Here is a 55,457-nt window from a genome sequence, read left to right as displayed (position 1 = left end):
TGCGCTGTGGGAGCGGATGGTGCCTTCCGGCGCGACGCGGATGGCGGCCTACGCCTACGAGTCGATCAGCATGGAGGTCTTCTTCATCCTCGGGCCTGGCCTCGCAGGCCTGCTGCTCGCGGCTCCGTGGGCGGGCACCGGTGTGGTGACCGGCGCCGTGCTGATGGTCGTCGGCGCGCTGTGGTTCGCCTTCAACCCCGTGGTGCGAGCCTGGGGCCCGGTCGCCGCCGCACCGCGTCCGCTGCTCGGCGCGTTCGCCTACCCCGGCATGCGGACCGTCGCGCTCGCCGCGCTGGGCTTCGGCGTGACCATCGGTTTCGTCGAGGTGGCGGTGCCGGCGTTCGCGAAGGCCGCGGGCCACGCCTCGATGGGCGGCCTGATGCTGTCGCTGTGGTCGATCAGTTCGGTGATCTTCGGCGTGCTCTACGGCATGCGCCCGTGGCCGCGCCCGATGCACCTGCGCCTGCCGGTGCTGCTGGGCGGGTTCGGCCTGCTGACGCTGCTGCTGGCGATCCCTCTGACGCTGGTCGGGCTCGGCATCGCGCTGTTCGTGGTCGGCACGCTGATCACGCCGCAGTCGACCGCGCACTCCGCGGCGATCGAGCAGGTGACGCCCAACGGCATGGCCGCGGAGGCGTTCGGCTGGGTGATCACCTCGGTGACCGTCGGTCTCGCCATCGGGCAGGGCCTGTCCGGCCAGCTGATCGAGCACTTCGGCACGCGTCCTGCGTTCGTCGCGTCCGGGGTGGCCGGGCTGCTGATCGCGCTCGCGGTGTGGCTGCTGCGCGGGACCGTGCGGCGCGGGGTGCCGCGCTCTGCTGAGCCGCTGCCGCAGCGTTCCGAGATGGAACTCGCCGCCCGTTGAGCCGGTTGCGGTGCGGGCCGTTGCAGGGGACCGTCCTTCGGGGCGGTCCCGCTGCGTTTCGGAGGTGGAGCAGGCCGCTCGGCGAGCTCGCCTGCGGTGCGCTGCCGGGCGCGCCTCGTGAGGTTCCGCCGCGTTCCGCGATGGAGCGACGTGGCGGCAGCGGTTCGGCATGGAGCCCGCCGCCGCTGAGCCGGTCGCGGTGCGAGCCCGTTGCAGGGGACCGTCCTTCGGGGCAATCCCGCTGCGTTTGGAGGCTGAACTGGCCGTCCGCAAAACTGTCTGCGGACGGGCTTTGCAACGCGGGCCCGAAAAAGCCCGCGTTGGTCAGGCGACTGAGCGCATCGGCACCACCAGGTAGGTCAGCTCCACGCCGTCCTCGCCCGGTGTCGACGTGAGCACGGTGGACCGGAGGCCGTCCTGGATCCGCAGCTCGACCCGGCGGCCGGCGAAGGCCTTCAGCGCGTCGGCCAGGTAGCGGGCCTGGAAGGTCTTGGTCAGGCGGTCGCCCTCGACGGTCGCCTTGACGAACTCCTCGGACTCGCCCTGCTGGGGATCGCTGCCCTTGACGCGCAGCTCCGAGTCCTCCACCTGGATGGTCACCGCCTGGTGCGGGCCTCCGTAGGGCGTGGCTCTGCGGACGGCGCGCGCCAGAGCGTCGGCGTCCACGAGCACCGTGCTGTCGATGACTGCCTCCAGGAGTCGGCGCGCCCGGTCGTCCGGGAACGGAGCGGCCAAGAGTGCGGTGGAGATCGAGTTGTTGCCCCAGGCGAGGCCGAGGCGGTCTTCGTCGGCATGCAGGGCCACCTCGCCCGAGGCCTGCCTCGCCGCTTCCGCTAGGGGCTTCGCCGGGACCAACAGATCGACATGGCCGTTCTGTTCCCACGGCAGCGTGGCGTAGGCCATGCGGTAGCGGTCGGTCGCGATCACGTGCAGCTTCTGCTCGTCGGACTGGATGCGGATGCCGGTGAAGATCGGCAGCGCGTCGTCCTTCGAAGCCGCGCCCGCCACCGCCGCGATGGTCTTGAGCTTCTCGGCGTCGATGTGGCCCTGCAGCGGCGGCAGCTCGGGGACGCCGGGGTGGTTGGCCAGGTCGAGCAGCGGGATCGCGAACCTCGACGACGGCGTGCGGATGGCCAGGCGCTGGCCCTCGACCTTGAGCCTCACCTGCGGCTCGTCCAGCGCCTGGAGGGTCGCGGCCAGCGGCTTGGCCGGCACGAGCACCTCGCCCTCGGTGTGGACGGTGGCGGGCACCGTCAGGCGCACGCCGTGCTCCTGGTCGCTGCCGGCGACCTCGACGTCCGTGCCGGCGGTGAGGCGGAGCCCGGCCAGCACCGGGTCGAGCACGCGGGTGGGCAGCAGGCGCGCCACCTCGGCGGCGGCGCCGGCGAGCTCGGCTGTCGTGACGGTGAGGTCCATGGCTGGGACGCTAGCGAGCACCCCTGACAATTTTCGGCGCCTTCGTCTCGCGGAGGAAGCGCGTGCGCCTCATCTGCGACAAGCACTCAGGTCTCGGACCGCTGGTGGGGCCGGTGGAGACGCGCAGGCACGTCGAGACCTTGGACCTGCTCACCGTCGCGGAGGCCGAGGCGGTGGCTCGAGCGGTGCGGTCGGTGGCCGTCGGCCTGCGAGCCGAGCTGGATCCCGAGTTCGTGTTCTCGGCGGTGGTGGGGCGGGCGGTGGCGCACTTCCACCAGCACGTGTTCGTCCGGCATCGGGGGACACCGGACGAACTGGCGTGGCACGAGGACTGGCCGGATGCGCCCACCGGTGATGTGGCCGCACTCTGCGCGCGGCTTCGCACGTACTTCTAGCGCTCGGCCTTGCGGCGGGCCAGGTCGATGATCCGCTGGAGGTGCAGGCCGCGCCGCACGTCGCACTCGTGCGTCGTCGTGCCGCTGTCCACCATGGCCACGAAGTCGTCGAGCAGGTTCGTGAAGCAGTCCAACGCGGACGTGTCGCGACTGTTCAGCGTGCGGTGGCCGTTGACACCGAACACGGTGAAGTCCGCGAACGGTGGCTGCAGCGGCAACGACAACGTCAGCGACAGCGTGCTCGTGGCGCCGGAAGCGTGCTGCAGGATCAGCTGCCACAGGCCGGAAGCCGACACGTTCGCCGCGATCACGTCGGTGATCTCGCCCAGCGCCGCGTCCAGCAGGTCGAACGCGTGCGGGCCGATGTCGTCCAGCGCGCCCTTCTCGTGCCGCCACGGGGAGTTCGAGAACGGACCGTCCAGCAGGGCACCGGTCAGCCAGCGGCCGTCGGCACCGGTCCAGCCGCCCGTGCGGTGCAGCTGGGCGAGGAGCTCCTTCGTTTCCGGGGCGTAGCGGCGGGTCAGCACGACCAGCGAGGCGACCCCGGCATCGGCGACGGCCGCGGCCAGCTGCTCGGCCACCTCGACCGACTCCGCGATCGGCTTCTCGAGGATCACGTGCTTGCCCGCGCCTGCCGCCTCGATCGCCATCGGGCCCTGGACGCCCGGCGGGACGCAGAACGCGACAGCGTCCACAGTGGACAACATGGCCGCGAAGTCCGCGAACGGTTCCGCGCCGTGCGCACGCGCGAGTTCCGCGGCGGCCTCGGGGCGGCGCGCCCACACACCGGTCAGCGTCGTGCCGGGGTGGTTCGCGATTCCGGGAGCGTGGATCATCTGAGCCCACGGGCCCGCACCGACAAGTCCAACGCGCAGCTGTTCGTCCACTCGCCCATCCTGCCTCAGGAGTAACTGGCCTTGGGCACGAAGATCTCGCCCCCGTTGCCGAACTTCAGGCGCAGGCCGTCGTCGGTGGTCTCCCGCCGCGGGTCGTGATCCCACCCGTTGGGCACCGTCACCACGTGACCGCGGTCGGGCGACGGGCCCAGCCAGATCTCGTAGTAGGTGCCGCCGACGAGCCGTTCGACCTTCTTCACGTACACGCCGGGAGCGGTGGAAGTGGGGTCGACGCTGCTCACGGTCGTGCGGTCCGGCAGGAACAACACCACGCCCGCCACCGCGGTGAGGCCGGTGCCCATCACCGCGCCGAGCAGGAACAGCAGCATCTTCACCAGGCAGCCGGAGACCTTCGTCGCCATCACACCATCCTCGGGTAAGCGCGGTCGTACGCTCGGAGGATGCCCGACGACATGACCTTGCCGGGAAACCTGGTACCCGCATCGCCGGCCGCTCAACCGGCTCAGCCCCGCGACGCCGTCACAGTCGTGCTCCTGCGGGACGGTGCCGACGGCGTGGAAGCCTTCCTGCTCCGCCGCGTGAAGGGCATGGCGTTCGCGGGCGGCATGACCGTCTTCCCCGGCGGAGGTGTCGATCAGCGCGACGCCGACACGTCCGCCGCGTGGGCCGGTCCAGCCCCGGAGTGGTGGGGCTCGGTCTTCGGCGTCGATCCCGCCACGGCCCGTGCTTTCGTCTGCGCGGCGGTCCGCGAGACGTTCGAGGAGTCCGGAGTTCTGCTGGCGGGTCCCGACGCGAACTCGGTGGTGGCCGACACCTCCGCCTACGCCGACGCCCGCCGCCAGCTCGTCGACCGCGAGATCTCCCTCGCCCAGTTCCTCGCGAACGAAGGGCTGGTGCTGAGGGCCGACCTCCTGCGGCCGTGGGCCAACTGGGTCACCCCGCTCGAGGAACCCCGCCGCTACGACACCCGTTTCTTCGTGGCCGCCCTGCCCGAAGGCCAGCGGGCCGACGGGGAGACCACCGAAGCCACCGACGCGTCGTGGCAGACGCCCGCGGAGGCGATCCAGCACGCCCAGGACGGCCGTCGCATGCTCATGCCGCCCACCTGGCGCACCCTCGACGAGATCGGCGCGCTCGGCACCGTGGAGAAGGTCATGGCCGAGGAACGCAGCGTCGAGAAGATCATCCCCAAGCTCATCCGCGACGGCGACACGATCCGGGTGGTGCTCCAGTGAGCGGCTCCCCTCTGATCGGCGCCCGCGCCGCCCACCCGCTCTACGGCGAGCTGCGCCAGGTCACTCCGCACGCCGCCGTGCTGCTGGCCGACAACCCGTCGCCGATGACGCTCGACGGCACCAACACGTGGCTGCTGAAGGCGCCGGACGCGACGGAGTACGTCGTGGTCGACCCCGGCCCGCTCGACGAGGCCCACCTGAAGCGCATCGCGTCGCACGGACCGATCGCCGAGATCCTGCTGACCCACGGCCACCCCGACCACTCCGAGGGCGCCCGCGAGTTCGCCGAACTGGTCAACGCTCCGGTGCGCGCGCTGGATCCGACGTTCACCTACGGCTCAGAGGGTCTGGTGGACGGCGACGTGATCACCAGCGCGGGCCTGGAACTCCGCGTTCTCGGCACGCCCGGCCACACCAGCGACTCGCTGTGCTTCGTGATCGACGGCGAGGCGGTGCTGACCGGTGACACGGTCCTGGGCCGCGGCACGACGATCGTGGCTCACCCGGACGGCAAGCTCGGCGACTACTTCGAGTCGCTCAAGCTGCTGGCCGAACTGCCGGAGCACACCGCGGTGCTGCCGGGCCACGGTCCCGAGCTCGCGGACGCCGGCGAGGCCGCCCGCGCCTACCTCGCTCACCGGACACAGCGCCTGGAGCAGGTGCGGCGGGCCGTGGAAGCACTCGGCGGCGCTCCGACCCCGCGACAGGTCGTCGAGGTCGTCTACGCGGACGTGGACAGGGTGCTGTGGCCCGCGGCGGAGTGGTCCGTGCGGGCCCAGCTGGAGTACCTGCGCAACGACTACTGAGGCTGGTGGCCGTTGTTCGACGTGCCGAACGCCGACTGACGAGCCGATGAGCGGTCGATCTGCCAACGACCGCTGTCGGTCGTCTTCGCCCCCGTCTGCTCCCGCTGCGCCAGCTCCTCGTGCAGCTGCTGCAGCAGCGCCCGCTCCCGTTCGCTCAGGTTCGCGTCCACCGACGACGGTTCCGGCGACTCGGCGAGGGCGGCCTGCAGGGCAGCCAGCTCGTCCGGCTTCAGCTCCGTGGTCACCTCGGCCCTGTTGATCGGCATGGGCTCCGGCAGGGCCTCGATCTCCGGTTCGGCTGGAGCCATCGAGATCCGCTTGACGGGCTTCGGCGGGAACGGCTGGGAGCCCTCCAACGCCTTCGTGTTGTTCGTGCGCGCGCGACGTGAGCCGGTCTCTTCCGCAGGCTCCGGCGCCGGTGTCGGCTCGGCCACCGGCGCCGGAGCGGGAAGTTCGTCGGACTGGTCGAACCAGGTCGCGGCCGGCTCGTGGGCCATCGCCGGGGCTGGCGACGGCGGCGGTGCCATCGGGGTGCCGGAGATCGGCACCGGACGCGAGGCCGTCGTCGCCGAGGCGTGGTAGTCGCTCAGCTGCGTGCCGACGGTGAGCACCTCCACCGCAGCGCGGATGCCCGCCTTGCGCAGCACCGAGTCGACCCGGTAGGCGGTCGCGGGCGCGAAGCCCTGCGGACCGATGTCCACCAGCACGACCCGTTGCGGCAGCGGACCGGGCGTGGAGCCCGCCGGGGACGAACGCCAGACGCAGCGCACCGAGCGGATGTCCGGCAGCACCGACACCGCGCGGGACAGCACGCCCGACAGGTCGGCGGCCGGGTCGCCCTCGGCGGTGAAGCGGTGGCGCACGAACGGCAGCACCTCGACGACCGGCAGGCGGTCGGTGAGGGACGCGTCCGAGCGCACCTCGTGCAACGCCCACGTGATCGCGGCTCTCTCGTCCGGCAGCACCGGGATGCCGCCGGCGAGAAGCGTGCCGACGAGCATCTCGACCGCGCGGTCGAGCTCTCCGACCGCGAGGAACTCGCGTGCCTGCGACAGGGCGTCGTCGTCGACGCGCCCGGCCATCGACAGCAGGAGATCGTGGAGACGGACCGGCAGGCCGACACCGTCGTTCGTCACGTCAACTCTCCTTAGCTGAGCACCAGGTGCTCCTCGGACTCGGCGCCGGCGCACACCAGCTCCGATGCCGCCAGCGCCGCCCGGTGGTAGGGCGGCAGGTCCAGACCGGACGGCACGACCTCGACGCACGGGTCGTGTTCGCCCAACGCCCGCAGAACGCGCTGCAATTCGCCGGTCAGCCTGGCGTGGCCGGTGGTGGCGGCGACCAGCAGGACGCGGTTGACCCCGGAGGGACCGATGCGCCAGCAGGACCGAACCTCACCGACCCCCTGCCGGCCTCGCAGCGTGGCACCGAGCACGACGGTCGCGGAATCCCCCATCGGCACCCGATCGGGTGACTCCGGGGAAAAGGTGTAGTCGGTGGGTGGCAGTTCGTCCAGCCCTTTGACCGAACTGACAGCACCGGGTTCGGCCCCGTAGGGCACGAGCGCGTCCTGCAAAAGGCGCATCTCGTGATCGGTCAGAGGGATGCGGCCGTGCAGCAGGGTGCGCGGCAACGACCGCGCTAGCACCGCATACGCGTCAGAAGCCGCCCAGTCCCGGTACCGCCAGAGCAGGTCGTCCGGCAGGCGTCCCGCGAGCCGCAGCAGCAGTTCGTGGCACGTGTCCGACATGTCACACCTCGACGATCAGTTCGATCTCCACCGGAGCGCCGATCGGCAGCTCGGCCACCCCCACGGCCGACCGGGCGTGCTTGCCCGCGTCACCGAAGATCTCCCCGAGCAGCTCCGAGGCACCGTTCACGACACCGGGCTGACCCGTGAAGCCCTCAGCAGAGGCCACGAAGCCAACAACCTTCACGATTCGCTTGATCGAGTCAACGCCGACGAGGTCGTGCACGGCCGCGAGCGCGTTGAGGATGCAGGTCCTGGCGTAGGCCTTCGCCTCCTCCGGCGAGACGTCCGCGCCGACCTTGCCGGTGGCGGGCAGCTTGCCGTCGACGAACGGCAGCTGGCCCGAGGTGTAGACGTGCGAGCCCGACTGGATCGCGGGCACGTAGGCGGCGAGCGGGGCCGCGACGCCGGGCAGCTCGATGCCGAGCTCCTTCAGGCGCGTGGACCAGGCGCTCATGACTTCGCCCGCTTCAGGTACGCGACGTGCTGCTCACCGGTCGGGTTCGTCAGCACGGTGACCAGCTCCCAGCCGTCCTCGCCCCACTGGTCGAGGATCTGCTTCGTGGCGTGGATCAACAACGGCACGGTCGCGTACTCCCACTTCGTCATGCGCGGAGCCTAACGCGCCACCCGAACGACGCCTGCGCGGTTGTCCCGGTTCGAGCTACCTTGATCACGTGGAGACCTGGCGGATCATCGCCACCAGCCTGTTCGGGGTGGGCGGGCTGGTGATGGTGCTCGTCGCCATGGCGCAAGCGCGTGATCGCAAGCACAGTCAGCACGCGGACGTCGTCCGCGCCGGGCTGATCGGTCTGGTGGTCGTGGCCGCGATCACGGTCAGCATCGCGTTCTGGCTGCCCTCGGTCGTCGCGTGGGCGCTGGTCGCCGCAACCGCGATGGCCGTCTTCTTCCTCACGATGATGGATTGACCGACGAGTCCACCTTCTGCCGGTTTCACACATAGTCTGGATGTGTGACGTCGTGGACCGAGGAGCTGACCCGAGCCCGCCTGCACGTGGTCTCCGGCAAGGGCGGCACCGGGAAGACCACGATCGCCGCCGCGCTGGCCCTCGCGCTGGCCACCGGCGGACGGCGGGTCCTGCTGATCGAGGTGGAGGGCCGCCAGAGCATCGCCCAGCTCTTCGACCGCGCCCCGCTGCCCTACGCCGAGGAACGGATCGCGTCCGCGCCCGGCGGCGGTGAGGTGCACGCGCTCGCGATCGACGCGGAAGCCGCGCTCCTCGAGTACCTCGCGATGTTCTACAACCTCGGTTTCGCCGGCCGCACGCTGCGCAAGATGGGCGCCATCGAGTTCGCCACCACGCTCGCGCCCGGCCTGCGGGACGTCCTGCTGACCGGCAAGGTCAAGGAGTGCGTGAACCGGACCGGCTCCGACGGCCGCCACCTCTACGACGCGGTGGTGCTGGACGCGCCGCCGACCGGGCGCGTGGTCAAGTTCCTGGACGTCACGAAGGCCATGGCCGACCTCGCCAAGGTCGGGCCGATCAAGGGGCAGAGCGAGGGCGTGGTGCGGCTGCTGCACTCCGGTGACACCGCGGTGCACCTGGTGGCGCTGCTGGAGGAGATGCCGGTGCGCGAGACCCTGGACGCGGTCGCCGAACTCGACGCCGCGGACCTGCGTCCGGGCGCGGTGCTGGTCAACCGGGTGAACCCGGTCCGGCTCCCTGCCCGGTCGGTCTCGGTGGCCGCCGAGGGCAGGGTCGACGCGACACGGGTGCGTGCCGGGCTCACCGCGGCCGGGCTCGACCTCGACGAGTTCACGCTCGAAGGCCTGGTGGACGAGACGGTGGAGCACGCCATCCGGGTGCAGTCGGAACAGGAGGCGATGGAGCTGCTCAGCGAGTCGGACCTGCCGACGGTCGAGCTGCCGGAGCTGACGGACGGGGTGGACGTGGCCGCGCTGTACGAGCTGGCCGAGGTGCTGGTCGCGGCAGGTGTGCGGTGACCGCCAGGCTCGAGTTCGACCCGCTGCTGGACGACCCGGCGACCCGCGTGCTGGTCTGCTGCGGCTCCGGCGGCGTCGGCAAGACGACGACCGCGGCCGCGCTGGCGTTGCGCGCGGCGGAACGCGGCAGGCGCGTCGTCGTGCTGACCATCGACCCGGCACGGCGGCTGGCGCAGTCGCTGGGCCTGCGGGAACTCGACAACCACCCGCGCGAGGTCGTCGTCGAGGGCTTCGAGCCCAAGGGCGAGCTGTTCGCGATGATGCTCGACATGCGTCGCACGTTCGACGACATGGTGCTCACCCACGCGGGCCGCGACCGGGCCGACCAGATCCTGTCGAACCCCTTCTACCAGACCATTTCCTCGTCGTTCTCCGGCACGCAGGAGTACATGGCGATGGAGAAGCTGGGCCAGCTGGTGGCGCAGGACGAGTGGGACCTGATCGTCGTCGACACCCCGCCGTCGCGGTCGGCGCTCGACTTCCTGGACGCGCCGCAGCGGTTGTCGACGGTGCTCGACGGCAAGTTCATCCGCATGCTCTCGGCACCCGCGCGGGCGAGCGGGCGCGGACTGCTCAAGATCGTCGGGACCGGTTTCAGCCTTTTCACGCGAGCCGTGTCCACCATCGTCGGCGGCCAGCTGCTGCAGGACGCGTCGACGTTCGTGCAGGCGTTCGACAGCATGTTCGGCGGCTTCCGCGAACGGGCGCAGCGCACGTACGAACTGCTCCGCTCGCCGGGCACCGGCTTCGTGGTGGTGGCGGCGGCTGAACCGGACGCGTTGCGCGAGGCCAGCTATTTCGTCGAGCGGCTCAGTGCCGAGAACATGCCGTTGTGCGGGCTCGTCGCGAACAGGACGCATCCCGTGATCGCGACGGACCTGCCCGCGGCGAAGGCCCTCGCGGCAGCGGACGATCTGGACCGCTCCGGTGAGGCACCTCTCGCCGCGGCAGTTCTCCGGCTGCACGCGGACCGGGTCGCAGTCGCCGATCGGGAACGGCGGCTGCTGGCCCGGTTCACGCGAGCTCACCCCGGTGTGGCGCTGGTCGGCGTGCCCGCGTTGCCCGCGGACGTGCACGACCTGGACGGCCTCCGAGAGATAGGTCGGCGCCTGGCCGGGGAGTGAGTGCTCAGCCGACCCTGGAGTCCTCGAGGTGCTCCTGACGTGCGTTGTCGAGCAGTTCGAACCACGACTCCACGTCAGGCCGGCGACGCAGCAGAGCACGGCGTTCGCGCTCGGTCATGCCTCCCCAGACCCCGAACTCGATCCTGTTGTCCAGCGCTTCGGCCAGGCATTCCATGCGAACTGGGCAACCCAGGCACACGAGCTTCGCCTTGCGCTGCTCCGCACCGCGGACGAAGAGCTGGTCCGGCTCCTCATCACGGCACGAAGCGTTGATACGCCAATCCCCCTGGTTCATATCCCCCACTCCTCAGTGCTGTCCAAATGTGGAAAATCCGCCACACCCCTGCCACGGATGCCGTAGCGTTCGAGCCACGGCTGCATTCCTTGGACGTTGACGGACTGTAGAGCCTTCCGGTTCCACGTCCAACCCTGGGTCACCCGACTGTTACATGTCTTGCGTATCTCTACTCATGCTGAGTAACGGCCCTTACTGATCACCTTCACCCGTTCGTGTACGGCGTACGCTGACCCGCGTGCGAGTCAGGAATGGCGTGCTCAAGATGCTCGGCCTGTGCCTGCTGGCTGGGGTTCTCCTCGCCGGCATGCTGTTCCCGGTCGTGGGTGCGACGGGCCTCGTGTCCAACCGCGCCAGCGACACCGTGGACAGCATCTCCGCCGACCTCGTGACCACGGATCCCCCGTTGATCACCACGGTCACCGACAAGGACGGGCAGCCGATCGCCTACCTGTTCGACCAGTACAGAGTCCTGACACCGCCCGAGAAGATCTCGCCGACGATGAAGGCGGCGCTGATCTCGGTCGAGGACCGCCGGTTCTACGAGCACCAGGGCGTCGACTGGAAGGGCACCATCCGCGCCGGTCTGACGAACCAGGTCAGCGGCTCGGTGTCGCAGGGCGCGTCCACGCTGACCCAGCAGTACGTGAAGAACTACCTGGTCCACGTCGTGGCGCGGAACAACAAGCTGGAGCAGGCCAAGGCCCAGGAGCAGACCATCGCGCGCAAGATGCGCGAGGCCCGGATCTCGTTGCAGCTCGAGCGAAAGCTCGGCAAGGAGGAGATCCTGGCCAGGTACCTGAACGTCGTTCCTTTTGGTTCCACCATTTACGGCATCGCGGCGGCGGCCCAGGCTTACTTCGGCACCACGCCCGACAAGTTGACGGTTCCTCAGGCGGCGATGCTCGCAGGAATGGTCAACAGTCCGTCAGCGCTCGACCCCGAAGCGTATCCGGACAAAGCGCTGGAGCGGCGCAACAAAGTGATCGACAGGATGGTCGAGAACGACAAGCTCTCCCGCGATGCGGGTGAGGCGGCCAAGAAGGAAGGTCTCGGTCTCCAGAACCCGGTTCGAACGCCACCGAACGGTTGTGTGGGCGCCGGTCCGGAAAACGGTTTCTTCTGTTCGTACGTCGTGAACTACTTGCAGCGCGCGGGTTTCAGCGAAGAGCAGCTGCGCACCGGCGGCTACACCATTCAGACCACTTTGGACCGATCGGTCACCTCGCAGGCGAAGGCGGCGGCCGAGGCGGGGGTGGCCAAGAACATCGACGGCATCGCCAACACGATGGCGGTCGTCAAGCCGGGCAAGGAACGCCACGAGGTGCTGGCGCTGGTCGCGAACCGCGACTACGGCCTGAAGGCCGAGCAGCACCAGACGACGTTCGACCTGCCCAGCGGCGTGGAGAACAAGTTCGGCGCGGGCTCGGTCTACAAGGTCTTCACGGCCGCGGCGGCGCTCGAAAAGGGCATGGGCATCGAGAACGTCATGGCGACGCCGACCCACCACGTCTCTAAGGTCTTCAAGGGTGGTGCGCAGCGCTGCCCGAGCACCGGTGAGCCCGGCACCCGCTGGTACTGCCTGTCGAACTTCGACGGCAGCTACCCGTCGTCGATGACGTTGCAGCAGGCCCTCGCGACGTCGCCGAACACCGGCTTCGTCATCCTCGAGGAACAGACCGGCATGGATGCGGTCGTCGACATGGCCTCGCGGCTCGGCATGCGCGAGACGATGGCGACGAACCTGCAGGGCACCAGGCCGGACCCGAAGGCGAAGGACAAGCAGAACCGCATCTCGCAGACCGAGTTCTACAAGCAGAACGGCGGCAACGCGTCGTTCACGCTGTCGCCCGCGCCGGTGTCCACTCTGGAGCTCGCGAACGTCGCCGCGACCATCGTGAGCGGTGGCAAGTGGTGCCCGCCGACGCCGATCGCCAAGGTGCTGGACCGCAACGGCAAGGCGGTGCCGGTCAACGAGGCGCCGTGCGAGCAGGTCGTGGCCGAGGGACTCGCGAACGGTCTCGCCGCCGGCATGAGCAAGGACGACCAGGGCAACGGCACCGCCGCCGCGGCCGCCCGTGCCGCCAAGTGGACCCGCCCGATGATCGCCAAGACGGGCACCACCGAGGAGTACAAGTCGGCGGCGTTCATCGGCGCGACCCCGGACTTCGCGGGCGCCGTGCAGGTGTTCAACGACGGCACCGCGCCACGCCCGATCTGCCTGGGCGCTCCTGGCGCGCCCCGGTTGTGCGCCAACGGCAACATCTTCGGCGGCACGATCCCCGCCAAGACGTGGTTCGACACGATGACGAAGGTGCACGGGTCGTTGCCGGTGTCGCAGCTGCCTCCGGTCGAGCCGCGCTACCTCAAGGGCGGCAGGGAGATCCAGATCCCCGACGTCGTGGGCCGCCAGGTCAACGACGCGGTGCGGATCCTGGAGCAGGCCGGCTACAAGGTGAGCCAGCAGACGGTCAACTCCGACCAGCCGAAGGGGACGGTCGTGAGCCAGTCGCCGCGCGGCAACGCGTTGCGCGGCACGATCATCACGCTGTCGGTGAGCTCGGGCTACGTGCCGCCGCCGGTGGCGACCGATCCGTCGAACAGCAACCCGAACCCGCCGCCACCCACGCAGGGCAACCCGAACGAGCCACCGCCGATCACGTTGCCGACCGAGCCCGGCGAGCCCAGATAGGTCCTACCGGCGAGCGTCGAGCAGCTGCTTGAGCTGCTCGACGCTCGTGTCGATGTGCGCGCGGATCTCCGCCACCGCCCGGTCGCGGTCGCCCGCGCGGATGGCGTCGAGGATGAGCCGGTGCTGGGCGACGACCTCCTCCGGCGTCTCCGACTTCGAGAGCACCGTGAGGTAGAAGCGCAGTTCCTTGGTCATCGCCGCGTAGAACTCGTCGAGCCTCGTGCTGTCCAGCACCGCCACGATCGCCTGGTGGAACGCCAGGTCGCGGTCGACGATCGTGCCTAGGTCACCGGTGTCCGCGGCTGCGCACAGGTTCTCGAACGCCTCGGTGATCGCGTCGAGCTGCTCGGGGCGCGGCGTGCGGGCGGCCGCGGCCGTTTCGAGGCGTTCGCGGGCGGTGTAGAGGGCCTCGACGATCTCCGGGGTGGGCGCGATGACGACGGCGCCGCGGTTGACCTCGTAACGCACCAGGCCGGTCAGCTCGAGGATCCTGACGGCCTCGCGGATGGTGTTGCGCGCGACGCCCAGCTCGGCCGCGATCGCGCTCTCCCTGAGCCTGTCACCAGGGCCGAAGGCACCGGCCATGATCCGTTCGGCGAGGCCGTCGGCCAGCTGCTGGGCCGTGGTGGTGCGGCGCACTGCGAGGCCGTCGAGGGCTGACATGCGGTCAGTTTAACCGGTTGCCCTACAGTTGAACTGTACTACAGTTCGAGTCATGGACCTGACGAAGTTCCAGGCGCTCAGCTTCGACTGCTACGGCACGCTCATCGACTGGGAGACCGGCATCGCCGCGGTGCTCTCGCCGTGGGCGCGCGAACAGGGCCTCGATCTCACCGACGAGGAACTGCTGCTGGCCTACGGCGACCAGGAGGCGGCCGTCGAGGCGGAGACGCCCGCCGCCCTGTATCCCGACGTGCTGGCTGCCGCGTTCCGGCGGACCGGGACTGCTCTCGGGCGCGAGGTGAGCGACGAGTGGGCTGAGCGGCTCGGTGGCTCGGTGCCGGACTGGCCGGCGTTTCCCGACTCCGCGGATGCGTTGGCACGACTGGCGAAGCACCACCAGCTGATCATTCTGTCCAATGTGCACAGGGCGGGGTTCGCGGGCAGCAACCGGCACCTGCGCGGGGACTTCGCGGCGATCATCACCGCGGAGGACGTCGGCGCGTACAAGCCGGCCGAGAACCACTTCCGGGCGTTGGACGAGAAGCTCGGTGAGCTGGGCGTGGAGCGTTCGGCGCTGCTGCACGTGGCGCAGAGCCTCTTCCACGACCACGTTCCGGCGAAGCGGGAGGGGCTGCCGTCGGTGTGGATCAACCGGCGGCGCGACAAGCCGGGCTGGGGCGCGACGCCGCAGCCGTCCGGCGAGTACAGCTACGACCTCGAGTTCGGGTCGATGGGCGAGTTCGCGGACGCGGTGGAACGGGCGTTCTGAGTTGGGGTGCCGCAGCGGGTTCGCCGCTGCGGCACGTCGTCAGCTGGTGAGCTTGGCCTTCACCGCGGCGGCGACACGGCCACCCTCGGCGCGTCCGGCGACCTCGGCGTTGACGGCCTTCATGACCTGGCCCATCTGCTTCGGCCCCGGCGTCTCACCGAGCTGCGCCGCGACGGCCTCGACAGCCTTGTCCACAATGGACTTCAGCTCGGCGTCGTCGAGCTGGGCGGGGAGGTAGGCCTCCAGCACGGCGAGCTCCCTGCGCTCGAGCTCCGCCTGCTCGGTGCGACCGGCCCCGGCGAACGCCTCCGCGGCCTCCTTGCGCTTCTTCGCCTCGCGCGTGAGGACCTTCACGACCTCGTCGTCACTCAGCTCGCGAGCCTGCTTGCCCGCGACCTCTTCGTTCGTGACCGCCGTGAGCGCCATGCGCAACGCACCGGCCGTGACAGTCTCCCTGGCCTTCATGGCCGCAGTCAGGTCGTTCTGCAGCCGCGTCTTCAACTCCGCCATGGCGCAGAACGGTACCGCCCGCAGGATGCCGCGCCGATCGAGTTAACCGCCTTCCGTACCCTTGACACGTGAACAAGCTCGGCCGCGCACTCCTCGCCACGACCGCACTCGGCGCCGCAACCATCGCGTACGCGGCGGGAATCGAGAGAAGGCACTGGACCCTGCGCACGGCGACCGTGCCGGTTCTGTCGCCGGGAGCCAAGCCGATCCGTGTGCTGCACATCTCAGACCTGCACATGACGCCGAACCAGGTCTCGAAGCAGCGCTGGGTGGCAGCTCTCGCGGACCTGAACCCCGACCTGGTCGTCAACACGGGCGACAACCTCGCGCACAAGGACGCCGTCCCCGCGGTGCTGCGCGCGCTGGGCCCGCTGCTCGACCGTCCGGGCGTGTTCGTGTTCGGCAGCAACGACTACTACGCGCCGAAGCCCAAGAACCCGGTGCGCTACCTCCTGCCGTCCTCCAAGACCAAGCGCATCCACGGCGTGACCCTGCCGTGGCGCGACCTCCGCGCCGGCATGGTCGAGCGCGGCTGGGAAGACCTGACCCACGTCCGCCGCACCCTGACGGTGAACGGCCAGACGATCTTCTGCGCGGGCCTGGACGACCCCCACCTCAAACGCGACCGCTACGCCGACATCGCGGGCACCCCGGACCCGGACGCCGTGCTGCGCCTGGGAGTCACGCACTCGCCGGAACCGCGCGTGCTCGACCCGTTCGCCGCCGACGGCTACGACTTCGTGATGGCCGGCCACACCCACGGCGGCCAGCTGCGCGTGCCGTTCTACGGCGCCCTGGTGACCAACTGCGAACTGGACCGCGGCCGCGCCCGCGGCGTTTCGCGCTGGGGCTCGCACATGTGGATGAACGTGTCGGCCGGGATGGGCACTTCGCCGTACGCGCCGGTGCGGTTCTGCTGCCCTCCGGAGGCTTCCCTGCTGACCCTGGTTCCGCGGCCCGTTACGCCTGGTCAGGGGCGAAATGAGGGGGCCCGATTCGGAGCTGGAGCGGACATGATGTAGAGTTCTACTCGTTCCCAGCCGGGGTGTGGCGCAGCTTGGTAGCGCGCTTCGTTCGGGACGAAGAGGTCGCAGGTTCAAATCCTGTCACCCCGATTGAAAATCGGGCCGATTCCATGTTGCAGTGGAATCGGCCCGTTTTTTGTTTTCCTCGGACGTGCCAGTCTGGTAGCCGACAGCGCGTGCACCCGCGGAAGGCGGTGTGGTGAGCGTGGCGGAGTCCGAGGAACGAAGACTGACGTTGTCCACCGGTCGCAGCGGCGCTCCGGCCGGGGCCGACGTGCTGGTGGTCGGATTCGACGATCAGGCTGCCAGCCTCGCCGCGCTGCGCACCGCGGCTGATCTCGCTCGCCGGCTGCACGCGGATCTGCACGTGGTGCACGGTGTCGACCTGCGCGACTACCCCATCGATCCCGACTCGGACGCCGAGGTCTGGGAAGGCCATGCGCGCGAGGCGCTGGAGCACCTGCGCGCGAAGGTCGTCGAGGCGCTGGCCGACCATCCGGGGGCCTGGACGTATCACGCGTGGACCGGGAGTCCGGTGCGGTTGCTGGTTTCCGTGGCTGACGAGCAGCAGGCGTTGATGATCGTGGTGGGCACGCATCGGCACCGGTCGCTGGCTCGGATGATGCGTGGCTCGGTCAGCCGGCGGGTGGCGCGGTCCGCGCATCGGCCGGTGTTGCTGGTCGCCGACGGGCAGTCGTCCAGATAAGCCACCCGATCGTGTGGTGTGGCTCGACACCGGCTGCCGCAAGGGTCACGGTGGTGGCATGACGCACTGCCACCGTTCTAGGCCAAACTATACGGTACCCACATGTGGCGTTAAGCCATACGAGTGAGGGTTGAAGATTCAACTCACGGTCCGTAACGGCTACCTAGATCCAAACGACGTAGGCAGTGGTTCGGCACTCGTTGAAATGGTCGGGAGATGCAGTGATGAACTCCGTCGCCGTCAAACCTGTTCATCGGTCGTGGATAGTCCTCGCGGCCAAGGTCGTCGTGGTGCTGCAGTCACTGGCGATCGTCTACATGCTCACGTCGGGCTGGGTGGCGGCAGTGGTGGCCGCCTGCTTCGTGGCGATCGTGGCTGCGGTCAAGGCGTTGTCGCGGGCTTCGCGGCAGGTTGACCGGATCTTCGAGGAAGAACTCGGCTGAAGACCTAGCATCGGACGCATGCTGACTCGTGTGTCCGAAGCGCTCGTGAAGCCGGGGCGGGAGCAGGAGTTCGTCGAGCGGGTGCGGGACCTCGTCAGGACTTTTCCCGAGAAGTACGACGGCCTGCTCGGGCATGAAGTGGTCGTCGACGTGCAGGACCCGCAGCGGGTGCAGTACGTGAGCCGGTGGCGGGACGAGCAGTCGCTCGAGCGCTACGCAGGCAAGAACTGGCGCACCGATCCGGTGACGTTCCCGGACGAGGACGAGTACCTGCAGCAGCCGCTCGCGCTGCGGCACTTCCACGTCGTCAGTTGAAGAAGCCCCTCGCGGGCAGGCCCTCCGGGAAGCGTTCCAGCGCCTCTCCCGCGACCAGGGCCAGCGATTCCAGGAGTTCGGTCTCGGCGGGCGTCGCGGCGTGCGGGATCGCCCAGTAACAACCGATGGCACCGATTGGTTCGGGACGCAGAATCGGAGCCATCAGCAAACTGCGCACGAATGTCGGCCGATAGGCTTCTTGAGGAATCCTCGAATCGAAGCGGATGTCCCTGATCGCCACGGTTTGGCGGTTCAGCATCGCCCAGCCGCTGATGCAGTTCGCGGCGGGGAAGCGCTGACCCTTCCACAGCGGACTCATCGAGTCCTCGTCCGCGTAGTAGCAGAGATCGCCGTCGAGCAGCACCAACGTCGCACCGTGCGCCGCCAGCGAGGAACGGGCCGTGGTGCGCACGATCCGTTGGACTTCCTCCAACGTGGCAGCCTCAGCCAGGCGATCCGTGGTTTCGGACATGCCCCAACGTTAACTCCGAAAGGGCCGCTGGCCTAGGTATTCCGGCCCCTTCGGAAATCGATCAATTGGCGGCCGGGCAGGTCATCTGCGGTTCCTCGGCACGTGGCCCTGCGCCAGCGACAGCTGGTGCTTCGCCACGATCCACTGCTTGACCGCCGGTCGCGTCGCGAGGACCAGGCTGAAGACGCAGACCGCCAGCAGCACCGCCGACCCCATCGACGGCACGAGCTCGGCGACGCCTCTCCTGACCGAGCGGAACAGCGCCACCATGAGCACCAACCCGGTGAAGAGGCCCGACATCTGCGAGGCGATCGTGTTCGGGAAGTGCGGGTGGTTGATCGACATGGCGCCCAGGACGTTGAGCACGCCGAACCCGGCGATCACCGCCGCCAGCAGGATGCCGATGATCAACGTGCCGCCCGACATCAGGAAGCTCATGATCACGAACGCGGCGATCACCAGCATGCCGGCGGCGAGGATCCAGTTCAGGACCGCCAGGACCACGAGCGGTGCCGGTTTGGGCGGCAGGTGGCCGGGCCAGGGCTGTTGCTGGTACGGCTGGTGGTACTGCGGCGGCGGTGGCTGCTGCTGATGACCCGGCTGCGGATAGCCCTGCGGCGGACGGCCCTGCGGCGGGTACGGCTGCTGATATTGCTGCTGGTACTGCTGCTGGTACGGCGGCCGCCCAGGTGGCGGCGCTCCCCACTGAGGTGGTGTTGTCATCTCAAGTCCCCCTAGAACTGCCGCTGACTCTAGTGTTGAGACGTGACGACGCACCCTGCTCCCAACGTTCCGGACCAGCTTTTCGACGATCCGGCCGCCGAGGCCCGGTGGCGTGAGCGGTTCACCGCTCCCCGGATGAGCCTGCCCGGCTGGGCCGACGACGCACCGGACCGCACCCTGTACGTCTCCAACGCGAGCGGCGTGTGGGAGATCTACGTCTGGGACCGGGCCAAGGACGAGCACCGCAAGGTCACGGACCGCCCGAACGGCACCTCGCACGGCACGCTGAACCCGGACGGCACCGAGATCTGGTGGTTCGACGACCACGACGGTGACGAGTTCGGCGTCTGGGTTCGCGAGCCGTTCGTCGCCGACGGCAGCAAGGCCGAACCCGCTGTGGAGAACGTCCACGCGGGCTACCCCGCCGGTCTGGAGGTCGGCAGGGACGTCGTCGCGGTCGCCGCGTCGACCGACGACGGCACCACGGTCTGGTTGTCCCGCAACGGCACCACCGAGGTGATCTACCAGCACGTCAACGACGCCGGTGTGACCGCGCTGTCGAAGGACGAGTCGGTGGTCGTGATCGCGCACTCGGAGCACGGCGACAACCGGCACATGGCACTGCGTGCGCTCAACACCTCCACCGGCGAGACGGTGGCCGAGAAGTGGGACGGCAAGGGACTGGGCCTGGACGCCGTGTCCTTCAGCCCGGTCCGCGGCGACCAGCGGCTGCTGGTGCTGCACGAGCGCCGCGGCCGTGAGGAGCTGCTGATCTGGGACGTCGCCGCCGACACCGAGACCGAGATCGTCCTCGACCTGCCGGGCGAGGTCGCCGCCGACTGGTACCCGGACGCGTCCGCCCTGCTGATCGTGCACACCCACCACGCCCGCAACACCGTGCACCGCTACGACCTCACGACCGGTGAACTGTCCACTCTGGACACCGCACCCGGCGTGATCGGCTCGGCGGGCGTGCGCCCCGACGGCACCATCGAGTACTCGTGGTCGTCCGCCGAGAGGTCCACGGTGATCCGCGCGCTCGCCACCGACGGCACCGAGCGCGTGCTGGTCGAGCCGCAGGGCGCCCGCCCGGCTACCTCGCTCCCGCTCGAGGACGTCTTCGTCGGCGACGTGCACGCGCTGGTCTCGAAGCCTGCGGGCGAGGGGCCGTTCCCGACGGTCTTCCTGATCCACGGCGGCCCGCACGCGGCGGACGAGGACCGCTTCTCGCCCTACCGCGCGGTGTGGCTCGACGCCGGGTTCGCCACCGTGCACGTGAACTACCGCGGCTCCAGCGGTTACGGCTCGAAGTGGCGTGACGCCATCGAGGGCAGGCCCGGCCTCACCGAGCTGGAGGACATCGCCGCCGTGCACGACTGGGCGGTCGAGTCCGGCCTCACCGACCCGGCGCGCTCCGTGCTGAACGGCGCCTCGTGGGGCGGCTACCTGACGCTGCTGGGCATCGGCGTGCAGCCGGAGCGCTGGGCCGTCGGCATCGCGGGCGTCCCGGTCGCGGACTACCTGGCCGCGTACGAGGACGAGATGGAACCGCTGCGGGCGTTCGACCGCGCGCTGTTCGGCGGTTCGCCGGAGGAGCTGCCCGAGCTGTACCGGGAGTGCTCGCCGCTCACGTACGTCGACAAGGTCACCGCGCCGGTGCTGATCCTCGCCGGTGAGAACGACCCCCGCTGCCCGATCCGGCAGATCGACAACTACCTCGACGCGCTCGCGGCCCGTGCCCACAGCTACGAGATGTATCGCTACGACGCGGGACACGGCTCGCTGGTCGTCGCCGAGACGATTCGGCAGACGGCGGCCGAGGTGGACTTCGCACGGCGACACCTCGCCAAGTAGGGAACGCGGGGGCCCCGCGTTTCCCTGAAGGAAACGCGGGGCCCCCGCGTGACGCCAGGAACTAGGCCGCCTGGGCCTGCCACATCCAGTGCGCCTGCTCCAGTTCCTGCGTGATGCCGATCAGCAGGTCCTGGGTGACGAGGTCCGGCTTGTCGGTCTCGTCGATGCGGGAACGCATCCGCGAGATCAGCGAAGCCAGCGAGGACGTGATCGCCGTGACGACCTGCTCCTCCTTCAGCCAGCCGGTCGCGATCTCGGGCACGCCGGACGACGCGGCGATGGTCTTCGCCGTGCCGTTCGGCGTCACGCCGAGAGCGGCGGCCCGTTCAGCGACCTGGTCGGCGGCGTTGCGCGCCATCGTGACCAGTTCGTCGAGCTGAAGGTGGACGCTGCGGAAGTTCTTGCCGATCACGTTCCAGTGCGCCTGCTTCCCGATCAGGGACAGGTCGACGAGGTCGACGAGTGTCGCCTGCAGCACGGCACCGACCGCGTCACGGTCGCCGTCGGCGAGCGGGCTGGTGATCGGGTTCTTGGCCATGGTTCTCCGCGCCTCCTCAGACGGTGACGGTGAGCGCCACCTCGATGTTGCCGCGCGTCGCGTTGGAGTACGGGCAGACCTGGTGGGCCTGCTCGACGAGCTTCTCCGCGACCGCCTGGTCGAATCCGGGGATGGTCACGGCGAGCTCGACGGCGAGCTGGAAGCCGCCGGTCCCGTTCGGGCCGATCCCCACCTTGGCGGTTACCTCAGAAGAAGCGAGCTGAATCTTGGACGCGCGTGCGACGGCCGCGAGAGCGGAGTTGAAGCAGGCCGCGTAGCCGGCCGCGAACAGCTGCTCAGGGTTGGTCGCGTCACCGCCGGGGCCGCCCATCTCCTTCGGGACCGACAGGACCTCGTCGATCACGCCGTCGGACGAGCGCACCTCGCCGTTGCGGCCCTCGCCGTAAGCAGTCGCCTCGGCCGTGTACAGCGCTTCCATTCCGCTCTCCCTTGAGTCCAGTGGTTTTGTTACCCACTGGTACCAACGGATCGCACACGACTTGTCTGCCCGATCGTGAGTCAGTTCACGTCGAGATGAGACGCCTGGCGCAACGCGAACTCGACGACCTGGCGGCCGATCACCCGCAGGTTGCGGTCGACGTCGGCGTCCGAGCAGGCGCCCTCGCCGTCGAACTTGACCTGCGCGGAGTTGATCGCGGCACCGAGCGGCGTCGGCCAGCCGCGCAGCGCGTGCACGATCGAGCGGACGGCCGTGAGCGTGTTCACCGCGGCCTGCCAGCCGTACGCGGCGGTGATGCAGCCGACGGCACGGCCGTCGAGGTAGGGGCGCTCGTCGTCACGCAGGTCCTCGACGTAGTCGAGGGCGTTCTTGACCAGGCCGGACACGGTGCCGTGGTAGCCGGGCGACACGAGGATCACGCCGTCGGCCCTGCGCAGGTCCTCGACCATCTTGACGGCGATGTCGGGCCGTTCCGGCACGGACGGGTCGTAGAACGGGAGCATCAGCTCGGGACCGCTGTACTGGACCGTCTGCGCACCGAGCTCACGAGCACCCTCCAGAGCGACCCGCAGCGCCCGCTCGGACTGCGAGTCGGACCTGATCGAGCCGCCGATGCCCACCACCGTCACCGTCATGGCATCGATCCTTCCACCTCCAGTTACCTGGAGATCCAGCACTACTCGCTAGTAACGTGCAACACATGTCGAACTTCCAGGCGGCCCTGCTGGCCGGTGCCCTGCGCTTCGCGTTCGGTCTTCCCAACCCCGTACGCCGACTCATCGCCGGTCCCCCGATCCGCCTGGACGGTCAGGACCTGCACCCCGAGGCGCAGCTGCTGCTGAAGCTGGCCCACCTGTCCGGGACCGACTGGCGCACGAAGTCAGCATCCGAGAGCCGGCTCGACCTGGAGTTGAGTTCCCAGCTCGTCGCAGGCCCGAAGATCACCGGGGTCGGGACGCGCGAGCTCACGATCGGCGAGTTCGCCGGAAGGCTCTACACGCCGGACGGTCTCGCGCCCGGCTCGGCATTGTTGATCTTCTACCACGGTGGCGGCTGGGTCACCGGCGGTCTGGAGACCCACGACAACCTCTGCCGGTTCCTCGCGAAGGAAGCCGGCGTGCGCGTGCTGGCGGCCGACTACCGGCTCGCGCCGGAGTACCCCTTCCCCGCGGCGGTGGACGACGCGGCCGAGGTGCTGCGCTACGCCGTCGCGAAGGCGGAGGACCTGGGCATCGACGAGAAGCGGATCGCGCTCGGCGGTGACAGCGCCGGCGGCAACCTGGCCGCGGTGACCGCCCACAACGCCGAGATCGACCTCTCGTTCCTGCTGCTCTTCTACCCCGGCGTGGACGCGTCGGTGCGCCGCCGGTCGCGCGAGATCTTCGGCAACGGGTTCTTCCTCACCGACGAGAAGATGGACTGGTTCCTCGACCAGTACAGCGCGGGCGGCAAGGACCGCCACGACCCGCGCCTGTCGATCATGCTGGCCGATGACCTCTCGAACCTGCCGCCCACCTACATCGCGACCGCGGGCTACGACCCGTTGCGCGACGAGGGCGAGGCCTTCGCGGAACGCCTGGCCTCCGAGGGTGTCCCGGTCGTGCTGCGCAGGCACGAAGGCCTCTTCCACGGCTTCGCGAACGTGCTGGGCGTCGGCGGGATCTTCCGCGAGGCCGTGTCCGAAGCCGTGGGCGCACTGCGGACCGGCCTCGCACTGGCCAACTCCGCTCAGGACGTGGCCGAGACCGCCTGACGCTGGCGGGACAGCACCCAGCCCAGCCCGGCGATCACCAGTCCGGCCAGCCCGGCGACGACGAAGCCGAGCGGGGGTCCGCTGTGGTCCACGGCGACCCCCGCGAGCGGCTGACCCGCCGCGACGCCGAACGTGAACGCCGAGCCCTGCAACCCGAGCGCGAGCCCGCGCGCCGAGGCGGGCGCGAGCTTGCTGATCTGCTCGGTCGAGGCGGCGATCGTCGGCGCGCACACGAAGTTCATCGGGACGAGCGCGAGCGCCAGCAGCGCCACGTCGCCGTCACCGAGGCCGGCCGGGAGCTCCAGCAGTGCCATGCACGCCAGCAGCACGATCCCGCTCGGCACCCGTTTCAGGCTGCCGTAGACGAGCCCGCCCAACGCCGAGGCCGCGCACATCACCACGAAGATGAGGCCGAGCCAGCTCTGCTTGCCCGCGTGCTCCAGCGACGCGATCGAGGAGATCTCCATGCCGGACAACGCCATCGTCGCTCCGAAGGGGATGATCAGCGCGGCGATCATCGGCCCGCGCAACCACTCCCTCAGCTGCGGCGGCGGTCCCTCGGCGACCTCGTCCTCGTGCACCAGCGGCGGGTTCACGGCGAACAGCAGCGCACACGCAGCCAGGATCGCCACGCCGATCGTGACGAGCGCCGCGCCGGTGGAGAACCTCGTCGCGATCAGCACGCCCGCCGCGGGCCCGACCATGAACGACAGCTCGACCGAGATCGAGTCCAGTGAGAACGCGGGCCGCCGTTGCGCTTCCGGCACGAGCGCCGTGAGCGCCTGCCGCCCGATCGACATCATCGGCACCGCCACCAGCCCGTTGGCGAACGCGAGCACGAGCAGCACGTAGTAGTCCATCAGCGGCGCCGTCACCCAGAAGACGCCTTCCAGCAGGCTGAGCGTCAGCGTGACCCGCAGGCCTTTGCTGTCGATCAGCTTGCCCATCAACGGCGACCCGAGGCCGATGCCGACCATGGTCGCGAACCCCACCGTGCCCGCCGCCGCGTAGCCCTTGTCCAGCGTCGTGACGACGTGGAGGGTCACCGTGACGCCCGCCGCCGTCGGGGGGATCCTGGCGAAGAGCATCAGCAACATCAGGGGCCGGACCCCCGGCAGCGCCAGGACGTGTTTGAAGGGGGCGAGGTTCACGCCCCTCATCGTCACCCCACTGGCAATGGAATTACCCGCTGGCGCTGACGGGCCAGCGCCCAGGCGACCACCGCCACGAGCAGCCCCGCCACACCCACGACCGCGAACCCGTACGGGGCACCGCCGCGGTCGATCGCCACACCGGCGAGCGGTGCGCCGATCGCGTTGCCGACGGTGAACGCCGATCCCTGCAGGCCGATCGCCAGCCCACGGGCCGTGGGCGGCGCGAGCCTGCTGATGCTTTCACCGGAGGCAGCGATCAACGGCGCACACATGAGGTTCATCGGCACGAGGAGCAGGCACAGCAGCAGCACGTTGCCATCGCCCAGGCCGACCGGGATCTCGAACGCCGCCATCAGCACGACGAGCACCAGCACACTCGGCGCCTTCTTCACCCCGCCGTAGACGAGACCGCCCACGATCGATGCCGCGCACATGGCGAAGAACACGACTCCCAGCCAGCTCTGCTTGCCAAGGTGCTCCAGGCTCGCGATCGCCGAGACCTCCATGCCGGTGAGGCACACGGTCGCGCCGGCGCACACGACGAGCACGCCGACGATCCGGCCGCGCATCCACTCGAAGATCTTCGGCTTCGGACCGTCGACCACCTCGTCCTCGTGCAGCATCGGCGGGTTCGCCCAGTACAGCAGCGTTCCGGCGGTCAGGATCGAGAGACCGATGAACATCAGCGCCGCGTTCGTGGAGAACCTGGTCGCGACGAAGACGCCGAGCGCGGGCCCTGCCATGAACGACAGCTCGACGGAGATCGAGTCGACCGAGAGCGCGACCCTGCGCTGGTGCTCCGGCACGAGCGCGGTGATGGCCTGCCGTCCGATCGACATCATCGGCACGCCCATCAGCCCGACGAAGAACGAGCTGACCAGCAACACCCAGTACCCCATCAGGGGCGCGGTCAGCCAGAACGCCGCGGACGCCGTGACGCTGATCGCGAGCATCGACCGCAGCCCTCGTTCGTCGACCAGCTTGCCCATCAACGGGGCACCCAGACCCATGCCGACGGTTCCCGCCGCTCCCACCAGCCCGGCTGCCGCGTAGCCCCGATCCAGGGTGACCGCGACGTGCAGCGTCAGGATCACGCCGGTCGCCGCGGGAGGCATCCTCGCGAAGAACATCAGCAGTGCGAGCGGCCGGACCCCGGGCAGCAGAAGGACGTGTTTGAAGGGGGCGAGATCCACACAGCCATCCTCACTCGGATGGCAAAACATTTAACCTTTCGCTTTCTGCTGCGTTCAAGATCGCAGGGCTAGGGTGATGCCCGTGCATGCACTGGACCACCTCGTGTGTCGCGAATGCGGCCGGGTCGAGGACGTGGACTGCGTCTTCGAACCGGCGGTCGAGGTCGCCGGGTTCCACGTCGAACGCGCAGAGGTCACGTTCTGGGGCCGGTGCCCTCGTTGTACAGCTCTTCCAGCGCCCGGTACGCCTTCGCCACGAACGGCCGGGCCTTCGCATATCTCGTGATCGCGTTCTCGTCCGGCGTGATCGTCCTGACCGGCTGGACGAGGTCGGCGGTCAGCGACTCGATCTCGCCCAGCGCACGCCAGGCCAGCAACGCCGCGCCGACGGCGGAGCCGCCGGTGTCCTCGGTCAGGTGCAGCGGCATGCCCAGCGTGCTGGCCAGGGTCTGAGCCCAGATCGGGGCGCGGAACGCACCACCGGTGATCCGCAGCGACTCGACGTGCGGGACGGCGTCGAGGACCAGCGCGAGCTGCTGGCAGACGCCCTCCACCAGGGCTTTCGTGATCTGTTGAGGGGTGTGCTCGCGGCGCAGGCCGAGCAACGCGGCGTGCGCGGTCGGGTCCCACCACGGCGCTCGTTCGCCCAGCAGGTACGGCAGCGCGACGAGACCGTCCGAGTCCACGGACGCGGCCTGGTCCAGCAGGTCACCGACGGGGATGCCGAACGTCTCCGACGCCCACTGGGCCACGACGCCACCGTTGCTGATCGCGCCGCCGCGGACCCAGAGTCCCTCGGCGATCGCGTAGCTGAACGTGCGGCCCTCCTCGTCGACGCCGGGGCCCTGCTGCGCCACGCGCAGCGCGCCCGACGTGCCGAGCGAGACCGCGCCGGAGCCTGGGGTGGCAGCGCCGACGCCGAGGTTGCCGAGCGGGCCGTCGCCGCCGCCGATGATCACGGGGATGCCTTTGGGCAGGCCGGGAATCTCGGCTCTCAGCGGCGTGGAGTGGGTGGGTTCGACGAGCGGCGGGAGCTGGTCGGCCGTGACGCCGGCGAACTCCAGCGACGGCTCGTGCCAGCGCAGGGTGCGGATGTTCATCAGGCCCGTGCCGGAGCCGCACGAGTGCTCGTTGAGCAGCTCGCCGGTCAGGTGGAGGTGCACGAAGTCCTTGATCTCGCACCACTTCGCGGCCCGGACGCCGTTCTCGTGGAACCAGGCGAGCTTCATCAGCGGCGTGAACGAGTGGATCGGCGCGCCCGTCGCCTGGTGCAGGGCGAGGCCGTCGGCCGTGCCGCGCAGGCGTTCGGTCTGCTCGATGGCGCGGTTGTCGGCCCAGCTCAGCGACTCGGTGACCGGGTTGAGCGACGCGTCGAGGCCCATGATCGAGTGCATGGCGCCGGTCAGCGCGATGGCGCGGACGTCGTCGGACGCCAGTTCGGCCAGTGCGTCGAGAGCGGCGTTGAGGACCTCGTACGGATCATGGGTGGCTTCGGGACCGTTGGTGCGCATCGGATAGCCGCGCTCGGTGGACGCCACGACCTTCGCCTGAGCGTCGACCGCGACGACCTTCGTGGCCGTGGTGCCGAGGTCCACCGCCAGAACGATCATGAGTCGGCTCGCAGGGCCGTGAAGACGGCGAAGCTCGGCGACGTGCGCAGCGGTCCCCAGAACTCCTCACCGCGGTCGTCGTCGGGAGTGACGGCCGGATGGCGCGTCACCTCGGTCAGCCCGGCCCGGCTCAGCGCACCGTCGAACACACCGCGCTCCCAGTAGAAGGAGTCGAAGTCGAACGGCGGGTCGCCCAGCACGTGCACGGTGACCGGCTGCTTGACGTTCATCGGGCCGGTGCGCGTGATCTCGTAGCCGTAGCGGCCGTACTGGGAGAGCAGGTCCCAGTCGGCGTCGGGGTTCGGCACCAGCACGACGAGCCGCCCGCCGGGAGCGAGGTTCGCCTTCAGGTTGCCGATCATGGCGTCGAGCGCGGCCTCGTCGTCCGCGTAGCCGAGCAGCCAGACGGCCGTCACGACGTCGAACTCACCGAGCGCCGGCAGCGCGGTCGCGTCGTGCTGCTCGTAGGTGATGCCGCGGGGTTCGCGTTCCTCGACGTGGCGGGCGTAGCCGATCATCTCGCCGGCCGAGTCGACGCCCACGACGCGGGTGGCGCCCAGGTCGTGGAAGAGCCGCGCGTAGAAACCGGTGCCGCAGGCGACGTCCAGCACCGACTTGCCGCGCAGGTCGCCGACCGCCGAGAGCAACGTGGCGCGCTCGGCCAGTCCGGTCGGGATGTGCTTGGCCCGCTCGTAGATCGCGCCCAGTGCGTCGTACTGCTCGTCGCTCTCCGCCATGAACTCACCTTAGGAGGGCGGGTAGCGGGTCAACCACTCTTGATCCGTCGGCGGGTTCGAGCCGGTCTCGGTCACCCAGTCGGCGACCATCTGGTCGATGACGGCCCGGAACTGCACGCGCTCGACCCAGTCCGGACGGATCTTGTCGGCGCCGTGCAGCACTCCGACGAGGTTGCCGCACATGGACGCCGTCGAGTCGTTGTCGCCGCCGTGGTTGACCGAGATCAGCAACGCCTCGTTCGGGTCGTCGGTCACCAACGCCGAGTACAACGCGATCGCGAGCGCCGTGTCGCCGACGCCGCCACGACCCAGTTCCTCGACGCGGGCCACGCTCGGGTCGCCCAGCGCGGCGAGTTCGACGGCGTGTTCGACGGCGGCGACGACCTCCTCGTGGTCCGCGTACCGCACGATCTCCCGCATCGCGGCGTCGACGCCCTGGAGCAATCCCCTGCCCTGCAACGCTTCGTGGATCAGCACCGCGAAGAACCCCGCGGACAGGTAGCCGCTCGGGTGGCCGTGGGTGAGCTCGGCACTGGACTTGGCCAGCGCGAAGGCCTGCGCGGCGTCCTCGGCGTAGAAGGCGATCGGCGCGACGCGCATGGCACCGCCACAGCCCTTGGAGTTGTTGGCGGGCTTGTCGGTCGTGGCCATCACGCCGGTGCGGGCGTACTGCTGCAGGGCCGAGGTGACGGTGAGACCGGGCGCGCGCATCCGGAAGAGGTCGCGGTGCCCGATCAGCCAGCCGTCCGGTTCGTCCAGAGTGGACAGGGGGCCGCGGGCCTTCTCCCACGGCGTCTTCTGGGTGTGCAGCCAGCGCTGGTAGGCGTGTTGCACCACCTCGACGAAGCCGGGGTTGCCGGTGGTCCGCTCGCGCACGTGCGCCCTGATCACCGCCTCGAACGTGAACAGCGTCATCTGCGTGTCGTCGGTGATCGCGGGGTCAGCGGGCAGGTCGGTGATCCCCTGTGGACCGTGGCGTTCGTAGATGACCTCCATCGGCAGGTTCTCGGTGTTGGCACCCAGCGCGTCACCGATCGCGCCCGCGACGAGACACCCGCGGATGCGGTCGGTGTCCACGGACTCGTCGTCCTTGACGATGAAGTAGCGGTCGTAGGCGTCCTTGGCGAGCGTGAACGAAAACTTCGTGGTGACCACCGGCACCGCGTCGACGGGTGCCGCCCGCATGATCCGTCCCAGCACACCCAGGTCGGCGGGCGCGATCCACGGGCCCACCTCGCTTCCCCACCGGTCGTGCTCGTAACACCCGCACATCCGCTGGTGTTGCGCCGCCTCGTCACCGAACTCGCTCAACGGCAGCACGGTGTCGTAGCGCTGACCTGGGTTGATGTGCAGCTTCACCGGCCGCGTGCCCTGGAACTCCCGCCCGCAGATCCTGGAGATGATCGTGGTGAGCGCGACCCGGTACCAGCTCGTCGTGCCCTCCGGCAGCAGGTCGGACGTCGTGTGGACCTCGAGCGTCTCCGGGTAGTCGAACCGCTTGAGCGACGCGTCGCCCGGGATCAGCACCTCGCCGTGCACGCCGTTGTGCGCGAGGCCCTGCCGGTCGTACCAGCCGCGCTGGAAGTAGCTGAGGAAGTGCTCCATCGGCGTCACCGGCCGCGGCTCGCCCGACGCGACAGGTCCCGGCACGTGCGCGGGGTTCGAGTGGAACTCGCCGTTCTCCTTCGACCGGAAGCCCACGACGGCGGTGAAGTTCGGGTCGGTGCGCATGCCCGGCATCGAGATGAACTCGGGGTCGAACACCGCCTCCCACGGCCGGTCCAGCACGGTGCCGTCGTCGATCTCGGCGACCGTGCCGAGCACGTGCACCTCGACGCCGGTCTTCGGCCACTTGCCACCACCGCGCACCCGGCCGTCCTCGCTGGGCACCGCGTAGCCGACGGTCCAGCCGTCCCGCGTCTGGAACACGCTGTCCTGATCGACGCGGAACTCCTCGCCCCGGTGCTCAGCGACCCACCGCTCGGCCAGGGAGATCGCTTCGTCCCGCTTCACCACGACCTCCGGTACAGCTCTTCTGCGACGCGCCGGATGTCGTGCTCGGGTCCGCCTTTCAGCGCACCGGCGATGGCCCGCGCGACACCGCGCCCCTCACCCGTGACCGCCTGCCTGAGGGCGCCCGCCGCGGTGAACGGCTCGGCGTCCGGCGGATCGAGGGGCTCCGGCGTGAAGAGGTGTTCGGCCAGCGCGATCACGGCGTCGGCCGCCGGCGAGTCCGGCCCGTGGGTCAGTGCGACGAGCTCACGGATGCGGTCGGCGTCGAGACGCTGGACGGCCGCGGGCAACGCCCAGATCAACGCGCCCGGCCCCTGGGAGATGACCCTGCCGGGGTTTCTGGCGCCCTCCCTGGACACCAGGTCCGGTTGGTGACCCGGCTCTCGCGCCCACTCGGCGAGTGCTTTCGCGGGATCTTCCGCCGAACACGCGACCAGCTGGCCGACGAGTCCTGTTCGGACACCCGCGCCCTGTGCAAAACCCTGATAGGCGGCCACGACCTGACTCAGCCGCGGCGGCCTGATCCATTCGATCTCCCCCATCGCCGCCCGACCATACCGGGCCGGGCGGCGACGAGAGGACGGATCAGAGGCGCTTCGCGAGCTCTTCCGCGATCTCGTAGGTGTTCAGCGCGGCACCCTTGCGCAGGTTGTCACCGCACACGAAGAAGTCCAGCGTGTTCGGGAAGTCCAGCGCCTGACGCACGCGGCCCACGTACGTCGGGTCGCCACCGACCACGTCGGCGGGCGTCGGGAACTTCTTCGCGGCCGGGTCGTCGACCAGGACGATGGTCGGCTGGGCCTCGAAGATCTTGTGCGCGGCCTCGACCGTGACCTCGCGCGCGAACGTCGCGTGGACGGACAGCGAGTGGGTCGTGACCACCGGGACGCGGACGCAGGTCGCGGACACCTTCAGGTCAGGGATGCCGAGGATCTTGCGGGCCTCGTTGCGGACCTTGAGCTCCTCGGACGACCAGCCGTCGTCCTTCAGCGAACCGGCCCACGGCACCACGTTCAGCGCCAGCGGAGCCGGGAACGGGGAGTCCTCTGCCGACAGACCGGCGGCGGCGAGCGCCTCGGCCACGTCACCCGCGACCACCCCCGCCTCCCTGCCGGCCAGCGCGGCGATCTCGGCGTACAGCCGGTCGATGCCGGACTGACCCGCGCCGGACGCGGCCTGGTAGGAGGCCACGACCAGTTCCTTCAGCTCGAACTCGCGGTGCAGGGCACCGAGCGACGCCATCATCGACAGCGTCGTGCAGTTCGGGTTCGAGATGATGCCGCGCGGGCGGTTGTCGATCTGGTCCGCGTTGACCTCGGGCACGACCAGCGGCACGTCCGCGTCCATCCGGAACGCGCCGGAGTTGTCGATCGCGATCGCGCCGCGCTCGGCGGCGATCGGGGCCCACTGCGCCGAGACCTCGTCCGGCACGTCGAACATCGCGATGTCGACGCCGTCGAACGCCTCCGGCGACAGGGCGATGACCGTGACGTCCTGACCGCGGACGTTGATCTTCTTGCCCGCCGATCGCGCGGACGCGATCAGCCTGATCTCGCCCCACGGCACGGAGGAGCGGGTGTTGATGATGTCGATCATCACGGTGCCCACGGCACCGGTCGCGCCAACCAGCGCGAGAACGGGGGCGGTCATCGTCCAGTCCCTGCGTAAACGACGGCCTCTTCCTCGCCACCGAGCTCGAACGCGTCGTGCAGGGCACGGACGGCGTCGTCGAGCTGGGTGTCGCGGCAGATGACCGAGATGCGGATCTCCGAGGTGGAGATGATGTCGATGTTGACGCCGGCCGAGGCCAGCGCCTCGCAGAACGTCGCCGTGACACCGGGGTGCGAACGCATGCCCGCGCCGATCAGCGACACCTTGCCGACGTGCTCGTCGTAGAGGACCTGGTCGAACCCGATCTCACCGCGGGCCTTCTCCAGCGCGGCCACCGCGCGCGGACCGTCGACCTTGGCCAGCGTGAACGTGATGTCCGTGCGGCCGGACGCGGCCTGCGAGACGTTCTGCACGACCATGTCGATGTCGAGCTCCGCCTGCGCCACGACGCGGAAGATCTTGGCCGCGATGCCGGGGTGGTCGGGGACGGCGGTCACGGTGATTTTGGCCTCGGACCGGTCGTGCGCGACGCCGGTGATCATCGCCTGTTCCACGGGAAGGTCCTCCACTGAACCGGACACGATGGTTCCGGTCTTGTTGCTGAACGAAGAGCGGACGTGCACGGGGACGTTGTAGCGCCGGGCGTACTCCACGCAGCGGAGCATCAGCACCTTGGCGCCACAGGCGGCCATCTCGAGCATTTCCTCGTACGTGATCGTGTCGAGCTTCTTCGCGTTCGGCACGATGCGCGGGTCGGCGGTGTAGACGCCGTCCACGTCGGTGTAGATCTCGCACACGTCGGCCTTGGTCGCCGCCGCGAGCGCCACCGCGGTGGTGTCGCTGCCGCCACGGCCGAGCGTGGTGATCTCCTTCGAGTCCTGCGACACGCCCTGGAAGCCCGCAACGATCGCGATGGCCCCCTCGGAGGTGGCGTCCTGGATCCGGCTGGGTGTCACGTCGATGATGCGGGCCTTGCCGTGCACCGAGGTCGTGATCACGCCCGCCTGCGAACCCGTGTAGGAACGGGCCTCCGCACCGAGCGAGTGGATCGCCATGGCGAGCAGGGACATCGAGATCCGCTCACCGGAGGTGAGCAGCATGTCGAGCTCACGCGCGGGCGGCACCGGGGACACCTGGCGGGCGAGGTCGAGCAGCTCGTCGGTCGTGTCACCCATGGCGGACACGACGACCACGACGTCGTTCCCCGCCTTCTTGGTCGCGACGATGCGCTCGGCCACGCGTTTGATCCGCTCGGCACTCTCCACCGATGAACCGCCGTACTTCTGGACGACGAGCGCCACCGACCTGACCTCCTTCGCGCGACTAAAACCCCACGTCGTAGGCAGCCTACCCGGACCACCTGGTGAGACTGGGGAGCCGTGACGCGCGTGACTACTCTGTCCGGGTGTCGTCGACCGCCTTTGACGTGGAGGCCCCAGCAGCCGTGCATCAGAGCAGTGCGCGCTCACGGTTGGCCGAGGCGCTCAGACACCCCGCCGCGCTGTGGTCGGTCCCGGCGCTCATCTACCTGTTCGTCCGCCAGGTGGGTCTGTACGTGCTGCAGCTGGTCGTCGAGTACCAGAACCAGCTCCACGGCACCACCAACACCGCGGCCGGCGAGCTGAAGTCGTGGGACGGCGAGTGGTTCCTCGGCATCGCCGCCGGCGGCTACAACGACGTTCCCGCCCGGTTGGCCGACGCGGCGGGCAGGCGCACCGCCGAGACGCCGCTCGCGTTCTTCCCCGGCTACCCCGCGCTGATCAGGTGGGTCGACGGCCTGCCTGGCGTGAGTGTGGAGGGCGCCGCGTTCGCGGTCAGCACGATCAGCGGCCTGTTCTGCGCCTACGGCCTGTTCGTGCTCGGACGCACGGTGCGCGGCGGCTCGACGGGGGCGGGCCTGATCCTGGTCACGCTCTTCGCCGCCTCCCCGATGGCCGTCGTGCTGTCGATGACCTACTCGGAGGCGACGTTCTGCGCGTTCGCCGTCTGGGCCCTGGTCGGCGTGGTGCGCAAGCGCTGGATCCTCGCGGGCGTGTGCTGCTCGGCGGCGGGGCTGGTCCGCCCCACCGCAGGCGCGCTGATCGCGGCTGTCGGCCTCGCGACCCTGGTCGCCGTGATCGCGGACCGCCGCGACTGGCGCGCGTGGGTGGGCGGCCTGGTCGCCCCGCTGGGCCTGCTCGGCTACCTCGGCTGGGTCGCGCTCCGCACCGGCGATCTCGCGGGCTGGTTCGGCGTGCAGCAACGCGGCTGGAACTCGAAGTTCGACGGCGGCGCTGCCACGCTGAAGTTCGCCTTCGAACACCTCGGCAACCCGCGCTCCGAACTGGAGACCGGCACCGTCTGGCTCCTGATCCTCGCCATCGTGCTGGTCTTCTACGCGATCCAGCGCCGCCTGGAGTGGCCGCTGGTCGTCTACGGCATCGGCGTCCTGGTCATGGACATCGGCTCCAACGGCCTGATGAACTCCAAGGCCCGCCTCCTCCTGCCGGCGTTCACGCTCCTGATCCCCCTGGCCCTCGTGCTGGCCCGCCGCCGGCTGTCCACCGTCCTCACCGTGCTGGGCGTGGCGATCTTGTTCAGCGCCTGGTTCGGTGCCTACTCCCTGGCCGTTTGGCAGTATGCGATCTGATGAACGAGCTGATCTCGAAGCGCTGGAGCCCACGCGCTTTCTCCGCTGAGGCAACGGTTTCCGACGACGAACTCCGCACCCTGCTGGAGGCGGCCCGCTGGGCCCCGTCCCACGGCAACAGCCAGCCGGCGCGGTTCGTCGTGGGAAAGCGCGGCACTCCAACCTTCGCGGCGATCCTCGAAACCCTCCGCCTGGGCAACAAGACCTGGGCGTTCCGCGCCTCGGTCCTGCTCATCGGCTGCGTGATCACCGCCGACGCACGCGGCGACCTGCCCAACACCGAGTTCGGCCTGGGCCTGGCCATGGAGAACATCGCCCTTCAGGCCGTCGACCTGGGCCTGATCGCACACATGATGGGCGGCTTCGACAAGACAGCCGCCCACGAGACGTTCAAGATGCCCGACGACGTCCGCCCGCTCGTCGCGATGGCCATCGGCCGCCCAGGCCGCCTGGAAGACCTCCCCGAGGACCTCCAAGCGCGCGAACAGCGAGAACGCCTCCGCCACCCGCTCTCCGAAACGGCCTTCACGGGCACCTGGGGCCAGTCACTGTTCGGTTGAGAAGTACTTGGTGGCAACCTCGTTGTGCAGCGGAAACGCCAACGGCTCGCACTCGAAGATGACCTTGCGCTCGGACGCCTCCTCGTTGGGCACGAACGGCGGCATGTCCTCGGCGTTGATCGCAGGCGCGGTGGCGAACAGCAACACCGTTCCCCCGTCCGGCGTCGAAACGAAGTGCAGAGGCCGCAGCTCATCGGGGTCGACGAACACGTTCGCTTCCTCTTGAAGCTCCCGCGCCGCACTCTGCTGCCAAGACTCCCCGTGATCCATGAACCCGCTGACGAACGCCAGCTCCCCCACCGGCGGAATCGCCCGCCGCACGGTGAGCAGCCCGGTGCGCGCACCGTCCTTGACCGGCACGAGCAACACCACCACCGGAACGGGGTTCGCCCACACCATGTGCGCACACCCAGGGCACGTGCGCGGGTATCCGGACGTGTCGGCGTACCGAGTGCCGCAGCTGTTGCAGAAGTCGTCGCGCGCCATGCGCCCGAACCTAGTCGAGCCGCCTCACAAGCCTCAGGACGATCGCTCGAACGACCAGCCAGAACAACGCCGCCAGCCCGAAGTTGACCAACACCCGCAACTTCGCGTCAGCAGGCGTGAACAAGTCCCTGAACGCGAGCGCCAAGGGCTCCGCCACCGCCTTGACCGTACTGGTGATGGGGTTGTCCGGGTTGGCCCCGCCGACGGTCAGCACGACGTGAACGACGAGCACGACCGCCAGCGCGAGGCCCACCCAGCTGACGATTCCGGCGGCGATCCCGACCACGCGCGTTCGCATGGGCCGGGAATCTACTACTCAGTAGCGAGACACCGCACGCGCAAGAATGCCGGTCACGACCAGCCAGAACACGGCGGCGAGACCGTAGTTGAGCAGGACGTCGACGTTGTAGTTGCCGGTGTTGAACAGACCGGGGAAGAACAGGGCGAGCGGCTCGGCGAGCGACTGGATGAACTTGAAGAACGCGTTCGCCTGGTTCGCGCCGAGCACGATCATCAGGATGTAGAGGATCTCGATCAGGGCGAAGACCACACCGATGCCGCTGATCACGCGTGAAGCCGTGCCGCGGCCACTGGTCGTACGTAATCTGGACATACATGAGCTTTTCCCGGATTCACGCCTGGCAAAACTTGCCAACACGCCTGCTTCCGCCCCCCAACGCGAGCGAAGCCGCAGGCGAGCCCGAGCGATGGCGAAGCCGAGCAGTCCCTGGCATGCCGGGCTGGTGGGGTGGGTCCCGTCACGAGTCGTGCCTGATCGTCTGCCGCGCCCGGGGAGGGCGTGGCTCGCTCACGCGCGGCTCGTGACGGCACCCACCCCACCCGGAACGCAACCACCTACGCAACCGCAAGCCGCCCAACGCAACCGGCGTGCCATCAGCCTGCGCGCGGCGCTGGTGGGTCTTTGATCAGATTGGCGGGGTCTGGGGCGGAGCCCCAGAAAGCAGCCGGAACACACGCACGCACCCCAACCACGTACGGACTCGAAACAGGAACCCGCCAACGCACCAGGGGGACGACCTACGGAACCGGCGCGCCCCCACCACGGACCGTAACCGCAAATCCCACGATCCGGTCCCTGAGTTCCATCCAGCCCCACCCTGTGGCTACTCTGTCCAGCGTGTGGCGTTCCCTCCTGCTTCGCTGCCGTGACGGGGTCTGATCAGACCGGCCCCCCGTCGCGGGATTCAGCGTTGCCGCCGGTCGTTCCAACACGACCCGCAGGAGCAAGAAATGTCCTCGTCAGACGCCTACACCTCAGCGGACGCCTACACCTCCGGTAGCAGCCGAATCCGCCAGCCGGCGCGCCCGGCCCCGCAGTCCCAGCCTTCCTGGAACCCCCAGCGAGGCAGCAGCATGCCGTTCCACCGCTACCGCCCGTTCCACGAGCTGGTAGAGGTGATCGACGTACCGGACCGCACCTGGCCGACCAAACGCGTGGAAAAGGCCCCGCTCTGGTGCGCAGTAGACCTGCGTGACGGCAACCAGGCCCTGATCGACCCGATGTCCCCGGCCCGCAAGCGCAAGATGTTCGACCTCCTGGTCCGGATGGGCTTCAAGGAGATCGAGGTCGGCTTCCCGGCAGCGAGCCAAACGGACTTCGACTTCGTCCGGGAGATCATCGAGGACGGCGCGATCCCGGACGACGTGACCATCCAGGTGCTGACCCAGTGCCGGGAAGAGCTGATCGCGAGGACCTTCGAGTCCCTGCGCGGCGCGAACAAGGCGATCGTCCACTTCTACAACTCGACGTCGATCCTCCAGCGCAGGGTCGTCTTCCGCTCCGACAAGGCCGGCATCAAGAAGATCGCCGTCGAGGCCGCGAAGTTCGCCAAGGAGCAGGAGAAGCAGTACCCGGAGACCGACTTCCGCTACGAGTACAGCCCAGAGTCGTACACCGGCACCGAGCTGACCTACGCGCTCGAGGTCTGCAACGCGGTCACCGAGGTCATCCAGCCGACCCCGGAGAAGCCGCTGATCATCAACCTGCCGGCGACCGTCGAGATGGCCACGCCGAACGTCTACGCCGACTCGATCGAGTGGATGAGCAGGAACCTGGCCCACCGCGAGTCGATCATCCTCAGCCTGCACCCGCACAACGACCGCGGCACCGGTGTCGCGGCCGCCGAGCTGGGCTATCTGGCCGGGGCCGACCGCATCGAGGGGTGCCTGTTCGGCAACGGTGAGCGCACCGGCAACGTCTGCCTGGTCACGCTGGCCATGAACATGTTCAGCCAGGGCATCGACCCGCAGCTGGACTTCTCCGACATCGACGAGATCCGCCGCACCGTCGAGTACTGCAACCAGCTGCCCGTTCCCGAACGGCACCCGTACGGCGGCGACCTGGTCTTCACCGCGTTCTCCGGCTCCCACCAGGACGCGATCAAGAAGGGCTTCGAGGCGCTGGAGGCCGACGCCAAGGACGCCGGTCAGCACGTCGACGACTTCCCGTGGGAGGTCCCGTACCTGCCGATCGACCCGAAGGACGTCGGCCGCAACTACGAGGCCGTCATCCGGGTCAACTCGCAGTCCGGCAAGGGCGGCGTGGCGTACCTGATGAAGCAGGAGCACCACCTGGACCTGCCGCGGCGCCTGCAGATCGAGTTCTCGAAGGTGATCCAGGAGGTCACCGACACGCAGGGCGGCGAGATCAACCCGAAGGAGATGTGGGACGCGTTCGCGGAGGAGTACCTCCACGGCAAGGTGCCGCTGTACCTGCTGAAGCACCGCGCGTCGTCGGACGGCAGCGGCCACGAGGAGATCACCGCGACGCTGCTGATCGACGGCGAGCAGCAGGAGATCACGGGGTCCGGCAACGGTCCGATCGCCGCGTTCGTCGACGCGCTCGCGTCGGTGGGCTACGACGTGCGGGTGCTGGACTACGCCGAGCACGCGCTGTCCGCCGGTGACGACGCCCGCGCGGCCGCCTACCTCGAGTGCGCGGTGGGCGACCGCGTGCTGTGGGGTGTCGGCATCGACAGCTCCACGGTCGCCGCCTCGTTCCGCGCGATCGTCAGCGCCGTCAACAGGGCTAACCGCTGACGAGCGACGGGGAGGACGCGTGCGGCACCAGCTGCCGCGGCGCGCCCTCCCCGTTCGCCTGCACGGCCCAGATGCCCTCGCCCGGCAGGCCGTAGGCGATGGTGTCGTTGTCGAGCCACACCACCTGGTCGTCGATCCCCCGCGTCTCGGCCAGGGGCGTTTCCACCATCGTGGTCAGGTCCAGCACGTGCTCGCGCCACGGCCGGGCGCCGTCGCCGGGCACGCGCTTCTTGAACGCCACGCGCTTGCCGTCCGGGGACAGCGACGGGCATTCGGCGTTCTCCCGCACCGTCTTCGCGGCGATGTCGACCGCGTCGCCGTTGATCAGGTAGGTCTTGCCGCCCGTGGACATCGTCGCGTAGTAGGAGCGGTCGTCCTCGGTGAACGTCACGCCCCAGAAGTTCATGTCCTCGGCCCGTTTCATGCCGACGATCCGCGTGGTCTCCAGGTTGCTCTGGTACAGGAGCGTCTCGCGGTCGTAGATGCCCGTGCGGGTGGAGAAACCGCCTGTCTGCGCGTATGAATCACCGGTGACGAACGTCGTCCAGGACGCCATCCGCCCGTCCGGTGACAGCTTCGCGCGGTTCGGCACGCCTGCGACATCGATGCGGTTCGTCTCCGTCAGCGACTGGTCGACGAAGATCGAGACGGATCCCGGGAACGGGCCTGACCGGTCCGCGAGGCACAGTCCCTGCTTCGCCGCGGTGTAGAACCGCTTGCAGGACAACGAACTCACCCGGCGGGGACCACCGGGGTCCGACATCGGGACCGACGCGACCTTGCCGCTCGCGTCGTCCACGAACAGCAGCCGGCCCGCGGTCAGCTCGACCGGCCCCGGCTCGACCGCGACGGAGACGGGAACCTCGTCCGGCGCACGCAGGGCGTAGGCGGTGGCGCCCACGCCCAGCACGATCACAGCGGCGATGACGAGCACGATCCTCACCAAGCGAACCACGTCCACAACGCACCGAACAGGACAGAGGAACTCGCCCGCGCGAGCACCTGGCCGGTCTGGAGCAGGGCCAGACCGGACGTGCGCAGCTCGTCCGGGACCAGCGGACCGGCGACGGCCATCAGCACGCCGTCGGTGCACGCGTAGAACAGGCCGTGCAACAGCAGAACCCCCACCAGCAAAGCGATTCCGGAACCACCGATCAGCAGCAGGTAGGCACCGAGCAACGCGAGGTGGCCGGCGAGAAACATCCGCCACCGCCCGGCCCGGTCGGCCAGCGCACCCATCGGCACGGCGGCGAGCAGGTACACGCCCGCCGTGCCGAGGGGCAGCAACGCGATGTAGGCGACGTCGACCTCGAGCTTCTTCTGCAGCAACAGGTAGACGAACCCGTCGCCCAGCGTCAGGAACCCGAGCCCGCACGCGACCAGGCAGACCCGCCGGAACGGCCTGGACCGCAGCAGACCGAAAGCGCTTCGCAGCGACACCGCGACACGTGGCAGCACGTCGCGGTGATCCCGCACGAAGAGCACCAGAACGAGAACACCGACCGCGGCGAAGCAGAAGCTCACCACGAACACCACGTCGTAGCGAGCCGGCAGCGTCCACAAGAGACAGAACGCCACCAGTGGGCCGAGGAACGCGCCGACGGTGTCCATGGCGCGATGAACACCGAAGGCGCGTCCGAGTGCCGAAGGCTCGCTGCTCAAGGTGATGAGCGCGTCCCTCGGCGCGGTGCGCAAACCCTTGCCCGTCCTGTCCCCCGCCAGCACGAGCCCCATCGCGGTGGCGGAGGTCCCGGCGGCGAGCAGGCCGAGCTTGCCCACCGCCGAGATTCCGTAACCCAGTCCGGCCACGAGCTTGCGCCGTTGCCAGCGGTCAGCCGCATGACCGCCGACGATTCGAACCAGTGCCGTCACACCGGTGTAGATGCCGTCGAGCACACCGAACTGCAGCGGGGAGAACCCCAGCCCCAGCACCAGGTACAGCGGCAGGATCGCGGTCACCATCTCGGAGGAGACGTCCGTGAGCAGTGATACCGCGCCCAGGGCGAGCACGTTCCCCGCGATCCTGCCGGTGCCACCCGCGGCGGGAGCTTGTCTAGCGGTTGCGATGTACACGACGGCCTCCGATCAACAGCCAGAACCGGTCACTTGCAGCTGTAGGGACCGGCCTTGTCGCGCACCGTGCCGGCCGTGTCGATGACCTCCCACGAGTAGGAGGTGCCGGACAGGGTGAGCTTCATGACGCCGTGGCTGTCGGAGAAGTACTTCTCGACGCCCGCCACGCGGTCGGTGCGCTCCTTGTAGAGGTAGTCACCGCCGATGCCGACGACCGCCGACCTCACGCCGTTGGTCTGGTCGACCACACCGCTCTTGTTCAACGGAGCGAGCCGCTCGTAGTGGTGGTTGTGGCCACCGAGCATGAGGTCTGCCTTGGCGTCCACGAACGCGTTCCAGTACGGCGCCATCTTCGCGTTGTCGCCGTACTTGCCCGAGGTGAACCGCGGGTGGTGCATGTAGCCGACGACGCAGGGCTTGGTGTTGTTGGTCAGGTCGGTCTTGAGCCAGCTGAGCTGCGTGGAGTCCGAACCGTCGTTGTCCATCGGGTCGGAGTCGACCGAGACGAAGTGGAACTGGCCTGCTTCCCAGCTGTAGTAGGGCTTGCCCGCGGGGAAGGCCTGCGCCCCGAAGTACGCCTTGTAGCCGTTGAGGTTGTCGTACCACTCGTGGTTGCCGGTCGCGGGGTGCGTGATGCTCTTGTACTTGCCCCACGACTTGTCGTAGTGGGCCAGGAACTCCGAGAGCTTGCCGTTGTCGTACTGGTTGTCGCCGACCGTCAGGATGTGGTTCGGCTTGATCTGGTCGATCAGCCTCGCGGTCTCGTAGTGCTCGGAGTTCGTGAGCGACGCGATGTCACCGGCGACGACGACCGTGATGGTGTCGCCGGGACCGGCCGGCTGGGTGGTCACCTGCACCGCGTTGCTCGCCGGCGAGAGGTTCCCGGCCAGGTCGCGTGCCCTGACCGTGTAGGTGAACGCCGTGCCCGACGCCAGGCCGGTGTCGGTGAACGTGGTGCCGGTGGTCGTGCCGACCACGCTGCCGTTGCGGAGCACCTCGTAGCCGGTCACACCGACGTTGTCGGTCGCGGCCGTCCACTGCAGACTCACCGAGCTCGACGTGGTGCCGGTGCTGGTGAGGTTGCTCGGCGCGGTCGGCGGCGTGGTGTCGCCGTTGCTGATGCTGCCGTAGACCTCCATCTCCCACAGCGAGTAGCCGTACGGGGTACCGCGCTTGGTGCCGTAGATCCGCACCCACCGGCCGCTCGTGGAGATGGCGATGTCGTCGATGCCGCCGTTCTGGCTGTAGAGCGTCTTCTTGGTGCTCCACGTGGAGCCGTCGCTCGACGTCTGGATCTTGTACTCCGACGCGTACGCGACCTCCCAGTTGAGCTTGATCCGGGAGATGGTGGCGGTGCCGCCGAGGTCGACGGCGATCCACTCCGGGTCGTGACCTTCGAGGCTGGCCCACCGAGTGGTCGGATCACCGTCGACGGCGTTGGCACCGCCGAAGGTGGCGGCCTCGACGGACGAGACCTTGGTGGGCTTGTTGGCGGACAGCAGGGTGTCAGCCGCGTTTGCCGTGCCCGAGCCTGCGATCTGGGGTATGACCAGGGCAAACAGGGCTAACGCGACACCCGCCTTGGTGCGCTTTCTGATCACTTCGTCCTCCTGGGCGTGGGCAGCGGCTCGAAGGATTGGTAAACAAGCTTTCCTATTGGACCTCGGAGGTTAATGACGCCCGAACGCGCAGGTCAACGACAGATGTGCCGATTGAACGCGTGACAAAACAGAACCGATCACCCGAAGTGATCGGTCAGCGCTTGTCATTTCGTGACTGACCGATGCCCCAAAGAACGGCGTTAACTGCCAGTCCCGCGCATGTGCCCTGGATCACGCCAAGCAGCAGCCTTCGCACCCAGTCATAGAGGCTCACCTGACTGACCGGATCGGACAGCGACCACACAGCGCCGACGACGGCCGCGAGGCCGATGAAGATCCGGAACTGGTACCGGGAAATTCCGGTGCGTGACGGCCAGTCATTGCCCCTGGGTGCAACCAGACCGATCCAGACGAGCAGCGCGACGCCGCCGAGAGATGACACGTACCCGATCACGTTGTAGAGCCGATGTGGACCGACGACGGCGATGTCCAGCCAGTCCCACCGCCGAACGAACCACCCGTCGGTCTGCGTGAAGGCGTCCCACAGCAGGTGTGTGAACACTCCGACCACAATGGACAACGCGCGCATGAACGGCTGACGGAAGCCTCCTGGGCGCGGCACCCTCGTCCGCACGAACTCGGGCGACAGCGCCATCACCGAGGGCAGCAGCAGGCGTCCGACCAGCAACAACACCACTGCGGCAAGGGATCCGCCGACGACGTCGTGGGTCGGCAGGACCGGGACGTAGTAGCCGAGGTCCGGTGCCATCGCGCCCGCCACCAGTCCTGGGAACCACAGGAAACGGCGCAGCGGGAGCACCGCGACCGGGTGCGCGAGCGTGAACGGCACGACCAAGCGTAGATCGAGTTCGTTCCTGTGGGTGCCCTGAAGAAACACCCAGGTCGGGATTGTTCATCTGGGTCACGTACGTTCACCGATCATGAGCACCACAGCCGCCAGCCTCGTCGTGCTGTTCCTGGTCGCCGTCGTGCCGCTGGCACCGACGGAGGCCGTGCTCATCGGCGCCGGCGTCCTGGCCGCGTCCGGTGAGGTTCCGCTCTACCTGGTGGTGCTCGTCGCCGCGGCCGGGTGCCTGGCCAGCGACATGATCAACTTTACCGCGGGCCGCCGCATGGGCATGAAGGCCCTCGACAAGGTCAACAAGAACGCCAAGGCGCGGGCCATGGTCGTGTGGACGGCCGACCAGCTCGCGTCCAAGGGCGAGACCATCCTCATCGCGGCGCGGTTCCTGCCGGCGGGCGGCATCGTGGGAGCGCTGCTGGCGGGTGCGCTGAAGTGGCCGGCCAGGCGCTTCGTGCCGGTCGCCGCCGCGGGGTCGGCGTTGTGGAGCGTCTACCCCGCCACCGTCGGGTACATCGGCGGTCAGATCGTCGACGAGGCCTGGCTCGCGATGCTGCTGTCGTTCGGCGTGGCGACGCTCATCTCGATCCCGGTCGGCATGGCGATCCGTGCGCGCAACGCGAGCCGCACTCTCTCGTACGCCGAGGCGTCGTCGTAGAGCACGGCGAAGCGGTCGGCGGCGACCAGCAGGGCATCCACCTCGAACGCCAGCTGGGCGTCTCCGCAGAGCCGTTCCAGCAGTGCGACCCAGCGCAGGGTGAAGAGCATCAACGCGTCGCGCACGCGGCCGGGGCGGGCCGCGAACTCGGACCGCGTCACGACGAAGAAGCAGCCGCCGGGGAACACCCGGCGTTTCGAGTAGTCGAGCCAGCGCCCGCACAGGTCGAGCAGCGGCCCGCCGGCGACGACCACCTCGCGCGAGAAGATCTCGGCGGCGGCCTGCACCGTGGCGAGCTGCAGCTCCTCCTTGGCACCGAAGTGCGAGAACACCCCGCTCTTGCTCATGCCGAGCTCGACGGCGAGCCGCCCGATCGTGACCCCTTCGAGCCCTTCGATCGACGCGATCTCCGCAGCCCTCAGCAGGATCGACCCACGACTGTCCATCCACCGAGGACAGCGCACGGCCCTGGAGAAACGAACGGGGCCACCTCGAAAGGTGGCCCCGAATCGACTTACGGGTTCAGCGCCTCGGTGACGGACGCCGGTCCCACGAGGGGGACGTCGGGCGAGATGCCGTCGTCCTCCTCGACCAGGATCGGTTTCACCTCGTGCGGCTGGATCTCGCCGGACTGGATCTGCTCCGCCCAGTGGCATGCCACCTTGTGGCCCGGCTTGAGTTCGCGCAGGGCCGGGCGTTCGGTGTCGCAACGGGTCTGCTGCCGCCACGGACACCGGGTGTGGAACCGGCAGCCCGACGGCGGGTTCGCCGGCGACGGGAGGTCACCGGCCAGCAGGATCCGTTCGCGACGGTCCTCGACGACGGGGTCCGGCACCGGGATCGCGGACAGCAGCGCCCGCGTGTACGGGTGCAGCGGCTCGGCGTAGAGGTCCTCGGAGGTGGCCTCCTCGACCAGCCCGCCGAGGTACATCACGCCCACGCGGTCGGAGATGTGCTTCACGACCGCGAGGTCGTGCGCGATCACCAGGTACGTCAGGCCGAACTGCTCCTGCAGCTCCTCCAGCAGGTTCACGACCTGGGCCTGCACCGACACGTCCAGCGCGGACACCGGCTCGTCGGCGACGATCAGGTCCGGGTTGAGCGCCAGTGCACGGGCGATGCCGATGCGCTGCCGCTGACCGCCAGAGAACTCGTGCGGGTACTTGCGCAGCGCGGTGCTCGGCAGACCCACGGCGGAGAGCAGCTCGCGCAACCGCTTGCCGGTCTCCTCCTTGCCCTTGTCCAGGTCGTGCGCCCGCAGGCCCTCGACCAGGATCGACTCCACGGACTGGCGCGGGTCGAGCGAGGACAGCGGGTCCTGGAACACCATCTGGATCCGGCGCCGCATCTTGCGCAGGTCTTCACCCTTCAACGAGGAGAAGTCCTGCCCGTCGAAGATCATCTTGCCGCCGGTGGGCTCGTTGAGCCGCAGCATCGCCCGCCCGAGGGTGGACTTGCCGCAGCCCGACTCGCCGACCAGGCCGTACGTCTCGCCGCGCTTGATCTCCAGATCGACGCCGTCCACCGCGTAGACGTGGCCGACGGTGCGGTCGAAGAACACGCCCCGCTTGATCGGGAAGTGCACCTTCATGTCCTGGACCGAGACCAGGGTCTCGCTCATACCGGCACCTCCTCGGCGGCGGGAGTTCCCGGCACCACCGGGTTGTGGCAGCGGAGCAGGCGACCCAGCTGGTCTTCTTCCGCGGGCGTGACCTGAACGCAGACGTCGAGCGCGTTCGGGCACCGGGGTGCGAACGCGCAGCCCTGCGACCACGGGATGTTGTCGGCGACGGAACCCTTGATCGGCGTGAGCTTCTCGCCGGGCGCCGCGTCCAGGCGCGGGATCGAGGCCAGCAGGCCGTGCGTGTACGGGTGGCGCGGCTCGGCGAAGAGCTTGTGCCGCATGGCCTTCTCGACCACCTTGCCGCCGTACAGCACGTTGACCTCGTCGCACAGGCCGGCGACGACACCCAGGTCGTGGGTGATCATCACGAGCGCGGTACCGAGGTCCTGCACCAGTTCCTTCATCAGCGACAGGATCTGGGCCTGGATCGTCACGTCCAGCGCCGTCGTCGGCTCGTCCGCGATCAGCAGCTTCGGCCGGCACGCCAGCGCGATGGCGATCAAAGCGCGCTGCCGCATGCCGCCGGAGAGCTGGTGCGGGTACTCCTTGAGCCGCCGGTTCGGGTCCGGGATGCCGACCTTGTCGAGCAGGTCCTTCGCCTCGATCATGGCTTCCTTGCGGGGCATGCCGCGGTGCCGTTCGAGCACCTCGGTGACCTGCAGGCCGATCGGGACGACGGGGTTGAGCGACGACAGCGGGTCCTGGAAGACCATGCCGAGGTCGCGGCCACGGCGGTCGCGCATCTCCTTGTCGGAGAGCTTCAGGAGGTCCGTGCCGTCGTACCGCACGGTGCCGGTGATCTTGGCGCCGCGCTTGGGCAGCAGACCCATGATCGCCAACGAGGTCACGGACTTGCCGCAGCCCGACTCACCCACCAGACCGACGGTCTGGCCGGGCTCGACGTCGAAGCTGACGCCGTCGACGGCGCGGAACGGCTCCTCGCCCTTGCGCTGGAACACGACGGTGAGGTCACGAACTTCGAGCAGTGCCACGACGACTCACCGCCTGTTCTTCGGGTCGAGGGCTTCGCGCAGCGTCTCGCCCATGAGCGTGAAGCCGAGCGCGACGATGATGATGCAGATCGCGGGCCACGCGGCGAGATGCGGATGGGTGTCGAACACCTTCTGCACGTCGCCGAGCATCTGACCCCACTCCGGGATCCGGTCGTCCGGGTTGCCGAGGCCGAGGAACGACAGCGCGGCCGCCTCGATGATCGCCGTGGCGAGCACCAAGGTCGACTGGACGATCACCGGGCCGAGCGAGTTCGGCAGCATGTGCCGGAACACGATCGCGCCCTTCTTCACGCCCAGCGCCGTCGCCGCCAGCACGTGGTCGCTGTGCCGTTGCGCCAGCATCGAACCGCGCAGCAGCCGGGCGAACACCGGGATCTGCACGATCGCGACCGCGAGGATCACGGTGAACTGGCTCGGCCGCGCGAACATCGCCGCGATCGAGAACGCGAGCAGCAGCGACGGCAGCGAGAGCATGACGTCGACGATGCGCATGACGACCGAGTCGACCCAGCCGCCGAGCGCGCCCGCGAGCGTGCCCAGGATCAGGCCGCCGGACAGGCCGATCAACGTCGCGCCGACGCCGACGATCAGCGTCTGCTGCGAACCGACGAGCAGACGCGACAGGAAGTCGCGGCCCTGCAGGTCGCCGCCGAGCGGGTGGCCCGGTTGGGCGGGCGGGATCTCGTTGCGCGCCTTGACGACCTGGTCGATCAGCATCGGGTCGGCCGGGTTGTGCGGCGCGAGCCACGGCGAGAGCAGCGAGATCAGGATGAAGATGCCGATGATCACCGCGCCGGTGAGGAACACGGGGCTGCGCCGCAGCCGCTTCCACGCGCTCGCGGCGAGCGACGTGCCCGAACTCTCGGCGAGCCCGTCGATCTTTTCCTTCTTCGAAGAAAGTCCGAGAACCACTGCGCTCACCTCGTCCTGATGCGCGGGTCGATGAGCGCGTACGAGAGGTCGACCAGCAGGTTGACCACGACGTAGACGATGGTCGCCATGATGATCAGCAACAGCAGCACCGGGTAGTCACGGCGTTCGAACCCGATGGCGAGCGCTTCGCCGACACCGGCGAACGAGAACACCTTCTCGGTGAGCACCGCGCCGGAGAGCAGCGCACCCGTCTGCAGACCGATGGTCGTGACGACCGGCAGCATCGCGTTGCGCAGCACGTGCCGGCGGCGGATCACCGGCGCGGTGAGGCCCTTGGACTCGGCGGTGCGCACGAAGTCCTCGTCGAGCACGTCGAGCACGGCGGCGCGGGTGATCCGGAAGATCACCGCGAACGGGATCGTGGCCAGCGCGATCGCCGGCAGGATCAGGTGTTCCAGCGCGTTGAACGTCGCGTCCCACTCGCCGGTGATCACGCCGTCGAGGGTGAAGAACCCGGTCACGCGCGTCGCGTCGATGGCGTCCTGACGACCGCTGGACGGCAGTCCGAGCGCGGACGACGCCACGTCCTTGAGCACGTAGGCCAGGAAGAACACCGGAACGGCGACACCGATGAGCGAGCCGACGACGCTGAGGTTGTCGAACCAGCTGCCGCGGCGCTTCGCGGAGAGGTAACCGAGCGGGACGCCGACCGCGATCGCGATCAGGATCGCGAAGAAGCTGAGCTCGACCGTCGCGGGAAACCGCTGCAGGAAGATGTCGAGCGCCGAGTCACCGGGCTGGACACCGGTGGAGACGCCGAAGTCGCCGGTCGCCGCGCGACCGAGGAACTTGAAGTACTGAATGAAAATCGGCTGATCGAGGCCGAGCTGTTTGGTGAGGGCTTCGCGCGACTCCGGCGTAGCGCGTTCTCCCAGGAGGGCCGAAACCGGCCCTCCTGGGAGAAGACGCAACCACGCGAAGAGCAGCAGCGAGAGCACCAGCACCACGCCGACCAGCTGAACCAGCCGTCGAATCGTGTAGCGGAGCACTGAGCTACCCCGTTGTTCTCTTGTGGTGGGAGCGGGTCAGCTCAGCCCTTGGAGGCCGAACCGAACTTCTCGTCGGTCAACGGGCTCGGGACGACACCCTTGACGTCCGACTTGAACACCAGAGCGGGCGGGGAGTGCGAGATCGGGATCGCGGGGAGGTACTCCTCCATGATCTTCTTGTTGATCTCCTCGTACTGCTTGGTGCGCTTGGCCTCGTCCGGCTCGGCGTTGGCCTTGGCCAGCGCCTCCTTGAGCGTGGCGCCCCACGGCGAGACACCGGTGTTGAAGCGGTTGTCGGTGCGGCCGAAGAACGTGCCGACCCAGTTGTGCGCGGTGCCGTTGTCACCGGTCCAGCCCAGGAGGAACAGGTCCGGGATGCTGTTGTCGACGTCGGTCAGGTAGCCACCGTTCCACGGCTTGGTGACGACGTCGAACGTGATGCCGGCCTTCTGCAGGTCGCCGGAGATCGCGCCGAACAGGTCCTTCGGGGACGGCATGTACGGGCGGGTGACCTCGGACGGCCAGTAGAACTTGAGCTTCAGGTTCTCCGCGCCGGCTTCCTTCAACAGGGACTTCGCCTTCTCGAGGTCGTACTTGACCTCCTTGATGTCCTTGTTGTAGCCGTTCACGGTGTCCGGCATGAACTGCGTCGCGACCTTGGCGCCCTCGGGCAGCTGCGACTTGACCAGCTGCTCGCGGTTGATCGCGTACATGATCGCCTGGCGGACCTTGAGGTCGGCGAGCTTCGGGTTGTTCTTCTGGTTGATGCCCAGGTAGAACACGTTGAACGCCGGGCGGATCGCCACGTTGAAACCGTCGGACTTCAGGCCGGCCCAGTCAGCCGCGTTCGGCAGGTCGTAGCCGTCGATGTCGCCGGCCTTGAGCGCCTGCTTGCGGGCGGTCTCGTCCGGGATGATCTTGAAGACGATCTTGTCCAGCTTGGCCTTCGTGCCGTGGTAGTCCTCGTTGCGGACCAGCTCGACGGTGTTGTTGGCCTTGTCGTACTTGCTGAACTTGAACGGGCCGGTGCCGGTCGGGTGCTCGTTCGCGTAAGCCGGGTAGGTGAACGCGTCACCGGCGGCCTGGACGTTGTCCGCGTCGTACTTCTTCAGCGCCTCGGGGCTGGAGATCGAGAACGACGTGAAGCCGAGGACCGACGGGAACTGCGAGGTGGCCTCGTTCAGCTCGATGACCGCGGTCTTGGCGTCCTTGGCCGTGCAGGACTTGTACAGCGAGGGCTTGTCCGGCGTGTCCTTGAACCCGCCGAAGTTGTCCAGCCAGTACTGCGAGACGGCGTCGCTCTGCGCGGCGCCCTTCTGGTTGTACCAGCGCTCGAAGTTGAAGCAGACGGCCTCGGCGTTGAAGGCGGTGCCGTCGTGGAACTTCACGCCCTCCTTGAGGGTGAACGTCCACGTCTTGCCGTCCGCGCTCGACTCGTACTTGGTCGCCAGTGCGGGCTCGACCTCGGCGGTACCGGGCTTGAAGCCGACCAGACCTTCGTACATCTGGCGGGAGACCCGGAAGGTCTCGCCGTCCGTCGCGTAGAACGGGTCGAAGAGCTTCGGTGCACCGGCGGCACCGAAGGTCAGCGTGCCGCCCTGCTTACCGCCACCACCAGAGTCGCGCTGGGATTGCGCGCAACCGGACAGGGCCAGCGCGCTGACGCTGAGGAAGCCGATCGCGGCAACCCAACGGCGGCGAGCCGTTACTGAGTGGACCATCAAACACCCCTTGGACAATCCGCACATCTCACGGTGTGGTCGCCGACCATAACCGTTGTTCATACCCCTCCCGTGTTAACTCAGGTCACGATCCGGCCACTAGACCAGGCATTCTGATACGTCCGGCGCATGTCCGCTGACCCAACGTGAGCACCGCAGATGCGTCGAACGCTCTCCTAGGCTGTAGAAACAACAACGACACGCGGAGGAGGTCGCATGAGCAGGCAGGTCGAGTTCCGCGTGCTCGGCCCTCTCCAGGTGCTCATCGACTCCGAGCCGCTGCTGGTTCGCGCAGGTCGTCAGCGGGCGCTGCTGGTGTCGTTGTTGCTGCGTGCGGGCACATCGGTGTCCGTGGACGAGCTGGCGGGCAACGTGTGGGGCGACGATCCGCCCGCCCGTGCCAGAGCCACCCTCCAGACCTACGTGATGCGGCTGAGACAGCTGCTCGGGCCGTCGGTGCCGATCAGGACCGTGCCGGACGGGTACCTGATCGACGTCGACGAGAAGACCATCGACCTGATGCGCTTCGAGCCGTTGATCGAACAGGGCGAGCAGGAGCGCGCCGCCGGCAACCTGCAGGCCGCCTCTGCCGCGTTCGCCGCGGCTCTCGGGCTCTGGCGCGGTCCGGCGCTGGTCGACGTGCCGTCGGAGATCCTGCACCGCGACGAGGTGCCGCGGCTCAACGAACGCCGCCTGCACGTGCTGGAACGGCGGGTCGAGGTCGATCTCGAACTGGGCCGCCACGGCGAGCTGGTGGCCGAGCTCTCCCGGCTGACCAGCGATCACCCGTTGCGGGAACGCTTCTGGGCGCAGCTGATGGTGGCGCTGTACCGCTCCGGCCGGCAGAGCGAGGCGTTGGCCGCCTACCAGCGCGTTTCGCGGTTGCTGGGCGACGAGCTGGGCATCGACCCCGGTGACGAGCTGCGCCGCGTGCACAGCCAGGTGCTGACGGGGTCGATCAACGCGGTCGCCGCCGCCTCCACCGGTGCGCCGGTCGTCGCCGCGAAGCCCGAGCGGGTCGTGCCGTCGCAGCTGCCCGCGGACATCCCGGACTTCGTCGGCCGCGACGAGGCCGTGTCGCTGATCATCGCGTTGCTGCGGACCGCGCAGGGCGTGCCGGTGGTCACGCTGGCAGGCCCGCCCGGTGTGGGCAAGACGGCGCTCGCCGTGCACGCGGCGCACCGGATGCGGGCGGACTTCCCGGACGGCCAGCTGTACGTCAACCTGCGCGGATACGCCCCCGGTCCGCCGCTCAGCGCGGTGGACGTGCTGCCGCGGTTCCTGCGCGCGCTGGGGACCGAGCCGGACCAGGTGCCGCTCGACCAGGACGAGCAGGAGGCGATGTTCCGGTCGACGCTCACCGGTCAGCGGGTGCTGTTGCTGCTGGACAACGCGTCCTCGGCCGAGCAGATCCGGCCGCTGCTGCCTGGGTCGCCGGGGTGCGCGGTGCTGGTGACGTCGCGCGACACGTTGCGCGGTCTGGCCGTGTCCCACGCCGCGTCGAACGTGCGGCTGGACGTGCTCGACTGGGACGAGACCAAGGCTCTGCTCGCGGGGATCCTGGGCGCGGACGAGGTGGCCTCCCAGGAGGAGGCGGCGCTGGAGCTGGCGGCGTTGTGCGCACATCTGCCATTGGCTTTGCGTATCGCCGCGGCGAACCTCGTGTCGCGACCGGAACTGTCCATTGCGGACTACGTGGAGGAGCTGCGAGCGGGCAACCGGCTCGCGGCGCTGGCGGTCGAGGGCGACGAACGGGTCGCGGTGCACGCGGCGTTCGACCTGTCCTACACGGCGCTGAAGCCGGAGCTCGCGCAGATGTTCCGGCTGCTGTCGCTGGTTCCCGGCACCGACTTCACGCCGGAGATGGCGGCCGCGTTGAGCGGACTGACCACTCAGGACGCTCGCCGGCGACTGGACCGGCTCGCCACCGCGAACCTGATCGCGAACCACGCGCCGTCCCGCTACCAGTTCCACGACCTGCTGCGCGACTACGCGGCCGAGCGCCTGGCGTTCGAGGAGGGCCGCGCGGACTCGCGGCTGGCGTTGCGGCGCCTGGTCGACTGGGCCGTCCGCTCGGTCGACAACGCGACGTCCGCCATGAAGTCGACGCTGTTCCGCTTCCCGCGCCCCGCCCCGTTGGACGGCGTGCTGCCGCGGACGTTCAGCACGTCCACCGAGGCGCTGACGTGGCTGGACGTCGAGCGCGCCAACCTGGTCGCCCTGGTGGCGCACGCCGTGGAGCGCGACCCCGAAAATTCGCCGTGGCAGCTGGCGGACGCGTTGCGCGGCTACTTCTACACGCAGGGCCTGACCGCGGAGTGGCGCGAGACGGCGAAGGCCGGCTTGCTGGGAGCGCGCGCACCGCGGGACGAGCTCGGCCAGCTCGCGATGCTGTCGTCGCTGGGCACGCTGTACTGGGTGACGGGCCAGCACCGCAACGCCCTCGGCTACTACCAGCAGGCCATCGCGCTGCAGGAGCACATCGACCTGCCGGAGGCCGAGGCCGCCGTGCTGTCCAACGCGGGCAGCGTCTACATCGACCTCGGCGAGCTCGAACACGCGGCCGACCACCTCGAACGCGCACTGGTGATCACCCGCCGGATCGGCGCCCTCCAGGTGCAGGCCAACGCGCTGTTCAACCTCGGCGGCGTCTACATGCAGCTGGGCCAGCTGGACCGCGCCGCGGCGACGTTCGAGGAGGCGCTGGAGGTCGGCACCCGCCTCGACTCGTGGATCACCCAGGCGAACTCCATGCGCGCGCTGGGCGAGGTCGACGCGTGGCGCGGCGAACCAGACCTCGGCGCCTCTTATTTCGCGCGCGCGAGCGAGCTGTACGAACGCGCGGCCGCCCGGAATTTCGGCCACACCATGCACGAGGGCATGGCGATCACGCTGATCATGCGCGGCCGCTACGACGAGGCGGCCGTCGAGGCCTCCGCCGCCATGCAGATCGCGCAGGACCTGGAGAACGTCAAGAGCGTCTGCGACGCGATGAACCTGCTCGGCCGTGCCCTGGAGGGCGCTGGCCGGCACGAGGACGCGATCGAGCAGTTCTCGTCGGCGCTCGCGATCGCCGTCGAGACCGGCTACTCGTGGGGCATCTGCCTGGCCCGCCGCGGCCTGGCGTCGGCGTACCGCGGAGTGGGCCGGTACGACGAGGCGCTGACGATGGCGACCTCGGCGCTCGTCGAAGCCGGGCGGTCCCAGTTCCGGCTGGCGGAGATGGAGGTGCTGCTCGTGCTCGGGCGCATCCACCTCGACACCGCTGACGCCTCGGGTGCGCTGGACTGCGCACTGCGGGCCGCGTCGGTCGGCTCGGACTCGGGACACCGGTGGGTGTTCGGCCGGGCTCTGCAGCTGGCCGGCGACGCGTCCGCCGCACTGGGCGACCTGGACGCGGCCCGCAAGCACTGGGAGACATCGCTCGAGGTGTTCAGCGCGATCGGGACGCCGGAAGCCGGTGTCGTCCGCGCTCAGCTCGAGGTGATGACGTAGTCGGCCCTGGCTCTGGTCTCGTCGACCGCGAACCAGCCTCTTTCGTACTGCTGCCAGCGGATGAAGTGCTCGCGGTACTTCTCGCCGTCTCGTGCCACCGCACGTTCGAGGCGTTGTTCCTCGTCTCCGTGGTCGACGAAGACGGCGAGGCTCAGGCGGTGCGCATTGGCTTTCCTGGCCGACGACATCCCTTCGAAGATGATCGTCCTTTCCGGACGAACCTCGACCAGCGCACCTTGGTTCGGCCGCGGAAACCCTTGGGACCAGTCGGTTTTGCGGTAGTGCGCAGTCCGGCCTCTTGCCACTTCTTCGAAGATCGCTTCGACCTGCGGCCACCACCCGATGGCAGGGTCGTCCCAGGTGGCGAAGTGGTCCGTGAGCACGCGGGTCGCGTCGAGCTCCTCGGCGAGCCTCCGCGCGAACGTCGACTTGCCCGCACCGGACGGGCCGTCCACCGCGACCAGGCGGGTGTTGCCCAGTCGCGGTGGAGCGTTGGTCACATGCTCCGGCGACCAGATAGCGCACGCCCCAGGGTGAGCTCGTCCGCGAACTCGAGGTCGCCGCCCATCGGCAGACCGCTGGCCAGCCGCGTCACGGTGAGCCCGGGGAAGTCCCTGAGCATCCGGACCAGATAGGTGGCCGTGGCCTCGCCCTCGGTGTTGGGGTCCGTGGCGATGATGACCTCGGAGATGTCCACACCGTTGGTGGCCGTGCCGATCCGGTTGAGCAGCTGGCGGATGCGCAGCTGATCCGGGCCGACACCGCTCAACGGGTCGAGCGCGCCGCCCAGGACGTGGTAGCGACCCTTGAACTCCCTGGTGCGCTCGATCGCCTGGACGTCCTTCGGCTCCTCGACCACGCAGACCAGGCTCAGGTCGCGCTTGGGGTCGCGGCAGATGCGGCACGTGGTTTCGGCGCTCACGTTGCCGCAGACATCGCAGAAGACGACGCCTTCCTTCACCTTCTGGAGTGCCTGCTGGAGCCGCTCGATGTCCGCCGGTTCCGTTGCCAGGAGGTGGAAGGCGATGCGTTGGGCGCTCTTCGGACCGACGCCTGGGAGTCTGCCCAGCTCGTCGATCAGGTCCTGTACCGGGCCCTCGTACATCGCCAGTTACCCGAGCAATCCGCCGAGGCCGCCCTGGGCCAGCGGGCCGAGCTTCTGCTCCACCAGCTGCTGTGCCTTCTGGTTGGCGTCCTTGATCGCGGCGATGACCAGGTCCTGGAGGGTTTCGACGTCCTCCGGGTCGACGATCTTCGGGTCGATGGTCAGGCTGACCAGCTCGCCGCCGCCGGTGACCGTGGCGGTCACCAGGTTGCTCGCGTTGCCGGTCACCTCGGTGTTGGCCAGCTCTTCCTGGGCGGTTGCCATCTGCTGCTGCATGTTCTGGGCCTGCTGGAGCAGGGCCTGCATGTCGAACTGACCGGGTTGCACCGCTGGTCCTCTCTCGCTGCCACGTGGGGTTTGGTTCAGCGTACGGCTGGTTGGGGTGGTGCTGGTTGGGGGGCGCGTCGGTTGGGGTGGGTCGTCCCCCTGGTGCGTTGGCGGGTTCCTGTTGGGTGTCCGTAGGTGGTTGCGGTGCGTGCGTATGTTCCGGCTGCTTTCTGGGGCTCCGCCCCAGACCCCGCCAATCTGATCAAAGACCCACCAGCGCCGCGGGCGGGTTGATGGCACGCCTGGTGCGTTGGGCGGCCGCCGGTTGCGTAGGTGGGTTGCGTTCCGGGTGGGGCGTGTCCCGTCACAAGCCGTACCGGAGCGAGCCACACCCAGGGAGGGGTGTCAACTCGGACGAAAAGCGTGTCTGT

The 55,457-nt window shown here is 68.9% G+C and carries 57 protein-coding genes, 1 tRNA gene and 2 pseudogenes (1 of these 60 running past the window's edge); 21 read left to right on the top strand and 39 right to left on the bottom strand.

Going from position 1 to position 55,457, the window contains the following annotated elements; genetic code table 11:
- Window positions 1–865: the 3' portion of an MFS transporter gene (locus tag IEZ09_RS23605; RefSeq protein ID WP_189255921.1), read on the top strand. It extends 392 nt beyond the left edge of the window; 865 of the gene's 1,257 nt are visible here — the last part of the coding sequence; its start codon lies off the left edge, out of view; it ends in the stop codon at window positions 863–865.
- Window positions 866–1,189: 324 nt separating this feature from the next.
- On the opposite strand, the gene dnaN is transcribed toward IEZ09_RS23605, so the two are convergent.
- On the bottom strand, window positions 1,190–2,281 hold the full coding sequence (gene dnaN / locus IEZ09_RS23600; protein ID WP_189255920.1) for a DNA polymerase III subunit beta: 1,092 nt from the start codon (window positions 2,279–2,281) through the stop codon (window positions 1,190–1,192).
- 62 nt (window positions 2,282–2,343) lie between these two features.
- On the opposite strand from dnaN, the gene IEZ09_RS23595 reads away from it, so the two are divergent.
- Window positions 2,344–2,676, top strand: coding sequence for an HIT family protein (locus tag IEZ09_RS23595; protein ID WP_189255919.1), 333 nt, complete (start codon window positions 2,344–2,346; stop codon window positions 2,674–2,676).
- Here the strand turns inward: IEZ09_RS23595 and IEZ09_RS46685 are convergent.
- A complete protein-coding gene (locus IEZ09_RS46685; protein WP_268247645.1) occupies window positions 2,673–3,563 on the bottom strand; it encodes a Gfo/Idh/MocA family protein in 891 nt (296 codons plus the stop codon). The two genes, IEZ09_RS23595 and IEZ09_RS46685, sit on opposite strands and share 4 nt — an antisense overlap.
- Window positions 3,564–3,577: 14 nt before the next feature.
- Complete coding sequence (locus IEZ09_RS46680) at window positions 3,578–3,934, bottom strand: hypothetical protein (RefSeq protein ID WP_229812873.1); 357 nt, start codon at window positions 3,932–3,934, stop codon at window positions 3,578–3,580.
- Window positions 3,935–3,973: 39 nt separating this feature from the next.
- Between IEZ09_RS46680 and IEZ09_RS23585 the strand changes: the two genes are divergently transcribed.
- Both IEZ09_RS23585 and IEZ09_RS23580 read left to right on the top strand, forming a co-directional pair.
- Window positions 3,974–4,768: an NUDIX hydrolase gene (locus tag IEZ09_RS23585; RefSeq protein ID WP_189255917.1), complete on the top strand. Its 795-nt coding sequence runs from the start codon at window positions 3,974–3,976 to the stop codon at window positions 4,766–4,768.
- Window positions 4,765–5,574, top strand: coding sequence for an MBL fold metallo-hydrolase (locus IEZ09_RS23580; protein ID WP_229812872.1), 810 nt, complete (start codon window positions 4,765–4,767; stop codon window positions 5,572–5,574). The genes IEZ09_RS23585 and IEZ09_RS23580 overlap by 4 nt, the downstream gene beginning before the upstream one ends.
- Here the strand turns inward: IEZ09_RS23580 and IEZ09_RS23575 are convergent.
- From IEZ09_RS23575 to sp36, 4 genes are read right to left on the bottom strand one after another with little or no spacing between them, the layout of a single operon-like run.
- Complete coding sequence (locus IEZ09_RS23575; RefSeq protein ID WP_189255916.1) at window positions 5,568–6,710, bottom strand: hypothetical protein; 1,143 nt, start codon at window positions 6,708–6,710, stop codon at window positions 5,568–5,570. The genes IEZ09_RS23580 and IEZ09_RS23575 overlap by 7 nt on opposite strands.
- Before the next feature lie 11 nt (window positions 6,711–6,721).
- Window positions 6,722–7,324: a hypothetical protein gene (locus tag IEZ09_RS23570; protein ID WP_189255915.1), complete on the bottom strand. Its 603-nt coding sequence runs from the start codon at window positions 7,322–7,324 to the stop codon at window positions 6,722–6,724.
- A 1-nt stretch (window position 7,325) separates the two neighbouring features.
- On the bottom strand, window positions 7,326–7,781 hold the full coding sequence (locus IEZ09_RS23565) for a RidA family protein (protein WP_189255914.1): 456 nt from the start codon (window positions 7,779–7,781) through the stop codon (window positions 7,326–7,328).
- The gene (gene sp36, locus IEZ09_RS23560) at window positions 7,778–7,933 is read right to left on the bottom strand and encodes a Sp36 family protein (RefSeq protein WP_189255913.1); all 156 of its coding nucleotides are present in this window, start codon (window positions 7,931–7,933) and stop codon (window positions 7,778–7,780) included. The genes IEZ09_RS23565 and sp36 overlap by 4 nt, the downstream gene beginning before the upstream one ends.
- Window positions 7,934–8,001: 68 nt before the next feature.
- Here sp36 and IEZ09_RS23555 point away from each other — a divergent pair, with 68 nt between their 5' ends.
- The 3 genes from IEZ09_RS23555 to bagB are packed head-to-tail and all read left to right on the top strand — an operon-like array spanning window position 8,002 to window position 10,414.
- Window positions 8,002–8,253, top strand: coding sequence for a hypothetical protein (locus IEZ09_RS23555; RefSeq protein ID WP_189255912.1), 252 nt, complete (start codon window positions 8,002–8,004; stop codon window positions 8,251–8,253).
- Between the two features lie 44 nt (window positions 8,254–8,297).
- Entirely contained in the window at window positions 8,298–9,290 is a 993-nt protein-coding gene (gene bagA, locus IEZ09_RS23550) for an ATPase BagA (protein WP_189255911.1), read from the top strand.
- The gene (gene bagB, locus IEZ09_RS23545) at window positions 9,287–10,414 is read left to right on the top strand and encodes an ATPase BagB (protein WP_189255910.1); all 1,128 of its coding nucleotides are present in this window, start codon (window positions 9,287–9,289) and stop codon (window positions 10,412–10,414) included. Before bagA ends, bagB begins: the two co-directional genes overlap by 4 nt.
- Before the next feature lie 4 nt (window positions 10,415–10,418).
- Here the strand turns inward: bagB and IEZ09_RS23540 are convergent, their stop codons facing one another.
- Window positions 10,419–10,709 carry a WhiB family transcriptional regulator gene (locus tag IEZ09_RS23540; protein WP_189255909.1) on the bottom strand — a complete coding sequence of 97 codons (291 nt, stop codon included), beginning with the start codon at window positions 10,707–10,709 and terminating at the stop codon, window positions 10,419–10,421.
- 238 nt (window positions 10,710–10,947) lie between these two features.
- Here IEZ09_RS23540 and IEZ09_RS23535 point away from each other — a divergent pair, with 238 nt between their 5' ends.
- Window positions 10,948–13,401: a penicillin-binding protein gene (locus IEZ09_RS23535; protein ID WP_189255908.1), complete on the top strand. Its 2,454-nt coding sequence runs from the start codon at window positions 10,948–10,950 to the stop codon at window positions 13,399–13,401.
- 3 nt (window positions 13,402–13,404) lie between these two features.
- Here the strand turns inward: IEZ09_RS23535 and IEZ09_RS23530 are convergent, their stop codons facing one another.
- Window positions 13,405–14,064 (bottom strand): GntR family transcriptional regulator, encoded by a 660-nt coding sequence (locus IEZ09_RS23530; RefSeq protein WP_189255907.1) that lies wholly within the window; start codon window positions 14,062–14,064, stop codon window positions 13,405–13,407.
- 52 nt (window positions 14,065–14,116) lie between these two features.
- Between IEZ09_RS23530 and IEZ09_RS23525 the strand changes: the two genes are divergently transcribed.
- Entirely contained in the window at window positions 14,117–14,833 is a 717-nt protein-coding gene (locus tag IEZ09_RS23525) for an HAD-IA family hydrolase (protein ID WP_189255906.1), read from the top strand.
- A 39-nt stretch (window positions 14,834–14,872) separates the two neighbouring features.
- Here the strand turns inward: IEZ09_RS23525 and IEZ09_RS23520 are convergent, their stop codons facing one another.
- Window positions 14,873–15,343: a GatB/YqeY domain-containing protein gene (locus IEZ09_RS23520; RefSeq protein ID WP_189255905.1), complete on the bottom strand. Its 471-nt coding sequence runs from the start codon at window positions 15,341–15,343 to the stop codon at window positions 14,873–14,875.
- A gap of 68 nt (window positions 15,344–15,411) precedes the next feature.
- Here IEZ09_RS23520 and IEZ09_RS23515 point away from each other — a divergent pair, with 68 nt between their 5' ends.
- The 5 genes from IEZ09_RS23515 (at window position 15,412) to IEZ09_RS23495 (ending at window position 17,832) form a co-directional block, all read left to right on the top strand.
- Window positions 15,412–16,365, top strand: coding sequence for a metallophosphoesterase (locus IEZ09_RS23515; RefSeq protein ID WP_189255904.1), 954 nt, complete (start codon window positions 15,412–15,414; stop codon window positions 16,363–16,365).
- 19 nt (window positions 16,366–16,384) lie between these two features.
- Window positions 16,385–16,458 (top strand) — tRNA-Pro (locus tag IEZ09_RS23510).
- Window positions 16,459–16,573: 115 nt separating this feature from the next.
- The gene (locus tag IEZ09_RS23505; RefSeq protein WP_189255903.1) at window positions 16,574–17,074 is read left to right on the top strand and encodes a universal stress protein; all 501 of its coding nucleotides are present in this window, start codon (window positions 16,574–16,576) and stop codon (window positions 17,072–17,074) included.
- Between the two features lie 224 nt (window positions 17,075–17,298).
- Window positions 17,299–17,517 (top strand): hypothetical protein, encoded by a 219-nt coding sequence (locus IEZ09_RS23500; RefSeq protein ID WP_189255902.1) that lies wholly within the window; start codon window positions 17,299–17,301, stop codon window positions 17,515–17,517.
- Between the two features lie 18 nt (window positions 17,518–17,535).
- Window positions 17,536–17,832, top strand: a complete 297-nt coding sequence (locus IEZ09_RS23495) for an antibiotic biosynthesis monooxygenase family protein (protein ID WP_189255901.1) — start codon at window positions 17,536–17,538, stop codon at window positions 17,830–17,832.
- Here IEZ09_RS23495 and IEZ09_RS23490 read toward each other — a convergent pair.
- Both IEZ09_RS23490 and IEZ09_RS23485 read right to left on the bottom strand, forming a co-directional pair.
- Window positions 17,825–18,304, bottom strand: coding sequence for a GAF domain-containing protein (locus IEZ09_RS23490; protein WP_189255900.1), 480 nt, complete (start codon window positions 18,302–18,304; stop codon window positions 17,825–17,827). The two genes, IEZ09_RS23495 and IEZ09_RS23490, sit on opposite strands and share 8 nt — an antisense overlap.
- An 81-nt stretch (window positions 18,305–18,385) precedes the next feature.
- Complete coding sequence (locus IEZ09_RS23485; protein WP_189255899.1) at window positions 18,386–19,027, bottom strand: hypothetical protein; 642 nt, start codon at window positions 19,025–19,027, stop codon at window positions 18,386–18,388.
- A gap of 42 nt (window positions 19,028–19,069) precedes the next feature.
- Between IEZ09_RS23485 and IEZ09_RS23480 the strand changes: the two genes are divergently transcribed.
- Window positions 19,070–20,881: a prolyl oligopeptidase family serine peptidase gene (locus tag IEZ09_RS23480; RefSeq protein WP_229812871.1), complete on the top strand. Its 1,812-nt coding sequence runs from the start codon at window positions 19,070–19,072 to the stop codon at window positions 20,879–20,881.
- Window positions 20,882–20,942: 61 nt separating this feature from the next.
- On the opposite strand, the gene IEZ09_RS23475 is transcribed toward IEZ09_RS23480, so the two are convergent.
- The 3 genes from IEZ09_RS23475 to IEZ09_RS23465 form a co-directional block, all read right to left on the bottom strand.
- Window positions 20,943–21,419 carry a Dps family protein gene (locus tag IEZ09_RS23475; RefSeq protein WP_189255898.1) on the bottom strand — a complete coding sequence of 159 codons (477 nt, stop codon included), beginning with the start codon at window positions 21,417–21,419 and terminating at the stop codon, window positions 20,943–20,945.
- Between the two features lie 16 nt (window positions 21,420–21,435).
- Window positions 21,436–21,858, bottom strand: coding sequence for an organic hydroperoxide resistance protein (locus tag IEZ09_RS23470; protein ID WP_189255897.1), 423 nt, complete (start codon window positions 21,856–21,858; stop codon window positions 21,436–21,438).
- 80 nt (window positions 21,859–21,938) lie between these two features.
- Window positions 21,939–22,514, bottom strand: coding sequence for an NADPH-dependent FMN reductase (locus tag IEZ09_RS23465; RefSeq protein ID WP_189255896.1), 576 nt, complete (start codon window positions 22,512–22,514; stop codon window positions 21,939–21,941).
- A gap of 65 nt (window positions 22,515–22,579) precedes the next feature.
- On the opposite strand from IEZ09_RS23465, the gene IEZ09_RS23460 reads away from it, so the two are divergent.
- Window positions 22,580–23,632 carry an alpha/beta hydrolase gene (locus IEZ09_RS23460; RefSeq protein WP_189255895.1) on the top strand — a complete coding sequence of 351 codons (1,053 nt, stop codon included), beginning with the start codon at window positions 22,580–22,582 and terminating at the stop codon, window positions 23,630–23,632.
- Here IEZ09_RS23460 and IEZ09_RS23455 read toward each other — a convergent pair.
- From IEZ09_RS23455 to IEZ09_RS23420, 8 genes are all read right to left on the bottom strand, one after another.
- Window positions 23,608–24,783 (bottom strand): MFS transporter, encoded by a 1,176-nt coding sequence (locus IEZ09_RS23455; RefSeq protein WP_189255894.1) that lies wholly within the window; start codon window positions 24,781–24,783, stop codon window positions 23,608–23,610. The genes IEZ09_RS23460 and IEZ09_RS23455 overlap by 25 nt on opposite strands.
- An 11-nt stretch (window positions 24,784–24,794) precedes the next feature.
- The gene (locus IEZ09_RS23450) at window positions 24,795–25,979 is read right to left on the bottom strand and encodes an MFS transporter (RefSeq protein ID WP_189255893.1); all 1,185 of its coding nucleotides are present in this window, start codon (window positions 25,977–25,979) and stop codon (window positions 24,795–24,797) included.
- A gap of 194 nt (window positions 25,980–26,173) precedes the next feature.
- Window positions 26,174–27,589: a gluconokinase gene (locus IEZ09_RS23445; protein ID WP_189255892.1), complete on the bottom strand. Its 1,416-nt coding sequence runs from the start codon at window positions 27,587–27,589 to the stop codon at window positions 26,174–26,176.
- Window positions 27,586–28,326 carry a class I SAM-dependent methyltransferase gene (locus IEZ09_RS23440; protein ID WP_189255891.1) on the bottom strand — a complete coding sequence of 247 codons (741 nt, stop codon included), beginning with the start codon at window positions 28,324–28,326 and terminating at the stop codon, window positions 27,586–27,588. Before IEZ09_RS23440 ends, IEZ09_RS23445 begins: the two co-directional genes overlap by 4 nt.
- Window positions 28,327–28,335: 9 nt before the next feature.
- Window positions 28,336–30,339, bottom strand: coding sequence for an ADP-ribosylglycohydrolase family protein (locus IEZ09_RS23435; protein ID WP_189255890.1), 2,004 nt, complete (start codon window positions 30,337–30,339; stop codon window positions 28,336–28,338).
- A complete protein-coding gene (locus IEZ09_RS23430; protein ID WP_189255889.1) occupies window positions 30,336–30,881 on the bottom strand; it encodes a hypothetical protein in 546 nt (181 codons plus the stop codon). The genes IEZ09_RS23435 and IEZ09_RS23430 overlap by 4 nt, the downstream gene beginning before the upstream one ends.
- A 43-nt stretch (window positions 30,882–30,924) precedes the next feature.
- Window positions 30,925–31,989, bottom strand: a complete 1,065-nt coding sequence (locus tag IEZ09_RS23425) for an aspartate-semialdehyde dehydrogenase (protein ID WP_189255888.1) — start codon at window positions 31,987–31,989, stop codon at window positions 30,925–30,927.
- Window positions 31,986–33,251, bottom strand: coding sequence for an aspartate kinase (locus IEZ09_RS23420; RefSeq protein WP_189255887.1), 1,266 nt, complete (start codon window positions 33,249–33,251; stop codon window positions 31,986–31,988). Before IEZ09_RS23420 ends, IEZ09_RS23425 begins: the two co-directional genes overlap by 4 nt.
- A gap of 143 nt (window positions 33,252–33,394) precedes the next feature.
- Between IEZ09_RS23420 and IEZ09_RS23415 the strand changes: the two genes are divergently transcribed.
- Both IEZ09_RS23415 and IEZ09_RS23410 read left to right on the top strand, forming a co-directional pair.
- Window positions 33,395–34,579, top strand: a complete 1,185-nt coding sequence (locus IEZ09_RS23415) for a hypothetical protein (protein ID WP_229812870.1) — start codon at window positions 33,395–33,397, stop codon at window positions 34,577–34,579.
- Window positions 34,579–35,139: a nitroreductase family protein gene (locus tag IEZ09_RS23410; protein ID WP_189255886.1), complete on the top strand. Its 561-nt coding sequence runs from the start codon at window positions 34,579–34,581 to the stop codon at window positions 35,137–35,139. The genes IEZ09_RS23415 and IEZ09_RS23410 overlap by 1 nt, the downstream gene beginning before the upstream one ends.
- Here IEZ09_RS23410 and IEZ09_RS23405 read toward each other — a convergent pair.
- Genes IEZ09_RS23405 through IEZ09_RS23395 form a run of 3 tightly spaced genes read right to left on the bottom strand, consistent with a single transcriptional unit; the run spans window position 35,125 to window position 36,238 of the window.
- Entirely contained in the window at window positions 35,125–35,625 is a 501-nt protein-coding gene (locus IEZ09_RS23405) for an NUDIX domain-containing protein (protein WP_189255885.1), read from the bottom strand. The two genes, IEZ09_RS23410 and IEZ09_RS23405, sit on opposite strands and share 15 nt — an antisense overlap.
- A gap of 10 nt (window positions 35,626–35,635) precedes the next feature.
- On the bottom strand, window positions 35,636–35,923 hold the full coding sequence (locus IEZ09_RS23400) for a YggT family protein (protein ID WP_189255884.1): 288 nt from the start codon (window positions 35,921–35,923) through the stop codon (window positions 35,636–35,638).
- Between the two features lie 18 nt (window positions 35,924–35,941).
- Window positions 35,942–36,238 (bottom strand): hypothetical protein, encoded by a 297-nt coding sequence (locus IEZ09_RS23395; protein ID WP_189255883.1) that lies wholly within the window; start codon window positions 36,236–36,238, stop codon window positions 35,942–35,944.
- A 638-nt stretch (window positions 36,239–36,876) separates the two neighbouring features.
- Here IEZ09_RS23395 and leuA point away from each other — a divergent pair.
- Entirely contained in the window at window positions 36,877–38,685 is a 1,809-nt protein-coding gene (gene leuA, locus IEZ09_RS23390; protein WP_189255882.1) for a 2-isopropylmalate synthase, read from the top strand.
- On the opposite strand, the gene IEZ09_RS23385 is transcribed toward leuA, so the two are convergent.
- From IEZ09_RS23385 to IEZ09_RS23370, 4 genes and pseudogenes are all read right to left on the bottom strand, one after another.
- Complete coding sequence (locus IEZ09_RS23385) at window positions 38,675–39,628, bottom strand: hypothetical protein (protein ID WP_229812884.1); 954 nt, start codon at window positions 39,626–39,628, stop codon at window positions 38,675–38,677. The genes leuA and IEZ09_RS23385 overlap by 11 nt on opposite strands.
- A gap of 11 nt (window positions 39,629–39,639) precedes the next feature.
- Window positions 39,640–40,758, bottom strand: a pseudogene (locus tag IEZ09_RS23380) (MFS transporter); the annotation flags it as partial.
- 29 nt (window positions 40,759–40,787) lie between these two features.
- A complete protein-coding gene (locus tag IEZ09_RS23375; protein WP_308202422.1) occupies window positions 40,788–42,359 on the bottom strand; it encodes a discoidin domain-containing protein in 1,572 nt (523 codons plus the stop codon).
- A 154-nt stretch (window positions 42,360–42,513) separates the two neighbouring features.
- Window positions 42,514–43,209, bottom strand: a complete 696-nt coding sequence (locus IEZ09_RS23370) for a DUF4184 family protein (RefSeq protein WP_189255879.1) — start codon at window positions 43,207–43,209, stop codon at window positions 42,514–42,516.
- 91 nt (window positions 43,210–43,300) lie between these two features.
- On the opposite strand from IEZ09_RS23370, the pseudogene IEZ09_RS23365 reads away from it, so the two are divergent.
- Window positions 43,301–43,723 (top strand): annotated as a pseudogene (locus IEZ09_RS23365) (DedA family protein); the annotation flags it as partial.
- A 20-nt stretch (window positions 43,724–43,743) separates the two neighbouring features.
- Here the strand turns inward: IEZ09_RS23365 and IEZ09_RS23360 are convergent.
- The 6 genes from IEZ09_RS23360 to IEZ09_RS23335 form a co-directional block, all read right to left on the bottom strand.
- The gene (locus IEZ09_RS23360; protein WP_189255878.1) at window positions 43,744–44,325 is read right to left on the bottom strand and encodes a TetR/AcrR family transcriptional regulator; all 582 of its coding nucleotides are present in this window, start codon (window positions 44,323–44,325) and stop codon (window positions 43,744–43,746) included.
- A gap of 68 nt (window positions 44,326–44,393) precedes the next feature.
- Window positions 44,394–45,500, bottom strand: a complete 1,107-nt coding sequence (locus IEZ09_RS23355) for an ABC transporter ATP-binding protein (protein WP_189255877.1) — start codon at window positions 45,498–45,500, stop codon at window positions 44,394–44,396.
- Window positions 45,497–46,495 (bottom strand): ABC transporter ATP-binding protein, encoded by a 999-nt coding sequence (locus IEZ09_RS23350; protein ID WP_189255876.1) that lies wholly within the window; start codon window positions 46,493–46,495, stop codon window positions 45,497–45,499. The genes IEZ09_RS23355 and IEZ09_RS23350 overlap by 4 nt, the downstream gene beginning before the upstream one ends.
- Window positions 46,496–46,501: 6 nt before the next feature.
- Window positions 46,502–47,428 carry an ABC transporter permease gene (locus IEZ09_RS23345; protein WP_189255875.1) on the bottom strand — a complete coding sequence of 309 codons (927 nt, stop codon included), beginning with the start codon at window positions 47,426–47,428 and terminating at the stop codon, window positions 46,502–46,504.
- 5 nt (window positions 47,429–47,433) lie between these two features.
- The gene (locus IEZ09_RS23340; protein WP_189255874.1) at window positions 47,434–48,438 is read right to left on the bottom strand and encodes an ABC transporter permease; all 1,005 of its coding nucleotides are present in this window, start codon (window positions 48,436–48,438) and stop codon (window positions 47,434–47,436) included.
- A gap of 41 nt (window positions 48,439–48,479) precedes the next feature.
- Window positions 48,480–50,159 carry an ABC transporter substrate-binding protein gene (locus IEZ09_RS23335; RefSeq protein WP_189255873.1) on the bottom strand — a complete coding sequence of 560 codons (1,680 nt, stop codon included), beginning with the start codon at window positions 50,157–50,159 and terminating at the stop codon, window positions 48,480–48,482.
- Window positions 50,160–50,375: 216 nt separating this feature from the next.
- Here IEZ09_RS23335 and IEZ09_RS23330 point away from each other — a divergent pair, with 216 nt between their 5' ends.
- Window positions 50,376–53,654 (top strand): AfsR/SARP family transcriptional regulator, encoded by a 3,279-nt coding sequence (locus IEZ09_RS23330; protein WP_189255872.1) that lies wholly within the window; start codon window positions 50,376–50,378, stop codon window positions 53,652–53,654.
- Here IEZ09_RS23330 and IEZ09_RS23325 read toward each other — a convergent pair.
- The 3 genes from IEZ09_RS23325 to IEZ09_RS23315 are packed head-to-tail and all read right to left on the bottom strand — an operon-like array spanning window position 53,633 to window position 55,065.
- Window positions 53,633–54,154, bottom strand: coding sequence for a uridine kinase family protein (locus tag IEZ09_RS23325; RefSeq protein WP_229812869.1), 522 nt, complete (start codon window positions 54,152–54,154; stop codon window positions 53,633–53,635). The genes IEZ09_RS23330 and IEZ09_RS23325 overlap by 22 nt on opposite strands.
- Window positions 54,151–54,759, bottom strand: coding sequence for a recombination mediator RecR (recR, locus tag IEZ09_RS23320; protein WP_189255871.1), 609 nt, complete (start codon window positions 54,757–54,759; stop codon window positions 54,151–54,153). Before recR ends, IEZ09_RS23325 begins: the two co-directional genes overlap by 4 nt.
- A gap of 6 nt (window positions 54,760–54,765) precedes the next feature.
- Entirely contained in the window at window positions 54,766–55,065 is a 300-nt protein-coding gene (locus IEZ09_RS23315) for a YbaB/EbfC family nucleoid-associated protein (RefSeq protein ID WP_189255987.1), read from the bottom strand.
- Window positions 55,066–55,457: the final 392 nt, after the last annotated feature.

Source organism: Lentzea flava (assembly GCF_014648475.1).
GTDB classification, from domain to species: domain Bacteria; phylum Actinomycetota; class Actinomycetes; order Mycobacteriales; family Pseudonocardiaceae; genus Lentzea; species Lentzea flava.
Note: the sequence above shows the minus strand (reverse complement) of the source record. Positions and strands in the feature narration are given on the sequence as shown.

Excerpts from the sequence above, each read along its gene's own strand:
- dnaN (WP_189255920.1), bottom strand. The coding sequence starts at position 2,281 with ATGGACCTCACCGTCACGACAGCCGAGCTCGCCGGCGCCGCCGCCGAG.
- IEZ09_RS46680 (WP_229812873.1), bottom strand. The coding sequence starts at position 3,934 with ATGGCGACGAAGGTCTCCGGCTGCCTGGTGAAGATGCTGCTGTTCCTG.
- IEZ09_RS23585 (WP_189255917.1), top strand. The coding sequence starts at position 3,974 with ATGCCCGACGACATGACCTTGCCGGGAAACCTGGTACCCGCATCGCCG.
- IEZ09_RS23570 (WP_189255915.1), bottom strand. The coding sequence starts at position 7,324 with ATGTCGGACACGTGCCACGAACTGCTGCTGCGGCTCGCGGGACGCCTG.
- IEZ09_RS23565 (WP_189255914.1), bottom strand. The coding sequence starts at position 7,781 with ATGAGCGCCTGGTCCACGCGCCTGAAGGAGCTCGGCATCGAGCTGCCC.
- sp36 (WP_189255913.1), bottom strand. The coding sequence starts at position 7,933 with ATGACGAAGTGGGAGTACGCGACCGTGCCGTTGTTGATCCACGCCACG.
- IEZ09_RS23540 (WP_189255909.1), bottom strand. The coding sequence starts at position 10,709 with ATGAACCAGGGGGATTGGCGTATCAACGCTTCGTGCCGTGATGAGGAG.
- IEZ09_RS23530 (WP_189255907.1), bottom strand. The coding sequence starts at position 14,064 with ATGTCAGCCCTCGACGGCCTCGCAGTGCGCCGCACCACCACGGCCCAG.
- IEZ09_RS23525 (WP_189255906.1), top strand. The coding sequence starts at position 14,117 with ATGGACCTGACGAAGTTCCAGGCGCTCAGCTTCGACTGCTACGGCACG.
- IEZ09_RS23520 (WP_189255905.1), bottom strand. The coding sequence starts at position 15,343 with ATGGCGGAGTTGAAGACGCGGCTGCAGAACGACCTGACTGCGGCCATG.
- IEZ09_RS23500 (WP_189255902.1), top strand. The coding sequence starts at position 17,299 with ATGAACTCCGTCGCCGTCAAACCTGTTCATCGGTCGTGGATAGTCCTC.
- IEZ09_RS23495 (WP_189255901.1), top strand. The coding sequence starts at position 17,536 with ATGCTGACTCGTGTGTCCGAAGCGCTCGTGAAGCCGGGGCGGGAGCAG.
- IEZ09_RS23490 (WP_189255900.1), bottom strand. The coding sequence starts at position 18,304 with ATGTCCGAAACCACGGATCGCCTGGCTGAGGCTGCCACGTTGGAGGAA.
- IEZ09_RS23485 (WP_189255899.1), bottom strand. The coding sequence starts at position 19,027 with ATGACAACACCACCTCAGTGGGGAGCGCCGCCACCTGGGCGGCCGCCG.
- IEZ09_RS23475 (WP_189255898.1), bottom strand. The coding sequence starts at position 21,419 with ATGGCCAAGAACCCGATCACCAGCCCGCTCGCCGACGGCGACCGTGAC.
- IEZ09_RS23470 (WP_189255897.1), bottom strand. The coding sequence starts at position 21,858 with ATGGAAGCGCTGTACACGGCCGAGGCGACTGCTTACGGCGAGGGCCGC.
- IEZ09_RS23465 (WP_189255896.1), bottom strand. The coding sequence starts at position 22,514 with ATGACGGTGACGGTGGTGGGCATCGGCGGCTCGATCAGGTCCGACTCG.
- IEZ09_RS23460 (WP_189255895.1), top strand. The coding sequence starts at position 22,580 with ATGTCGAACTTCCAGGCGGCCCTGCTGGCCGGTGCCCTGCGCTTCGCG.
- IEZ09_RS23445 (WP_189255892.1), bottom strand. The coding sequence starts at position 27,589 with ATGATCGTTCTGGCGGTGGACCTCGGCACCACGGCCACGAAGGTCGTC.
- IEZ09_RS23440 (WP_189255891.1), bottom strand. The coding sequence starts at position 28,326 with ATGGCGGAGAGCGACGAGCAGTACGACGCACTGGGCGCGATCTACGAG.
- IEZ09_RS23430 (WP_189255889.1), bottom strand. The coding sequence starts at position 30,881 with ATGGGGGAGATCGAATGGATCAGGCCGCCGCGGCTGAGTCAGGTCGTG.
- IEZ09_RS23425 (WP_189255888.1), bottom strand. The coding sequence starts at position 31,989 with ATGACCGCCCCCGTTCTCGCGCTGGTTGGCGCGACCGGTGCCGTGGGC.
- IEZ09_RS23410 (WP_189255886.1), top strand. The coding sequence starts at position 34,579 with ATGAACGAGCTGATCTCGAAGCGCTGGAGCCCACGCGCTTTCTCCGCT.
- IEZ09_RS23405 (WP_189255885.1), bottom strand. The coding sequence starts at position 35,625 with ATGGCGCGCGACGACTTCTGCAACAGCTGCGGCACTCGGTACGCCGAC.
- IEZ09_RS23400 (WP_189255884.1), bottom strand. The coding sequence starts at position 35,923 with ATGCGAACGCGCGTGGTCGGGATCGCCGCCGGAATCGTCAGCTGGGTG.
- IEZ09_RS23395 (WP_189255883.1), bottom strand. The coding sequence starts at position 36,238 with ATGTCCAGATTACGTACGACCAGTGGCCGCGGCACGGCTTCACGCGTG.
- leuA (WP_189255882.1), top strand. The coding sequence starts at position 36,877 with ATGTCCTCGTCAGACGCCTACACCTCAGCGGACGCCTACACCTCCGGT.
- IEZ09_RS23360 (WP_189255878.1), bottom strand. The coding sequence starts at position 44,325 with ATGGACAGTCGTGGGTCGATCCTGCTGAGGGCTGCGGAGATCGCGTCG.
- IEZ09_RS23355 (WP_189255877.1), bottom strand. The coding sequence starts at position 45,500 with ATGAGCGAGACCCTGGTCTCGGTCCAGGACATGAAGGTGCACTTCCCG.
- IEZ09_RS23335 (WP_189255873.1), bottom strand. The coding sequence starts at position 50,159 with ATGGTCCACTCAGTAACGGCTCGCCGCCGTTGGGTTGCCGCGATCGGC.
- IEZ09_RS23330 (WP_189255872.1), top strand. The coding sequence starts at position 50,376 with ATGAGCAGGCAGGTCGAGTTCCGCGTGCTCGGCCCTCTCCAGGTGCTC.
- recR (WP_189255871.1), bottom strand. The coding sequence starts at position 54,759 with ATGTACGAGGGCCCGGTACAGGACCTGATCGACGAGCTGGGCAGACTC.
- IEZ09_RS23315 (WP_189255987.1), bottom strand. The coding sequence starts at position 55,065 with ATGCAGGCCCTGCTCCAGCAGGCCCAGAACATGCAGCAGCAGATGGCA.